Origin of the sequence: Frankia gtarii, assembly GCF_025403375.1 — a bacterium.
Classification (GTDB): domain Bacteria; phylum Actinomycetota; class Actinomycetes; order Frankiales; family Frankiaceae; genus Frankia; species Frankia gtarii.
Genome location: NZ_JAMPTM010000015.1, coordinates 1 through 51,145, shown reverse-complemented (window position 1 = coordinate 51,145; position 51,145 = coordinate 1). Strand labels below are relative to the sequence as shown.

The following is a 51,145-nucleotide window of genomic DNA, read 5'->3' as shown; positions in this document are numbered from 1 at the left end:
ACCCACCCGTGCTCACCCGCCCGTGCCGCGCCCCCGGGCCCCGTCGTGATCGGCGCGCGGTAGGCCGAGCCGCCCGAGCAACTCGGCGAGCTGGTCCTGCTCCGCCCGACTGAAGTGGGACAGCACGTGCCGGCCGACCCCCTTCAGATGGGTCCCGGAGGCGGCCCGCAGCCGGTCGAGGCCGTGCGGTGTCAGGGTGGCGAGCGTGCCGCGGGCGTCGGACGGACAGGTCCGGCGGGCAACCAACCCCTCGCGTTCCATCCGGTCGACCAGCCGGGTCAGCCCGCTGCGGGAGAGCAGCACCGCCTGCGCCAGCTCGCTCATCCGCAGCTCGTGGCTCGGCGCCTCGGACAGCTGGACGAGCACGTCATAGGAGGCCAGTGGCAGATGGTGGGCCGCTTCCAGCTCGGCCTCGAGCACCCGGGTGACGTACGCGTGCGCCTGCAGCAGCCCCCGCCAGGCCCGCATGCCGCGCTCGTCGACCCAGTCCGCGTCGGTCTCGGAGCTGGCGCCGATCACCTCTTCGACTGCCATCGCGTCCTCCCGCTGCCGCTTCGATCAGCCTATGCCGTGAAGTGCCCCCACCGGCTGCTCCGCCCGGCACCGGCCGGGCCCCGGCGGACGCCGCGCGGCCGGGAAATCCTGGTCACCGTGATGAGTCGATTTCCGAGTCGGATACCCGACAGGTCCGCCGAACCCCACGGGCCACGCTGGTCGACAACCACCGGTACCGACGGATTCATCCGGATCCTGGCACCCGTGGCTCACAGCCGGCCGGCGGCCCAACGCTGACGAGCTTTCCGCGGGCTATCGTGGAGTCAACGGCGGCTTCGAGGGCCGCATCTGATGCCAATCAGTGACTGAGGTTTCCCTTGTCTCCATCCCGGCCTTCCTCCGACGCGATCCAGTCGGCTCTGGCGACGGTGCACGATCCCGAGATCGGCCGCCCCATCACGGAGCTGGACATGGTCTCGTCGGTCCACGTGCTCGACGACGGCTCGGTTGACATCACGGTGCTGCTCACCGTGTCCGGCTGCCCGATGCGAGATGAGATCATCAACCGCGTCAGCCGCGCCGTCAGCGCGGTGGAGGGGGTGCGTGAGGTCCGTGTCGACCTGCAGGTCATGACGGACGAGCAACGCACCGCCCTGCACACGAAGCTGCGCGGCGGGGTCGCCCCCAAGATGATCCCGTTCGCCCAACCGGGCTCCATGACCAGGGTGTACGGCGTCGCCAGCGGCAAGGGTGGCGTCGGCAAGTCCTCGATCACCGTGAACCTGGCGGCGGCGATGGCCCGCACGGGCCTGTCCGTCGGTGTGCTCGACGCCGACATCTACGGCCACTCCGTGCCGCGGATGCTGGGTATCGAACGCCCGCCCACACAGGTCGAGAAGATGATCATGCCGCCTCAGGCACACGGCGTGCGGGTCATCTCCACCGGTATGTTCACCCGCGGGAACGAGCCGGTGACCTGGCGCGGACCGATGCTGCACCGTGCGCTCGAGCAGTTCCTGTCCGACGTCTTCTGGGGCGACCTCGACGTCCTCCTGCTCGATCTGCCGCCCGGCACCGGCGACATCGCCATCTCCCTGGCCCAGCTCGTGCCCTCCTCCGAGCTGCTGGTGGTCACCACCCCCCAGCTCGCCGCGACCGAGGTCGCCGAGCGCGCCGGCACCATCGCGGTGCAGACCCGGCAGAACGTCGTCGGCGTCGTCGAGAACATGGCCTGGCTGCCCTGCCCGCACTGCGGGGAGCGCGTCGACGTCTTCGGCTCCGGTGGCGGCGCCGCCGTGGCCGAGCGGCTGACCCGGGTCCTCGGCCACGACGTCCCCCTGCTCGCGCAGATCCCGGTGGACGTCCGCCTGCGCGAGGGCGGCGACAACGGCGTCCCCCTCGTCGTCGCCGAGCCGGACAGCGAGGCCAGCAAGGCCCTGCGCGCCGTGGCCGACCGCCTCACCTACCGTTCCCGCGGCCTCGCCGGCCGCAGCCTCAACCTGACCCCCGCCGGTCGCTGAGACACCCGGCAGAGACCGCCCGCGGGCGCCCGGTCCCCCGGTGACACTCACCGGCACCCGGCGCCCGCGGGCGTCCGACTGTGCGCTGCTGCCCCTCGATGTATGCGCGTAGCGGTGTCAGCCACGACCGGGACCTCGACGCCGCGCGGAACATCCTCGTCGAGGGTCAGCGCAAGGTCGCCGCTGGGCGCAAAGACGCGGCAGCGACGCCGAGTCAGGCGGAGACGGTAAACGCCTGTGGAGCTGACGTAGGACCCGGACCTGTCCGGGCGGCTGGCCGCGGAACAGGAACCCACCGAGGTGCCACGTGAACCCGCGCGGCACGGCAGGAACCCCCGTCCCTCAGGGCGGGGAGGACGTCAAGCAGCTCAGGTGGCGTCGGGGTCAAAGGGGGCGGCGTCCGGCTGGACGGTGGCCTGGAGCGGGACGGGACGGGAGGCGGTCGCCTTGGGAGGCGACGACTTCGACAGCAGCGCGGGCGTCGACGGGGCCGACGGCGCGGGGGTGTCGGCGCGACCCGGCTCGCGGGCGGCGTCCTTCGGCAGAGAGGACTTCGTCAGCGACGGGGTCGCGGGCGTGTCGTCGCCGAGGAGCAGCGCGTCCAGTGCGGTCCGCTTCGTCAGATACGGCGGCAGCGGGAGCTCGTCCTCGAACAGGTGCTTGCGGACAAAAGTCTTGGGATGCAGATCCCGGATGTCGAGATCGGCGAATTCCGGGCCGAGCTCGGACCGGAGATCATTGCGCATGCCGTTGGCCATCTGCCGAAGCTGGCGCAGCATGCGCCCCGCGTCCCGAGCCGCCTTGGGCAGCCTGTCCGGGCCGAAGACGAACAGGCCGATCAGCAGCAGGACTGCGACTTCACCCCACCCGACACCGTTGAACACCGGCTGAGCGTACCTCTCCCGATGTTGCCGCGCGGAACTCCTGGGCAACGAAAAGATGTCCAATACTCAGTTCTGTTGTTCCTGGAGTGTCATTTGGGCGGTTGCGGTGACGCCGCCACGCACATAGGTGACGATGACCTTGTCGCCTACCCGGTGCAGCCGAGCCGCCACGAGCAGATCATTCGTCCCGCGGATCGTGTTCGCGTCGATCCGGGTGATGACGTCGCCGACCCGCAGTCCGGCACGGGCCACCGGGCCGTCGGAAACGAGGCTCACCAACCGGGCGCCGGGAACCCCGCCGGTCGCCGTCGCCTCGCCCGCGGTGACGGTGGCAGCCGAGGCACCGACGTAGGGATGGGTGGCCCGACCGGTCGCGATGAGCTCCTGGGCGACGGAGCGCGCGAAGTCCACCGGAATGGCGAAGCCCACGCCGATGCTGCCGCTCTGGGTCTGCTCCTCGTGGCCGGGGACCGCGGCGATCGCCGCGTTGATCCCGACGACCTGCCCGAGCGCATCGAGCAGCGGGCCACCGGAGTTCCCCGGGTTGATCGCCGCATCGATCTGGATTGCGCCGATGAGGACCGTGGCGGCGGTGCCGTTCTCGGCCGGCACCGTCGGATTGCGGTCCAGGGCGCTGACGACACCTGTCGTCACCGTCCCGGACAGGCCCAGCGGCGCGCCGATGGCGACGATCGGCGCCCCGACCACGAGCGAGCCGGACTGGCCCAGCGTCGCGGCAGGCAGCGGCGTCGGCGCCGGAATGCGCAGCACGGCGAGGTCGGTCTGCGGGTCACGCCCGACGACTTGGGCCTGGATCTGGCCGAACTCCTGGTAGCGGCGCACCGAGATCGGACTGCCGTTGGCGACGGCGGGCGCGATGACATGGTTGTTCGTGAGGATGTAACCATCCGAGCTGATGATCACTCCGGAGCCGGTGCCGCCACTGCCGTCGTCGCCGGCCCCACCGACGTCGACCGTGACCACGGTGGGCAACGCGGCCGCGGCGACCGCGGCGACCGTGCGGCGGTCCGTGACGGGAGCCGGACTGCCGACACCAAGCGTCTTCACCGGCTCGACGCTGGTGTCACCTGTGGTGATGGCGACGGCCAGGCCGCTGATCGCACCGCCCACCAGCCCCGCGACGAGCATGCACACGAGCAGCACCCGCCAGCCGAGGACGATCGGGCGCCCCCCCAGCCTCGCGCCGCCACCCGGCCTCGTGCCGCCACCCGGCGCTGACCGCCGCGCCGAGAATGCGGGCGCCGCGGCGCTGCCGCCCTCGCCGTCCTCGCCGTGATAGCCGGCATCGCCGGCATCGCCGGCGCCCCCAGCCCACGGGTCCGGCTTCGCGTCCCCGCCGGGCCCGGCGATGCCGACGCGCCGAGCAGGCCGAGCGGGCCGCAGTGCCGTCACCGATCCGATGCCCCGGGCGGGCTCACGAGCCGGCGCGACGGTCGCTCCCGACCCGGTACGTCCGCTCGGAGCCGACCTGGATTCGGCGGGCCGGCCAGCGCCCCGCCGCAGCGCGGCCATCGTCGCCGACCCACCGCGGTCCCCTGGAGTCGGCTGTGACCCGGCGGCCACGGTGACGTTCCCTGCTGCCTGCGTGGTGAGCGCCCGGCTTCCCGAGGCCTCCGAGGTCGACCTCGAAGGCCGTTCCACCCTGGTCTCAGCCGCCATGGCACCGGTACTACCAGCGCCACCAGCGCCACGGCCGGAATGCCGCCCGTGCCGGGCACCGCTCGACGGGCGCTGCCCGCCCTCGCTCGGCGGGGGTACCGGCGGCCGGCGGACTGACGGGCGCGCCGCGGGGGGCGGCGCTGCCTGCTCCGATCCGGCCGTATCCGGCCCCACGGCATCCGGAGGCGGACCCGCCGCGCCGTCGGCGGGCATCTCGTCGAACACCTCGAGTCCGTCCGGTGCGTCGGGGGCGCTCGCTCGCGCCCCGGCGCCGCCCCTGGTGGGCAGCGCGCCGTCGGCCAGCGGCAGTGCGTCGTTGTCGGGCGACGTGACGCCGTTGGACGTCCCGGCCACAGGTGTGCGCTCAACATCGCGCGCCGGGCCGCCTCGGCCCGCTGGCCCAACTCGACTCTCCGGCGCAGTCCCCTGTGCCGGCACAGTCCCTGTCGTCGGCGGCGTGGTCCCCGCGGCCGGCAGAGCCGCCTGCACCGGCGCTGTCCCCACGGACGGTGCGGACCGAGCGCCCGACGCCGGGCTGCGCACGGGCGGCGCCGGGACGACGCCCGCGGACGGCGCGGCGGAGGGTGGCTGGTCGGGCGGGACCGTTGCCTTGAACGTACGGGGTGGCGGGCTGGTCGGCATCGCAGCCGAGGTCGACGGGATCGTCGTCTCGTCGCGGGCGCCGTGTGCGAAGGGTCGCCGGTCGGCGTCCCGCTCGCCCGGAACCGCCGAGGCCTGCCCTCGGTCGGCGCGAACGGCCGTAGCGGCGGGACCGGCAGCAGCCGGCGGGACGACGGCACTGTCAGCAGCAGCCGAGCCGACGAGACGAGCAGGAGCGGTAGGAGCGGTAGGGCTGCCGGCCTCGGCATGACCGGCGGCGGGTCGCCCGGCGGCCTCATGATCCGCGGCCGGGTCGGTCTCGCCGCACCCGGGCAGGGCGGACGGGTCGATGACCAGGGGTGACCGTTCGAGGCGCCGCGGCCTGCTCGGCGTGTCGACCGGATCCATGCTGGCGATCGCCGCCTTGTTGTCGCTGCCGTCCACCACGACCTCCCGACTCGCTCGTCGCGCGACACGGCGGAACACCGGCAACCGGTTCCGTCCTGGGAGGCCCCGCGCAACGACCTCGAGCGGGTTACACGGTAAAGCCTCAGATCAGAGCAGAGGAGACCTCTACCGCTGAACAGCCGAAAAAAAGCTTTTTAGGTATCGGTTAGTAGCATCTGCCCGTCGCCCGGACGGGGGTGAAAGCGCGGACGGTCCCTGCTGCTCCACACGTCGACCGCCACATGTGGGCACCCCCGGAAGGGAACTTGAGGCAGTACGGATGCGGCCGGCGCAGGCTTGGCGGGGGAGCAAATGTTTCCGCGACGTTCAGTACGCGTCACCGGCAGGCACACGGGAGCGCGACGTCAACGGTGCAACGACACCTTCATCGGCGCGAACATGGGGATCAGGCGCAGGGAACTACCGGTCGAAGAGCCTGGAGCGACTACGGAGGAAACGGTCGGCACCGCGATGGGACCGCCCGGACGCGCGCTGCTCCGGCCGTCCGCGACGGCAGCCCCGGTGACGGCGAGCATCAGCAGCGCGGCGGAGCCGAGCAGCGTGCGGCGCATACTCGAACGCCCTTGGACGGGCCGCAGGGGTGGCGATGGCGGCCGGCGAGGCCGATCCCCCGTTCGGCCCGGCCGGGCTCCCGGCCGACGAGGGGCGCCCCGACGCGGCGCCGCCCTGGCGCCGCGCCCAGTCCCGCCGGGTGATTCGAGGGCTCTGCGGCGCGTTCCGCCCCGGGAGGCCACCCGGTCGGTCGGCTGCGCCGCACGCCGGCCGTGGCCGATGACATCGGGGCGCCGCGCGGGCGACGACGAGGGACCACCGGCAGACGTGACCCGGCCAGCGGCCGCCGAGGCCGCATGGGCGGGCGGAACGGCACCCGCGGGCCGCACGCCTGCGCCTGCAGCCACGCCACCGGAACCCGGCGGGGAGCGGCGATGCTCGGGCTCGGGGTGGGCCGTGCCTGCCATCCCGGCGCCGATGCGCAGCAGTCGGTCGGCGACGTTCTCGGGCAGCGCCGGGTCGCCGAGCGCGACCAACCGGGCCTTCACCTGGCGAAGCGCCGCCACCTCACGCTGGCAGTCCCCACAGCCGGCGAGGTGCGCGAGCGCACGATCCCGCGCACCGGGATCAAGCTGGTGATCGATGAGGGGCGAGATCCGGTCGCCAAGATGCTCGGTCACGCGGGCCGCTCCGCGGGAGCACCACCCTTGCTTCCGGCGGGCACGGCTCCACGCCGCCGCCCGCCTCTGGCACGGCCATCGTCACGGTTTCGCCGTGAGCCGGGCGAGGCGGCCGACTGACCAGATTCGGCACCGGCCGTACCGAGCGCATCGCCCCGGCCGGCCGGGGCCGCGGGACTGGCGTACATGTCGTCCGGGTCCTCGGCGGCGGCGATCAGCACGGCGCCGTCGACGGTGCGGGGCGCGCGGTCCGCCAGCGCGGCCCGCAGCATCGCCCGTCCGCGCGAGATACGGCTGCGGACCGTGCCGAGCTTCACGCCAAGGGTCTGGGCGATCTCCTCGTAGGAGAGCTGTTCGATATCGCACAACACCACGGCGGCCCGAAAGTCGGGTGGCAGCGCCGCGAGCGCCGCCTCGACGTCGGCATCGAGATGGGCCTCGGCGTAGACCGCCTCGGGGCTCGCCTCACGCCCGGCCAGGCGCTCGGTGTCCTCGGGCAGCGCGTCGAAGCGAATCTTCTGCTGCCGCCGCATGCGGTCGAGGAAGAGATTGGTCGTGATCCGATGCAGCCAGCCCTCGAAGGTGCCGGGCGTGTAGTCCGCCAGGGACCGGAACACGCGTACGAAGACGTCCTGCGTGAGGTCCTCGGCGTCATGGGCGTTGCCGGTGAGACGGTAGGCAAGCCGATAGACCCGGTTGCCGTGCTCGCGGACCACGTCCTCCCAGGACGGAGGCACCCAACCGGAAACATCTGTGGTGGCGGCGGCGCCGGCGGCGTCGGAACCCGCCCCGGAGTCCTGTGCAGCCACGGCCGCCTCTCGGTCGGTTCGCGTCGAACGTACCCGACGAGCCGGCCAGGGAGCGGCGAATCCCGCTGCGGACACCGATGTTTCTCCCCTCGTTCCTCGACACGATGCGCGTTGACCAGATGAACGCGCCTCTGTGCTCTCCCGTTCCCGTAGGCTGCGGATGTCATGCCGGACACCGAAATCGGCGAGCTCGACTCCGCCGCCGCCTATGCCGAGGGCTTCCTGTTGGAAGACCCGATCCTTCGTGCTGCCCGCGCCCGCGCCGAGGAGGTCGGGATCGTCCCGGTCAGCCCCGGTGCCGGTGCGGTCCTGCGCTTCCTCGCCGCCGCCGTGAGTGCCCGCGCGGTCGTCGAGATCGGCACCGGTACCGGAGTCTCCGGTACCTGGTTGTTGCGCGGGATGCGGCCCGACGGAACCCTAACCACCATCGACGTCGAGGCCGAGCACCTTCGGCTGGCGCGCCGCACCTACGCCGACGCCGGAATGGCGCCGGGCCGCAGCCGGCTCATCACGGGCCGCGCGCTCGACGTCCTCCCCCGCCTCACCGACGGCGCCTACGACCTGGTGTTCTGCGACGCCGACCGGCGTGAGGGCACCGAGTACCTCACCCAGGCACTACGGCTGCTCCGCCCGGGCGGAGTGGTCGTGTTCGCGGGCGTGCTGGCCGAGGGCCAAGCCGTCGACCCCGGCGCCCGCGGCCCGGACGCGGTTGCCGTCCGCGAGCTCGCCACCGCCGTGCGCGACGACGTACGGCTCACCCAGATGCTTCTCACCACCGGGGGCGGCCTGCTGATCGCGGTGGTCGCCAAGTCCTCACCGGTCGGATAGCGCCCGCGGGGGTGGCGGGGGTGTGCCCACGCGGGCCATCGGCCGGCCCGTCAGCCACTCGCCCGGACGCGGCGGCCAGGGCCGCAGAGTCACCCGGCGAACCCGGCCCGCTGCCGCGGTGCACCGAGGGTTCGGACCGGTAGACGCGTAGGGTGCCCTCAAGCGTGACATTTCGACGCCTTGGGGAGTGGATGGCACCGGCGGCACGGGAGTACCGGCGCTACGACGACTTCGGCGGGTACGACGACCTCGGCAGCCACGACGACCTCGGCGGCCACGACGACGATGGTCGCGGCACCCGCGCCGATCGCGCTGCGCACGCCACCCGCGCCGATCAGGCCCGTCCGGGCGCCTACCCGGGCACCGGTGCCTACGACGGTCGCGGCGGGTACCAGGATCACGGCGGCCACGACGACCACAGCGGCCGCGGCGATCCCAGGGCCTTCGGCGAACGTCGCGGCTATGACGACCGCCACGTTCACGAGGACCACCGCGGCCGCAACGACCGCGGTGGATACGACGACCGCGGTGGATACGACGACTCCAACGGCTATGCCGACCGCGATCCTTACGACCATCCCGATCCATACAACGATCGCGGACGCCAGGACGGCCGCGGACGCCAGGACGGCCGCGGAAGACTGGACGGCCGCGGAGGCCACGACGGCCGCGACAGGTACGGCCCTCCCGGTGAGTACGACAGCCGCGGAGGTTACGGCGACGGCGCCGTCCAGGCCGATCGTGGCACCCTCGTCGACCGTGGGGCCAGATTCGACCGTGGTCGCCGCCCAGTCCACGATGACCACACCGATCCCGGCATCCACACTGTGCCCCACGCGGGTGCGGACCGGGCCGGCAGCGGGGCCTACAGCGGCCCCGGAGGCGGCATCGGCCGCCGGGGCCCTGACAGTGGTCGGCCTGGTCTCGCCGGCGGCGCGGGCCACCGCGAACGAGGGGGGATCGACGGACGCGACCGCGATGGCGGGCCGCCGGACGCGGCCACACGGAACAGCCCGCTGCTTTATGTTGCATTCGTCCTGGTAGTAGCGGTCCTGGCCGGCTCCGCCGGGTACGCGCTGAACCGGCTGGTGGGACCGGCGCACCGAGCGGGCACGGCGCCGACGGCGAGCCCGTCCCCGGCGAGGGCGGGAACGGCCGGCACTGCCGGCTCCCCGACCGATCCGACCCCCGCGCCCGGCACTTCCGGCCCAGGCCAGGGCGGCGCCGGCGGCCTGCTGACGAACCTCACCGCCGAGCAGGTCGCGATCAGACTGGCCGAGGCGGGCCTGCCGCTGCGCACGACCGTCGTCTACACCGCCGCCAGCGACCCCGACCGTCTCCTGGGCGCGGCGGGCGGGTACTTCAGCCGGATCGCGTTCAGCGACCCGCGGGTGGGTTCGAACGAGGTGGCGGGGGCTCCGGTGGGGGCGATCGAGCGCGGCGGGGCCGTCGAGACGTTCCGCGACGCGGCGGTCGCCCAGCGGCGAGCCACCCGACTCCGGACCGTCACCGAGGCAAATCCACTGGTCACCGAGTACGTCTACGTGCGGGGCGGCGTGGTCCTGCGGGTTTCTCTGGTCCTGACCGAGGATCAGGCCAAGGGATACGAGACGGCGCTGCAGCGGCTGACCTTCTGAGCGCCCGACCACCCTGGGGCCGGGCGAGCCAGGGTTGGCGGGACCGGCCATCGACCGGCGTCCGGCCGTTTACGCGGGTCCGTCCCGCGGGGAGGGATGATCCATGAACATCCGGGAGTTCTACCGCGAGGATTCGCGGCGGCAGGCCTCCACCGAGGTCCCGTTCGGGGACGGGTGGACCGACCAGCACGACACCCACAGCACCTACCGGCTGAGCTGGGTAGCGGACACCCGGGAGGTCTACTCGGTCCGCGAGCCGCACCCCGGCGGGATCCTCGCCCGCTACCTCGACCAGCTCCGCGTCGACCAGGCCGACATCGACGAGCTGCGGGTCGAGGTCCTCGCGGTGGCGGACCGCGAGGCAGTCGAGGCGGCGCTGGCGGGCTGGCCCGTGGTGATGGAGGAGCACAACAGCCTGCGCTGGGCCCGCCGCCAGCTCACCAGCCTGAGCTCAGCCGGGGCCGCTTCCTGACCGGCCTCCCGACCGGCATCGCGACCAGCGCAGTCGGGGAGCGAGCCGCTACCCGGTCTGAGCTGACGCGTCCGCCGGCGCGGTGGTGCCCGCGGCCAGCCAGCTGAGCAGGGTGCGGACCCCCCAGCCCGTGCCGCCGCGACTGATCTCGCCGTCGTCGGATTCGGACCGCGCCGTGCCGGCGATGTCGAGGTGGGCCCACGGCAGCTTCCCGGCGAACTCGCGCAGGAACAGCGCGGCGGTGATGGACCCGCCGCCGACGTCCAACGCCCGGCCGATGTTGGCCAGGTCCGCGACCGGCGAGTCGATCGCCGGTCGGTAGTCCTCGGTGAGCGGCAGGCGCCACACCCGCTCCCCGGCGGTGTCGGCCGCGGCAGCCAGCTCCGCGGCGAGATCGTCGTCGGAGCTGAACAGGCCCGCGGTGCGCCGGCCGAGCGCGACGGCGATCGCCCCGGTGAGGGTGGCCAGGTCGACGATGACGTCGGCGCCGAGCTCACCCGCCGCGTAGGCGAGGCCGTCCGCGAGGACCAGGCGCCCCTCGGCGTCGGTGTTGAGCACCTCGACGGTCGTCCCGCCCCAGCAGGTGATGACGTCGCCGGGGCGCATGGCACTGCCGCCGATCATGTTCTCCGCGATGCAGAGCAGGCCGGTCACCCGGCCGGGCACGCCGAGTGCCGGCAGCGCGGTCATCGTTCCCAGCACCGCGGCCGCGCCGGACATGTCGGTCTTCATCCCGATCATCGACACGGCCGGCTTGAGCGAGAGGCCGCCCGAGTCGAACGTGATGCCCTTGCCGACGAGCACCCGATGACCGGGGGCCGAGCGCCCCTGCGTCGCGGCGGGCAGCGTGGGACCGTCGTAGGAGATCCGGACCAGCCGCGGCAGGCGCGGCGAACCTTGGCCCACGGCCTGCAGCCCACCGAAGCCCTGCTCGGCCAGTTCCTGCGGGCCGAGCACGGTCGCGGTGAGGCCGGCCGCGGCCGCGATGCGCACCGCCCGGTCGGCGAGCCATTCCGGCGACTTCACCAGGCTCGGCGTGTTCACCAGATCCCGGGCGATGTACACCCCGAGTGCCACGGCGCGGGCCGCCCCCAGCGCGGCGAGCGCCGCGGGGTCCGCCGCGAGGTCGGTGACCACGACGACCTGGCGCAGCGGCCCGCCGGTGGGTGTCGACGCCTCGCCGCCCGCGTCCGCGCCGGGGCCGGCGGCGTCGATGCCGTCGAGGCCGGCGTCGTCCACCGTGATCTCGTTGACGTTCAACGCGTCGCGCCCGGGCGCGTCGGGGCCGGGCGCGTCGGGGCCGGGCGCGTCGGGGCCGGCCCCGTCCCGGGCGTCGGGCCGGATCCCGCCGTTCGCGAGACGGCCGGGTTGACCGACCCGTTCCAGCAGTCCGGAGACGCGGTAGGAGCCGAGGGCGACCCCCTCGGCGAAGGCCCGCAGGCCGGCCGGCGCGGGCTGCGCGATCACCGCGAGCCGCGCCGATGTGCCGGCCCGGCGCGCCATGGCGGCGCCGGCGGCCCGCCAGTCCCGCGGCTCACCGGCGCCGACACCGACCACGAGCAGTCGGATAACCGACCGGTCCGCGCCGGTGAGCGGGACGGCCAGCACAGAACCGGCGTCACCGCGCAGAGACTCGCTCTCGACAAGACGGTCGAGCTCCACGCCAAGATCGCTGCCGGCCCGTCGGGCGGTCGCGTCGAAGACCGGCCCGTCCTCCCCCGCCGCCAGCACGACGGCGACGACGGAGGCCGCCGCGTCGTTGACACTCCCGGACCGGAGCGTGATCTCCGGCGGCGACCCGATCAGATCATCGAGCACCGGACTCGACGCGGATCCGTCCATGGTCATGTGACCCTCCTCGTCGCCGCCGCCCCATCAACCGCCGCCCGCCCGGCCAACCTCACCCACCGCGGGTCGGCCGCGCCGACGGTACGCAACGACAGCTAGCTGACCGCGGTCTTCAGAGCGTCCCCCAGCGCACTCGCCTCGTCAGCGGTGAGTTCCACAACGAGCCGACCGCCCCCCTCCAGTGGGACACGCATGACGATGCCGCGTCCCTCCTTGGTCACCTCGAGCGGACCGTCACCCGTCCGCGGCTTCATGGCCGCCATCGGTGCACCTCTTCCTGCCGTCGGACCTGCGTCTGGCGACGATTATCCCGTAGACCGGACCGCAAACCGAAACACGTCTCCCCGCGGCATCACAACGGTCGGCGGCGGCGATGGTGAACGGTGGGTTTCCGGTGTCGACGAGCGCGCTGGTGGTCGGTCCCGCGTGACCCAGATCGACCGTCCGTCAACGGGATGCCGAGACCCGTGGGGACTGGGCAGATCAGTCCTGTGACTTGTTCGGCGGCGTGGCGGATCGCTCCGCTGCCGCCGGCTCGGGGCCGATCCGCGCGAAGGTCGCCAGCCGGACGAGCTCGTCGTCGCGCCGGGCCAGCTCCTCGTCTCGCCAGGCCAGCTCCTCGGCCAGACGCAGCAGAACGGCGTCGACCTCGGCCATCCGGTAGCCGCGCAGCGCCATCGCGAACCGCAGGTGAGTGACATCGCCGGCCGTCACCGTGTCGGCGGGCAGGCCGACGGAGGCGCTGTCGGGCGGCGCCGGGGTGAGCCGGTCGAAGCGGCCGACGGCCAGCGCGGCCACGGCGAACACGACAGCGGCCACGATCACAATCTCCACGACGAGCACCACGGGACGATCGTGCCATGCCCCGACCGCCCTGGTCACCCCGCCCGATCTGGCAGTCTGGCCGGGTGGACGCCGACCCCGCCGAGACGACCCCCCAGACGACCGACGCGACCGCCCTGCCCCCGCACCCGGCGCACGCCGGCCGGACCACGCGGGACGCCTCGCCGGGGCGGGACGCCTCGCCGGGGCAGCTGCCGCTGCGGCTGGGGCGGCGGGTGTTCAGTCCATCGGAGCTGGTCGTCATGGCCATCGTCAACCGCACGCCGGACTCGTTCTTCGACCGGGGCGCGACGTACGGCGAGGCCGAGGCCCTCGACGCCGTCGACCGGGCCGTCGACGACGGGGCGGGGATCATCGACATCGGCGGGGTGAAGGCGGCCCCCGGCGGGGAGGTGAGCCCGGCCGAGGAACTTCGCCGGGTCGGCGGCTTCGTCGCCGCGGTCCGCGCGCGTCACGCCGACCTGGTGATCAGCGTCGACACCTGGCGGGCGGCGGTCGGCCGAGTGGTCGCCGGGGAGGGCGCCGACCTGCTCAACGATGCCTGGGGTGGGGTCGATCCGGAGCTCGCCGAGGTCGCCGCCGAGTTCGGCACCGGCCTCGTCTGCACTCACGCCGGGCACCTGCCGCCCCGGACCCGGCCGCACCGGATGACCTACGACGACGTTGTCGCCGACATCGTCACCACCACGGTGGGACTCGCCGAACGTGCGGTGGCGCTGGGGGTTCGTCCCGGCTCGGTGGTCATCGACCCGGGTCACGACTTCGGCAAGAACAGCCGCCACTCGCTGGAGGCCACCCGCCGGCTGCCGGAGCTGGCTGCCACCGGCTGGCCGGTGCTCGTCGCCATGTCGAACAAGGACTTCGTCGGGGAGGCCCTGGACGCCGGGGTCGACGAGCGGCTGGAAGGCACCCTCGCCGCGACGGCGATAAGCGCCTGGCTCGGCGCCCGGGTCTTCCGCGCCCACCAGGTGGCCGCGACAGTGCGCACGCTGCGGATGGTCGCGGCCATCCGCGGCGACGCCGATCTTGCCTTCGCCCGCCGCGGCGTCGTCTGACCCGCTCCGACTGCCCCGCCCCGGCTCCGTCCGCTTCCTTGTCTCGTCCACAGGGACAAAGGCTGTCAGTCGCCTTCGATGATCTCCCGGTCGGTCGGCCGCGGCGGGGCGGCGCCCGCGGGGACCACGCCCGCCGGCGCGGCGGCCTCCAGGCGGTCCAGCGCCTCCTCCACGTCGGCGGCCCAGATCAGCGTGTCGCGGGCGACGTCCCGGACGAACCCGCCCTCGACGAGCTCGTCGACGAGCAGCCGCAGGTGACCGAAGACCCCGCCGGGGTCGAGGACGACGACGGGCTTCGCGTGCAGGCTCAGCACCCGGGCCACCCAGATCTCCAGCAGCTCCTCCAGCGTGCCCAGCCCGCCGGGCAGCGCAAGGAAGCCGTCGGCGCGGGCGTCCATCAGCGCCTTGCGCTCGCGCATCGTGTCCGTGACGATCAGTTCGTCCGCGTCGGTGTCGCTGACCTCCAGTGCCAGCAGCGCGCGTGGGATCACCCCGATGGTGCGGGCGCCGCCGGCCCGCGCCGCCCGGGCCACCGCCCCCATGCACGACACCGAGCCACCGCCGGACACCAGGGTGTGTCCACGCCGGGCGAGCTCCGTCCCGGCCTGGGCCGCCAGCTCCACGTGGGCGGGGTCGATCGCGGACGAGGACGCGCAGTAGACGCAGATGTTCACGGTTCGGCCACCTCCGAGCGGGGCGGCTCGGCGTGCCCGGCTGTACCCTGCACGATGATGCGCACCGCCTCGTCGACATCGTCGGTTATCGACAGGATGTGCAGGTCGGATTCCTTGATCAGGCCGGCCGGCAGGACGGTGGAACGCAGCCACTCCACCAGGCCCGACCAGTACTGCGACCCGATGAGGACCACCGGGAACCGGGTGACCTTCCCGGTCTGGACGAGGGTGAGCGCCTCGAACAGCTCGTCGAGCGTGCCGACCCCGCCGGGCAGGATGACGAACGCCTCGGCGTACTTGACGAACATCGTCTTGCGGACGAAGAAGTACCGGAAGCTGACGCCCAGGTCGACCCAGTCGTTGAGCCGCTGCTCGAACGGCAGCTCGATGCCGAGGCCGACCGACAGCCCGCCCGCCTCCTGGGCACCGCGGTTGACCGCCTCCATCGTCCCCGGCCCGCCGCCGGTGATGACGGCGAAACCGGCCTCGGCGAGCGCCGCCCCGAGACGACGACCCTGCGCGTAGATCGGATCGTCCACGCTGATCCGCGCCGAGCCGAAGACCGTCACGGCCCGCGGCAGCTCCGCGAGCAGCCCGAAGCCCTCGACGAACTCGCTCTGGATCCGCAGCACCCGCCACGGGTCGCCGTGCACGAAGCCCGACGGGCTACGGGTGTCGAGCAGCCGCTGATCGGTGGTGGAACGCTCGACCTGCCCCCGACGGGCGACGACCGGCCCACGGAACTGCTCCGGTGGCGGGTAGCGGCGCTCCCGACCCGTCGGGACGGCCGAATTGACACCGACCCGCGGGCCCGCAGGCGTGCCGTCGGTCTGCGGTGTGGTGGCGGTCGCCTCCTGCTCTGGCGGGGGCGCGGCCGTCTGATCCGAATCTGAGGGGGGCATCACCACGGCACCATAGGACACGGCACGAACATCGCCAGATGACGTGGCCCACGTCCCCGGACCCGAGGCGGCGTCCCCCACCCGAGGATGCGCGTGGAGTCACGGCGTGCTGCGCAGGGTGATGTCGGCCACCGACCACCAGTGGTCACTCACGGCGACGGTGAGTTGCACCCGGACGTAACGAGCAGTCACCGGGGGAAAGGAGATCCTGGCGCGGGGACCGTCGTCGCCGCCGGTCGCGACCGTCCGCCAGGTGGTCCCGTCGAGGGAGACGCGGACCGCATATCCGCGCGGCTGGTCGCCACCGCTGGGGCCGGCGTCGAGGTCGACGCCGCTGACCGGCGTCGGGGTGCGCAGGTCGGCCTGCAACCACATTCCCGGTTCCTGGGGGTAGCCGCTGGTCCAGCGGGTGCCGGGCAGGCCGTCGGCGGCCAGGGCGGGCCCGGTGTCGGTGCAGCAGGCGCTCACCGCGACCGTCGAGGCCGACATTCGGGGTCCAGGCCTGGGCGAGACGGCGGAGTCGGAGGCGGCGAGCAGGCGGCGCACGACCGGCTTGACGGCGGCGTACCAGGCGTCACCGAGCGCGTTGTAGCCGACCTGGTCGGGATGCAGCCCGTCGACGTAGTGGTCGGGTCGGACCACCGAGGACAGGTCGACGACGGAGACGTGCGCGCCGGTGGCCCGGCTGGCGGCGACGACGTCGGGGACCGCCGCGTTGAACTCCGCCCAGGTGGCGTCGTGGCCGTTGTGCATCGGGACGAGCGTCGACACCAGCACGGTGACGCCGGGGCGGGCGGCGAGGACGGTGCGCAGCAGTGCGCCGAGCCGGGCGGTGGCCTGCTGGGCGGTGGCCCCCTCGTTGATGTCGTTGGTGCCGGCCATGAGCAGGACGACGTCGGGCTGGGCTGCGCCGACCCAGCTGGCCGCCTGGCGTTGCAGCGCGTCAAGGCGCCAGCCGGGATGGCCTTCCTCCCGCTGGTCGCCCAGGTCGGGGGGGCCGCCGCGCTGGGAGCCGACGAACACGACCGGCTCCCCGTCGTTCTGTACCAGCCGGTGCCACAGCTGGGTGCGCCAGCCGCCGCTGGTGACGAACCCGTCGACGAGCGAGTCCCCCAGTGGCATCACCCGGATGCGGTTCTGCGTTCCGCCGATCTCACTGCCGGCACCGTCGGCAGCGGACGACGCGGCCCCGATCCGGGGGCCCGGCCAGGAGAACGAGGCCATGGCCCCGGCCGGGACCTTCGCGGTGAACGACACCCGACCGTCGTCGACGGTGACCGCCGCCTCGGCCGTCCCCGGGTTGTAGGCGACCAGCGCGCGCGAGCCGTTCGGATTCACGAAGGCGACGTTCGCCAACCCGCCGGGTCCGGGCGAGGCCGTGTCCACCCGGACGGCACCCGGCCTGGTGATCCTGGCCAGCTGGCCGAGTGCGTAGTACTCGGGGCTGTACTGCACGTTCCCGGTGCGGCGGTCGATCGTGACCAGGCCACGGCAGCTCGGGCAGCCGCCGAGCTTGGGCCCGCCGGTCTCGTCCAACACCACGTTCCAGTAGCTGACCGTGGCGGCACCATTGCGCGTCGCGCCGATCACCATGTTCTGCGCGCTCCAGCGCAGGCTGTCGCCGAACCCCTTCGACCAGGAGCCGCTGGAGCATTCGGTGACGTATTGGGCGAGGTGCGGCGCCTGGCCGCGCAGCACCGCCTGGGCGGAGGGGTCCCCGCCGTAGCAGTGCGAGGCGATCCCGGCAATCCACGGCGCCGCCGCGGGGTCGCTGAGCACCTGCAGGGCATAGGAGCCCAGATCCCAGTTCTGGTCGGAGATCGCTATCCGGGTGTCCAGCCCGGCCGCGCGCAGCGCCGGACCGAGCGCGGCGATCACCGCCGCCTCCTGCTGGGCCGTCATCGGCATGCCGGGATGGTTCGCGAGCGGCGCCAGCGGTTCGTTCAGCGGCGAGATCAGGCTGATCGGCACGCCGCCGTCGGCGTAGGCGCGGGCGTAGGCGGTCAGGTAGGCGGCGAAGGCGGCGGTGTAGTCGGGCCGCAGCGGGCCGCCGGCGGCCCCCGCCAGCGTGCCGCCGGTGCGCATCCAGGCCGGTGCGGTCCAGGGGGTCGCCATCACCCGCAGGTCCGGGTTGAGCTCGCGGGCCTGCCGCAGCAGGGGCAGCACGTGCTGCTCGTCGGAGGTGACGCTGAACCGCCGCAGCTGCGGGTCGCGCTGGCCCGCGGGGACGTCGTCGTAGGTGACGGCGGCGCGGGAGAAGTCGCTGGCGCCGATCGGCTGGCGCAGGAAGCTCAGCCCGGCGCCCGCGTCGGGGTCGAACAGGGAGCGCATCAGCCTGCCGCGCTCGCGCGACGACAGTGCCGTGTCGATCAGGTAGACGGAGGAGTCGGTCAGCGAGGCACCGATTCCCTCCATGACCTGGAAACGCCGGTCCGTGTCGACCCGCAGGACGCCCTCGGCCGCGGCCCGACCGGTCGACGGGGACAGCCGCACGTCCGGCTGACGGTCCAGGTGGCGCGCGCCGTCCGCGGTGGTCAGCCACGCCGAGGCGTGCGGGTGCGCGTCCGGCCCCACCACGCCGAGCACGATGGACACGGCGACGACGGCGGACAGCAGCCCGATCACGGCAACCGCGAACGTGCGAGACCGCGGCCGGGACGCGGCCACGATCGCGCCGAGCTGTGGGATTCGCTGCATGGTCGGTTCGGCCATGATGGGCGTCCGTCAGCCCTCGTGCCGGGGACCGTAGTAGGAACGCAGCCGGCCGTCCGGCTGGAACAGCGCCTTCAGCTCGCCGGAGGGCCTTTCGAGGATGACGTAGCTGAGCCAGCCGAACGGCACGGAGACGGCCACCAGCAGCAACGCCACCCAGGGAAACGCCCTCGCGTGGTGACTCAGCAGGTGGTGGGTGTCGAGGTAGAGCAGGATCGGTTCGTGCCACAGGTAGACGCTGTAGCTGATGGTGCCGGCGAACATCAGGGGGCGCACCGCGAGGATCCGTCGCCACCATGCGCGCGGATGGGCGAACAGCGAGCTGCCGAGCAGCAGCGAGAACGCGATCATGGACAGCATGGTGAACTCGGTCGAGGTCCGGGCGTCCTCGGCCCGGATGGCGCACCCGTAGACGAGGATGGCCAGCGCCACGAGCCGGACGGGGATGAGCCAGACCGCCCGCAGGGCCTGGCTGCCCCACCGGGCGTGGAGGATGGCGAGGAACATCCCCATGGCGAACATCTCCGCCTTGGCCAGGGGGTTGAACCAGATCGCCCATCGATCCGACGGCTGGTGGGCGATGTCGAGCGCCCACCAGTGATACGCCAGCGAGCCGATCAGCATCACGGTGGGCGGCGTCGCGATGACCAGCGCCCGCACCGCCGGGCGGGACCGGGCGGGATCCCAGCGCCGCAGGGCCAGCAGGATGAGCGCGACGGTGACGTAGAAGAAGATCTCCACCGAGAGCGACCAGGCCGGGCCGATGGTGTAGAAGATGCGGCGGCTGTCGAAGACCTGGGTGAAGGTGAGGTGCTCCACCAGGTCGCGCCAGTCGCCGGGCAGGTCGGGGTTGCGGTAGGTCCAGACCAGCAAGGTCGCGAACCAGTACAGCGGCAGGATGCGCACGGCGCGGCGCAGCAGGAAGACCCGCGGGCTTCCCACCCGCCGCCCGGCGAGGACCTGGCGTGCCGCCGGGGCGTAGAGCAGGAAGCCTGACAGCAGGAGGAACAGGCTGACGAGGCCGTCGAGGTTGAGCATCACATGGCCGAGCGCCGTCCCGGCGTACGCGTAGCCGTCGGGGGTCGAGCCGGCCGCGTCCCCGCCGGCGCCCTCGCGGCAGAACTGGTAGGCGTGGAAGACCACGACCCCCAGGGCGGCGATTCCCCGATATCCCTCGAGGTCGTCCATGCGCGCCAGCGCTCCCGGCGCAGGCATCGGCGACGTCGGCGCCGTGGACGTTGTGGGCGCCGTGGACGTTGTGGGCGCCGTGGACGTTGTGGGCGCCGTGGACGTTGTGGGCAGGCCGGTCACGCTGATTCCCGCTGGTAGGCCGGGCTGGGCACGGGCACCTGGCGCGGGGTGACCCGCCACTGGCGCTCCCCTCCTATTTCCTTGATCTGGGCCACTCGGGCCAGGGCGTTCTTGTACTCGGTGTAGAAGAGACCGGCGAACAGGGCGTAGCCAAGGAACCATCGACGGCGCCGGCGCACATCCGGGTGGGCGAGCAGGTAGGCGAAGACGCTTTGCGCCACGCCGACTCCCGTCGTGACCAGCGTGAGGAACAGGAAGAACGGCATGGCCCAGTGCACGCCCCGCCCGGGAACCGGGTGCAGCAGCAGATAGCCCAGCAGCGGAAAGATCTGGATGGAGATCCACGGGTAGAGCTCGCGCCAGCCGAGCAGGAAGGCGGCGCCGGCCTTCTGCCGGCGATTCAGGGCGGGAGAGGCCAGCGCCGCGCCGAAGTACTTCCGCGAGACCTGGAACCAGCCCTGCGCCCAGCGCAGCCGTTGGCGGGTCAGCGCCCGTAGCGTGGTCGGCGCCAACTCGAAGGAGAGCAGCGCCGGATCGGAGGCGATGCGAACACCGGCGAGGATGGAGCGGACCGAGGAATCTATGTCCTCGGTGAGCATGCGGGGTCGCATCCGGACGCGGCGCAGAATGTCGGTCCGCCAGTATCCGTTGGAACCACCGAAGATGCCGAAGCCGTGCAGTTTCGCCCGCCCCGGGTGGCCCACCGCGTACATGGACTCGAATTCCACCGCGACCATGCGCGACAACCAGCTCGCACCGCCGTTACGGATGACGCAGTGGCCCTGCACGATGTCGTAGGAGTCGGCCAGCCACCGCCACGCCCGCGTCAGCGAGTCCGCCGCCGGATGGTGGTCGGCGTCGAAGACGCCGGTGAAGTAGCCGGTGGCGATTCCGAGGGCGGCGTTGACGTTCTGGGCCTTCGAGGTGCTGCCGGACACCCTGAGCACCACCAGCCGGGGATGATCGCGTGCCATTTCCTGCAGCACGGACTCGACCGGCAGCGAATGGGGGGTGTTGTAGGCGAGGATCACCTGGAGGGGCCCGGCGTAGTTGATGCGCAGGAACGCCTCGAGGGTGTCGATGATCGTCGCCGACTCGTTCGGCAGGTACGCGGCGATGATGACCGTGGCCGGCGGCGGATCTCCCGGTGGGAGCGCCGGAGGCCGGACCGGGTCGAGCGCGAGCAGGCCTTCGACGTAGATCGACCCGGCGGTCCCGACCAGCGCGAGCACGATGAAGGCGTAGACGGGGCCGAGGACGTCGACGCCGAACTGGGCCGTGAGCGTGTAGTAGAGGTAGGGCAGGCCGAGCGCGAGGACGAAGCTGAGCAGCGCCTGCGCGGCGGTCGACCCGATGGCGCGCCCGGCCCCCCGCCAGGCTGCCGTCGCCCGTGCACGCGCTGACCGCCCGGTGGGCGCCGCGTCCCGTCGGCCCACCGCCCCGGCATCGGCAGGGAGCTCTCCATGGGCGCCGGCCCCCTCCCCCGGCGGCTCCCAGGTGCAGGGCTCCAGATCGAGGCGACTGGCCGCGGTCGCGGCGGCGGCCCTGGCCCGGCCGATCAGCACGGCCGGATCCGCCCGGCTCACGCCGACCAGGCCGACGGCGGGGGTGATGCGCAGATGCTCCTCGGCGTCCCCGACTCTCACCGTGAAGGACCGGCTCGCCAGCGCGGCGTTGAGCTGTTCGAGCTGCTTGCGGACCCGGGCGGCCGGCGCCGCCGGCAGGACCCACAGCAGCTCGCCGCTGCCGCGCAGAGCCGGCTGCTTGGCCAAGCCCAGTTCCGCGACGGTGACGTCGCGGACCCGGCCGACCAGCTCCCAGGTTGCCTGCGCCCCGAGGCGCTCGCGCACCCGCCCCAGCTCACTGACCCGCAGGCAGACCAGCACCCCCTCCCGCCCGACCAGGCGCAGCCGCCGACCACCGCCCTGCTGGACGGCGACGTCGTCGAAGATGTCCTCGTCCTCGAGGGCGAGTTGCGCCAGCCCCCGCCGGTTGCGTTCGACCCGGCGCTGGATGCTGGCGACGAGGCGGCGGCCGACCGCGTCGAGATCATGCATGGTCAACCGCCCCGGCTGCGTCACCTGCTCATCACCGACGCCACCGACCGGCGGTGTCGCCAGCCGATCGGTCGGCGGGATCAGGGGCATGTCGCTACGGCGCGCGGCCGGGATGAGTCCGGCGACCAGCTCCTGGTTGATGACAATCTCGTTGGTGACGGACTGATCGTTCTCGCCTGGCAGCGCGACGCGCACCGCCAGCCCGTGATCCTGGAGCAGGTCGGCGAGGTACTCCGACTCGTTGCGGTCTCGTAAGGAGACGCGAATCCACAGGCCGGTCGATGCCGCGTCGGCGGCGACCGGCGGCTGGGCGGCACGAACGCGGTGACGGCCGGCGGCGCCTCCGGCCTCAGCATTCACGACGAACCCTCCGGCGAATCGCCGACGTCCGCCGCCGAATCGGCGGTGTCACTGGTATCGCCGCACGGGAATGACAGAAAAAGGTAGGCATATCCTCCCCCGATATGGCCTCTGCGCGTTTCCCTCGAAACCTGAGGTCAGGCTGCCAATAGCTCGTTCTAACGAACCGCCGGCAGCCTCCGCAGACGAAGACCGGCTTGACGCCACCGTGGCCGACCCAGCCACCCCGTGCCGCAAAAAGGAACGCGACCCTCAGCAGGTTCAGTACCGTGCCGCCCGCATCCACCTTACGACCGAGACACCTCCACATACGACCATCAATACGCACGACGACCATCTGTGGCCCACATCACGCCAAACTGTGTAATCCTGTAAATGAAATTCGCGACAGTACCACTGACACCCTTGTTGGACATTGATTATATCCACTGGCATATCGGCCAAAAGCGGCCATGAACGGACGTATGGCATCCAGCGATACACGCCATCACCGACCCAGATATTCGCAGGTCGGAGTTGCTTCCTAATTCCATTACGCACTATCTTGATAGCGCGGTATAGAAATCCAGCGAATAGAGTCTAATTGCAGCGGGTCAGGCCTCCCCGATATGGCCTCTACACAGTTAGATCGGAGTCCCGAGAAATACTGCCGCCGGCTCGATGCTCACGAACCGCCGCTAGGGCGCGTATCTGGTTGTGGTCAGGGGATGGTCCGCGTGGAGTTCCTTGATCTGGATCCGTCGAGGAGTGGAGTCGGTGGCCGGTGAGGCAGCCGCCAGGGTCTGGTTCCAGCCGGGGCGTCGAGCCGTGCCGATCCGATTGGTGGGGATGATGCCGCTCCCGGTGGTGGTGCGGGTGGTTGCAGGAGGTTGATGACGGTTGCGGACACACGGACTGGGATTCACCTCCTGTAACTGCCGGCTGGCTGACTGAAGGTGGGGTCGAGCGATCTTCGTGACGTTACGTGATCACGCAGGTCAGGAGGTGTGTGAAGGGTGGCCTGGGCCGCGGGCCGCTTTCGTCCTTGATGGGCGCTGTCGTCGCGCTTGTTCCGGGCGGGGGAGTTGCGGAGGCTGCGCCTGTGTTGTCCGGTGCCGCGGAACACCAAGATCGCCCTACTGGCATCGGGGTTGGGATGCGTGGGGCGGTTCCGCGGAACACCATGATCGAAAATGGATCGGGGGAGCCCGCGCGAACCACCTTCTGATCACAACCGAATACGCGCCCTGGTGCCGAAAACCGGAGACGCCGGTGACACCCTCGGCGAGCGACGACCGCGCCGCGAAACCGCTCCGGCGGCGGGTAGCGGCGTTTCCCGCCCTGTGGGCACCCTGGACGAGTAAGTCCGAAGCCTGGGCCGACGGTGGCCGGGCATGGAGAGAGGGCTTCCAAGATCGTGGTGTGGCACAGGGCTTGGAAACCCTCTTGACCGCACTGCACGTGAAGATCGACAACCCGATTGGTGCCCGTCGGTGGACGCGTAGGCCACCCTGGCTGTCCGACGCCGAACTGTGGGATGTCCCGCCTGACGGTGCGCCGGTCGGACCTGGCCGGCTGGGCCGGTTACGGCTACTGCGCCTCGCACTCCCAGTTCCTCTGGGGGCTGTGGCTGTATCTGGTCTGCACTCCAACGGGCATGCCGATCCCGTGGGCGCTGGGGAACCCGAAGATCGGGGACCGGCCGTCTCGGCGGATCAGTAGGCTCCCTCGCGGCGCAGCACCGCGAACATCGTCCGCCAGAGGATGTAGAAGTCCATCGCCAGTGACCAGTTCTGCACGTAGCGCAGGTCGAGACGCACCGACTCGTCCCACTCCAGATCCGACCGGCCGCTGATCTGCCACAGGCCGGTCAGGCCGGGCTTCACCATCAGCCGGCGGTGCACGTCATCCTCGTAGCGAGCAACCTCCGCCGGCAGCGGTGGCCGCGGGCCGACCAGCGACATGCTGCCCCCCACGACGTTGAAAAGCTGCGGCAGCTCGTCCATCGACCACTTGCGTAGGAACTTCCCGACCCGGGTGATCCGCGGGTCGTCGCGCATCTTGAACAGCAGGCCCTCGGCCCGCTCGTTGTGGGACTCCAGCTCTGCCTTGCGCTGCTCGGCGTCGACGTACATCGATCTGAACTTGTACATCGTGAAGTGCTCGCCACTGCGGCCCACCCGCACCTGCCGGAAGATCGCCGGTCCCCGACTGGTCAGCCGGACGGCCAACGCGAGGGCGACCAGCAGCGGCGCGCACAGTAGCAGGATCCCCGCGGCCACGCTCCGGTCGAACAGACTCTTCATCGCGCGCCGGGCGCCGCTGAGTTCCGGCTCCTCGACGTGCAGCAGCGGTAGCCCGGCGACCGGGCGGATCGAGATGCGCGGCCCGGTCACGTCGGTCAGCGCGGAGGAGACCAAGACGTCGACCTCGCTGCCCTCCAACATCCACAGCAACCGCCGCAGGCGGTCACCGTCCATCTGCGGGCTGATCGCGACGGTCGTCGCCGCGGTCTGCGCGATGGCGGTGTGCAGGCTCTCCGGGGTCCCGACGATCGGTACTCCCAGCAGGTCGAAACCGCCGCGCTCCGGCGAGTCATGGCTGTGCCGGCCCGGCGACCGGTCGAGGACGACTCCGACGACCGACCAGCCCGCGGTCGGCTCGCGCTGCGCGATCCGGATCATGGACGCTGCGGACTCCCCCGCGCCGATGACCAGCACGCGGTGCAGACAGCGGCCCGTCCGGCGCAGCCGGTGCAGGCCGGCTCGCGCACCGCCCCGCAGCGCCACCGTCAGTAACAGCGCGGCGGGGAACGCGATCAGTACGTAAGCTCTGGCGAGCTCGGCCTTGGTCGCGTAGGAGACGACCGCCACGACCGCGGTGAGCTGGGCCGCGGCGTTGAGCACGCGCCGGAACTCCTCGGAGCCCCCGCCGAGGAAGCGGCTCTCGTATGCGCGTCCGAAGAACATCGACAGGACCCAGGCGAGCGGCAGCAGGACCGACATCAGGATGTAGGGCCGCGCGGACACCGGCTTGAGATCGAACTCGACCAGTCCGCCGAACCGGACCAGATAGGCCACCCCCACCGCCACCACGCAGGCCAGGGCGTCGGTGGCGATCAGCAGCCGAGTGTAGGGACGCTCCCAGGGAACCCTGGCCCGGTAGCCGAGATTGCCTCGCGCGCCCGGATCGGGCAGGTCGGCGACCGAGGGGCCGAGCCCGCCGGGCGGCTTGGGCGCGGTGGCGATCCCGCCGGCGCCGCGCTGGGCCCGGTCGGGGTCGCGACGGCCGACGCGACCGATCGTCGGCGCCGGCGCGGGAACATCGCCGACCACCACCGCCAACTGGGCACGCTGATTCGGTATCCGCCGGCCGGACCGACTCCGCGCGACGGGCGTCGCCCCGAGCGTCGCTGCTCCGGCCGGGACCGCCGCCCGGCCGTCGGGCCGGCGGCCGCCATCACGCTGGGTCACTGCGTAGCCCCCGGCCGATCCTGAGCATCACTGAAGACAGTGTCCGTCACTAGGAAAACCCCCCGCGGTCACGACTTCTTCGGACAGGCCTAAAGCCCGACGGGAGGACGACCGACCGGGGTGTGTGCCACGTCAGCGCATGACGGCAACACCCGCTGTGCCGATCGACGAACCCCCCACTGGTGCACGTCGCACCACCGGTGTGTCGGACCCCCATCCGGCCGGCACCGTGCGTGCATACCGACTCTAACGTCCGGGCATGAAGCGATCCATCGGACCTCGGTGGAATGCGTCATGCGCGTGACAAAAATTGCGGTAGGTCCGAATCGCTTGAGCCGGTACACCCCGCCTGCCTACCGAACGCCGATCCGGCCCGGCTACGAGGTTTTCTGGCCGACGATAAGCCGGAAATGCAAATAGAAAGCATGATATATCCGGACTCCGCGAGCAGTCACGCGGGCTCTCGCCTCCGTGTCCCGCCCCGACGTGCCGCCGGCCTGGCGACGATGCCCCGAGCCCAGGCCAATCCGGCGAACATGTCGTCCAAGCCATCGACGATGTTGCGGCCCGCGCCCGCCACCGGGTCGACGAGCAGCGGGCTCGTGCGCAGGACGGCCGTCGTCAGGTGGTCGTAAAGCGCCTCCTGGTAGGTGTACCGGGAGTGGAAGGCCTCTCCCGTCACCGCCGCGAGCACCTCCAGCAGGCCGCAGGTCTTCAGGGCGTTGAACAGGCTGCGGTCGGGCACCTCGGCGTCGAGCAGGGCGGGCAGCGCCGGCAGGTCGAGCTCGAGGCCGTCGAGAAGATAGCCGTCGGGCCGGGCGTCCCCGCGGGGCCGCAGCACGTGCACTGGGCCGTGCCCGCCGCCCACCTGCGCGGAGTCCGTGATCACCCCTTTCTCGCCCGTGATCGTCGTCGTCCCCCGGGCCTGGTCGTACGGCTCGAAGATGCGGCCCCGCACCCCATGCCTCAGCCGGAAGCCGAAGTGCACGTCGGCGCCGACCCGCCGCCGGGTGGCCACGGTGACGTGGTCGAAGTCGGCCAGCGACCGGATGAGGGCGAGGCCGTGATAGCGGTAGCCGGAGTGCGCGAGTTCCACCGAGCGCACCTCGCCGATCAGGCCGTCGGCGACCGCGCGGCGGGCGAGGGTCCACTGCGGGTAGTTCATGTAGTCCTCGGCCACGACCACCCGGGCGAACGCCCGCAGGGTCGCCATCGCCGGCAGGTGAGCGGCCTGTCCGAACACCGGAGTGTCCAGGACGACCGTGAGCTGGGCTGCCCGCTCGGCGAGTTCGCGCAGGACCGCACGCACCGCCGTCGTGGAGACCGAGACGACGACCGTGTCGACCGTTTCAAGGACCGCCGCCGGCGAGTCCACCACCGGTACCCCCCAGGGCGAGGCCGCGCGTTCGGCATGCTCCCGGGTGCGCGACCACAGCCCGACGAGCTCGAACTGGTCCCGGCGCTGCGCGAACGCCGGCAGGAAGTTGTTCCGGATCCGGCGCCCGGACCCGATGATCAGGACCCGGCGCCGGCCCGCCCCCATGGCCGCCATCAGCCGACCGGCAGTCGGTACTTGACCGCGCTGACGCGATGCCAGAGGGCGTCCGCGCGGGTGACCTCGACCACGGAGTTGGGCACGAGATCGGCCGCAGGCGAGAGCGTGGTAGCCGGATCCGCCGGCTGCGGAAGCTGGCGCGCCGCGCCCGGCCCGCTCCGCCCGACACCGAACAGGAAGCCGAGGTACTCGTCCGCCGGGTTGACCGCCGTGCGGGCGTGGGCGAACTCGGGCAGCTCGATCCGGTCGTTCGGCAGCGACGTGGACTGGATCGACAGCTTGAGCACGCGCCGGCGGACGGGGCTGAGGTTCGGTGTCGCGCGGTGGTAGAAGGAACGGTTCCACACGAAGGCGGTGCCGGCCCGTCCCTGCACCACGACCGAACGGTTGCCGGCCGCGATGGCATGCGCCGGCGGCAGCGTCCTGAGCTCGAAGCCACCGGATCCGCTCGCGACGTCGGTCAGGTAGACGAAGATGCTGATGTACTGGGGCGCCACCGTGGGATCGAACAGCCGGATCGTCTCGGTGTCCCGGTGCCAGCCGTTGAGGCGCCCCGCGTGGATGTGCGACCGTTCCTGATTCGCCGCGGTCTCGTAGACGTGGCAGTGGTACAGCACCGCGTCGGGGATAAGCGCACGGATCACTTGGCGCAGCCGCTCGGAGAACAGCTTCTCGACGATCCCGAGCGCGACGAGCCGGTCCGCGCCAACGTAGGACCGCGCCTGATCCGCCTTCTCGGCGAACTCCCGGTCGAGGGTCTCGTTCCACCGCGCCACGGTCTGCGGCGGGTAGAGATCCGCGACCGAGAAAATGCCCGCGGTCCGCAATCGGGCGCGGTAGTCCGCAGCCTGCCCGGTATTCACATCATCCTCCTTCTACGTCGTTCTTCTACGTTGTGTCCTGGAAGTGTCGCGGCCTGGAAGTGTCGCGGCCTGGAAGTGTCGCGGCCTGGAAATCAGGTGGCGGCGGCCGGCAGCGGCATGCGCAGCCTTTGCAGGGCCGCCCGGATCTCGGCATAGGCGATGTCCTGGACGGCCACGCCGCGGCGGATTCCCATGCCGGCGGCGATGGCCGCCACCTGGCCGAGCATCATCAACACCGGCTCCATCCGCAGCGACGACCAGGCCACGTGGGAGGAGGAGACGCAGACCGGCACAACGAGATTCACGCACTCCTGCCGCCGCGGCAGGATCGAGCGCAGCGACACCGCCCACGGGCCGGGCACGGGAACGTCGACGCCGCCCTCGTTGACGAGGCAGTTGTTCGCCACGACCCGCTGCACGGCGTGCGAGTCGACCTTGTAGGACGCGTAGGCGATCGGGTCGGGGCAGTGGCGGGCGCCCGACGCGTCGCCCTCCGTCGCAACGTAGTCACTGACCATCCGCCTGGCCTCGCGCACGTAGAGCTGGCGCGGCCAGTTGTCGCTGTCCACGAACTCGTCGGCAGCGAGGCCGAGGGAACGGGCCTGGGTGCGCTGCCAGGCCGGAACGGCGGGATCGTTCGCGAGGAACCAGAGCAGGCCCTGCTGGTAGGTGAGGTGATCCTGGTAGATCTGCTCGCGGCGCGCGTAGTCGGCGGTCGCCCAGTTCGTCGAGCCGCCCACCAGGTTGGTGGAGACCGGGCCGCTGTTGTTGAGGTCGTACTTCCGCCCCGGAAGCTCGACCATGAAGGACATCACGTTCCGGTTCCCGGCGGCCAGGTAGCGGCGGTGCAGCTCGTAACGCTCGGGGTCGTAGCCCGCCGGCTTCGGGAACGGCCGCGCGTTCGCCCCGGCGTGGGCCAGGCAGAGCCGGAAACAGAAGTCCATGCCGAACGGGCTTTGCTGGCCCGTCACCCCCAGCCCGTTCGCCGAGACGTCGGGCAGCAGGCCGCTGGTCGGATCGCCGTCGCGGCGGTAGGGACTGACGCAGGAGAGGAAGGTCGAGCCGGCCGGGCGGTTCTGCACGCCGTTGAGGGTCTCGCCGTACTCGCTGTTGGACTCCCGCCCGGTCACGAAGGCGACGCGCGCCGCGGCCAGCAGGTCTCCTTCGTAGCTGGCGTCGACGAAGGCGTTCGCCCGGTGGGTGCCACCGCCGTCGGTGTTGATCCAGCGGATCTTGTTTCCGCTGAGCACGACCTCGGCGAGCCGCTGGCGGGTCACGACCCGTACGCCCACCTTCTTCAGGACCGCGACGAAGACGTCACGGGCGACGTGCGGCTCGAAGTTGTAGACCGGTCCGGTCGAGCGGTAGTGCTCGCCGATGGCGACGAAGATCTCCCGGGCGAACCCGCCGATGGTCGAGGTGTAGCCGGTGTCCGAGGCGGACAGGCCACCCGACATCATCCCGCCGATCTCGTCGTCGAAGGCCAGCAGCGTGGTGCGCAGGCCCATCCGCCGAGCCTGGACGGCCGCGGCGATCCCCGCCGGGGTCGCCCCGTAGACGCAGAGGTCGGCGTCCGTGCGGGGCGCCTGACCGTTGTCGATCGGGCCGAGGTAACGCGCCCGCGAGTCCTTGTGGTCATCGCCGCATCCCGCCAATGCCAGCGACCCTGCCGCGCTCAGTCCCAGCAGGAGGATCTCCCGCCGGCTGCGGCCACGCCCGCTCATCGCCGACGCTCCCGGCCGCGGTGCCACGTCTCACCCAGCTGCCGGGTCTCACCCATGCGACACCCGCACCCAGCAGGCGGCGAAGGCCGCCACGGCGACCACCGGGAGACCGACGTTCATCAGCCGGCCGACCCCCCGGGCGCGGGAGGACCGCGCCTCGCGCAGCAGATCCACGCCGATCGCGAGACCCGCCGCCAGGCAGACGAGCACCAGCCCGATCCGAATCACATTGTGCTGGTCCATCGACCCTCCCTCACCCTTCCTGGTCCACCGAGAGCACCGGGCGGGTCGACGCGTCCACGCGCGATGTCCGAAGTCCGCCGTCGACCCCGCGCGCGAGAATGATCGCGTCCGGACTGTTCCGGATGCGGTGATAGCCGGCGGACCGTTCCAGAGATGCCGCGTCCGCCGCCGCCCACTTCTCGGGACGGGATTCCGACTCCCGGCCGTACGCGTCCTGCGCCCGCGTGATCAGAATGTAGTCGGGCTTCAACTGCAGAGCGCACTGGTACGGATCGACGACCGGTTTGCACTTGCTCTCCAGATTTACCAACGAAACCCGGCCGAGGTCGTCGTTCTGACCCGGGAAGAAACCGTTGAGAACGCCGATGGTACTGCCCGCGGGAGCCAGGTCGTAGAGCTCCTGGGTGGCCGCGACCTCCTCGTGGGAAAACCAGACGAACTCCTCGTTTCCCCCCCGGCAGATGAGCTGCACCGCGACCGCCCCGGTGCACACGACGAGCAGGAGGGCCGACAGGCGCCGGGAGAGCTCCGGCCGCGGCGGGCGGGCCCGCCGGATGCGCATCTGGACGGTGTCCTCGCCGGAACCGGCCGTCTGGGCGCGCGGGCGCCGGCGGGCCAGGCCGCCGCGGCGGCGGCGGCGGGCGGGCGCGCCGAAGTCGGGGTCGGGCGCGGGCAGGAAGGCCGCGGCGCACAGGGCGCACAGGAACGGCAGCGCGAACAGGTAGGCCCGCAGCAGCGCCTCGCCGCCGTAGGACTGCAACGCCAGCAGTCCGAACGGCGCAATGGCCGCGGCCTGTGCGACCGCACCGAGCCGCCAGCGCCGCCGCCGCAGGGAGCCGACCGCGGCGCCGGCGAAGAGCACACCGACCACCACGATGCGCAGGAACGCGATCCGCAGGTGGGTCGGCGAACCCTGCACCCGGTTCGACAGGGTCTGGTTGACCGTGCCGCCGACCCCGCCCACGTCACCGGTGACGACCGACAGGTGGCCGCTCCAGAAGTCGACCGCACCGAACGTGAAGTAGCCGACGAACAGGATCGGCACCAGCAGGACGAGCCCCCGCCCGCGCAGCCGGCCGGTGAGCAGCAGGCTCACGAGCAGCAGCGTCAGCAGCGGCGGGGAGAGCTGGTGGCTGGCCACGACAGCGAAGGCGAGGACGGCCGCGCACCCCAGCAACGCCATCTGCTCGCGCGGCCCCAGGGCCGGCGGGGGCGGTTCGAGCAGCGCGCGCAGCCGGTCACGCCGCCCGCGCGCCGCGCCGCCGCTCGCACTCCTGCCGACCGCAGTCCCGCCGACCGCAGTCCCGCCGACCGCAGTCCCGCCGACCACGGGAGCGCGCCGCCCGCTCGTGCGCAGCGCGATCACGAGCACCACCAGCGACAGCAGGTACGCCGTCCCCTGCGGGGAGAGGTACTCCTGGTCCGCCCAGTCGGCGCAGAGAAACAGCCACAGCGCGAGCCAGGTCGCCCGGCGGCTCAGCCCGAGCTCGCGGAAGATCATCGCAAGGCAGGGCAGGTAGGCGAGCATGAACACCACGGACGCGTACAGCAGCAGGTGGCTGGCGTCGCCGACACCGGCGGTGTTCATCAGCACGGCGACGCCGGCGAAGAACCCCGGCCAGGAGAACCGTGCGTCGTAGTGGTGGAGCACGGTGCCGTTGTCGTGGATGTAGTTGATGAAGCCCGCGTGCCGCCACGAGGTGGGCAGCCGGGAAGTCTGCTCGACGACGGGGGACACCCCGTAGATCGCTACCACCAGCGCGCAGGTCGCGGACGCCAGCAGCCAGGTCCGCGGGCGGGCGGCGCCGAGTTCCCAGACGAAGGCGGCGGCGAGCGCCACGATGCCGGCCACGTAACGCCAGTCGAGGGCGTCGACGATGCCGAGCGCGCCGATCTGGTGCGGATCCGCGGCGGCCATCCCCCAGCCGATGAGCACGGCGGCCACGGCGAGCAGCGCCACCGGCGCGGGACCGCGCGTCTGCCCGGGCGCCGCCGGCGCGGTCCGGCCCGCCGGGGCGCCGCGGTCGAGGTCGGTGGCTCCCGCCAGCTCCCCCGCTCCCTTCCCCGGTCGCGTGTACGCATCCGTCGTCACGAGAGACCCACCCCGCCACCGCGGGCACCGGGACACGCCGCGGTCACGCTCCGCTCCCCCGCAGGCCGTCCCGCACCGAGCCGGCCCGCTCCGAGCCCGCCCGAGCCGCCGACGGACGCCCCCGCCAGAAGTCGACGGCCAGCGCCGCCAGCGAGACGAGCGCGAGGACGACTACCAACCCGAGGGGATGCCACGCGTCGGACCAGAGCATGAGCTGGGCGCCGACGATGGTCAGCGCCACGGACAGTGCCCCGCCCACGCAGGCGAGCAGGACCGGGCTGTCCAGGCGGGTGAGCAGGAGCAGCGGGACGCCGGGAATCGTCGCATGGAAGGCGAGGGCCAGCACGACCCGCACCACTCCCCCGGTGTCCGCCGCCTCCAGCAGGGGGACCAGCACGCTGAGCAGCCCCAGGACGGTCACCCGGACCGTCCTGGAACGCCACGCGGCCATCAGGGCCGCCCCAGCGACGTGGTGGCCGCGGCCGGCCCGCTCGTGACGACGGCGTCCGCCCTGAGCGAGGGAGCCGGGGTCAGCCGGACGTTCTTCGACGCACCGACCGCGCTGGTGCCGGCCAGGGCGTAGATGCGCGTGTCGTTGTTGCGGTACCAGAGCCGGAACGAGGGCGACCGGGCCACGGCCGCCTCCAGCCGCCCGAGTGCGCCGGGCGGCGCGAGCTGGAACGTCCGGACGTAGGCGTCCCCGCTGTCGGCGAAGGCGAGGTACCCGCGGGTGGAGTACTTCCTGATCTCCGACACCACGGTGCTCACGTCCGCCGGACCCAGATCACGCCCCCGCAGGTCCGGGTTGAGCAACATATTCGGTTCGTCACCGTTCTTCATGTGGATGAACTCGTCATAGTTGGGCCCGTAGCTACGGGGAAAGTTGGGGGCGGCGCACATGAGCACGGAGCCCGACAGCGCGTGCCCGTAGAAGTAGTCGCTGGCCGCCACAGTGCCGGCCGGCATGTAGTTGAGTTCCTCCTGGCCGAAGAAGGCGGGCAGGAAGGCTCCTGTGCAGGCCAGGGCCACCACCCCGACCCGCCGTGCCCGCACCACCGGCACCCCCGGCCTCGCCGGCACCGCCGGCCTCGCCGACCTCGTCCCCGCTCCCGCCGGCACCGGCCGCGGCTCGCCCCGGACCATGCCGCTGGCGATGGCCAGCGCCGCCCAGGGCAGGGAGAACAGGTAGACCCGGAAGATCGCCTCGCCCCCGTAGTCCTGCCCGAAGACCAGGATCGCGGGCGAGATGAACAGCGGGCCGAGCACGCCGACCCCCGGCCGCCGGCGCATCCGGCCGCGCACGACCGCCGCGGCGGCCAGGAGCCAGACGAGCATCGACAGCGCGGTACCGGCCCGCGCGTGCAGTGCCTTCCCCGGTAGCGGCGTCGCACCGTAGGGGTCGACCCGCCGCAGGTTCTGCAACGGATCGGGCGAGGATGCGACCCCGAAATGGCTGGTGATGTAGGACAGGTTCGGGATCAGGAACGCGACGGCGAGCACCGTCATGAGGGCGACGAGCAGCCACGGCCGGACCAGGCCGGAGGCGACGAGCACCACCACGCTGACCACGATCAGGTACGGGGTGAGCTGGTGGGAGACCACCACGGCGGCCTGCAGCAGCACCGCGACGGCGATCGCCCAGCGGCGCGGTGTGGTCGCGTCGGCGGCGGCCGTCGCCCCCCGCCCCGGGGGCCGGCAGAACTCGACGAGCAGGCAGTAGATCGCGAGGGCAAGGGTGAGCGCGAGGCCCTGGGGGGCGAAGTAGCTCTGCCCGACCCAGTTGCCCGCGACGAACACGAGCGCGGCCACCCAGCCGAGACTCACCGAACGCAGGTACGACCGGCCGAGGCAGGACACCAGCAGCGCGGAGACGGAGACGAAGAAGACCTCCGCCCACTGCGCGAACACCAGGGGATCCGTCGTCCGGGTCAGCCCCGACAGGAATGCGGCCACCGCGAAGAAACCGGGCCACCGCTGGTAGATGTCGACGTTCCCGTCGAGGGAGTGGTGCGCCAGGATGTAGCGCGTCACGCCGACGTAGTTGTACACCCAGGAGTAATGGGGCACGGAATACACCAGTGGAGCCGTGCCGAAGAGCACGAACACGATCCCGAAGAGGTATCCGGCCGCCGCCGCCCGGTTGACCACGGGCCGGGTCAGCACGACGACCGCGCCCGCCAGCAGCAGCGCGAGCGCCAGATACCAGGTCGCCGGGAGCACGGTCAGCATGCCGTACTGCCCCATCCGCCCCGGATCCACCCGCCCGACGCTGACCGCGAACAGGACGGCGGCGAGGACGCCGGGACCCACGAGCAGCCCCACGGCGGCGGCCCGCGGCCGCGGCGACCCCGAACGCCCGCCGGCCTCGACGCCACCGGTGCGGCGCGCGATGGGTGCGGTGTGGACCCCGACGTTGCCCCGCGCAATGGGTTCGGTGGGGGCACCGATGCCGCCACGCGGGATGAATTCGGTCGGGGCGGCATCGGTGAGTGCAACCGCGACGGGCCGCCGCGCTTCGGCGCTCTCGGGTGCGGACCGGGATCGTCGCGCATTGACCAGGATGATCGCCACCGACAGCACGACCAGCACGGCGGCCACCGCGTCCGGCTGCCAGATCCGCAGCCACAGCAGCGCGCAGAGCACGACAGCCTCGACGGCGAGGCTCACGCACACGGCCAGGCCGGCCCAGAGCGCCCGATCCTTGATCACCACGAAGCTGAGAACGGCCGCACCCGGCAGGAGCAGGACCGCCGGGAGGATCCCGGCGGCCCGCAGGCCGCCGGGAGCACCGAGCGGCAGCAACACGAGACAGATCAGTCCCAGGCCGACCGCCAGGCGGGCGCGAACTCCGCTGATCTGCACGTGAACCTGTCTCCGCTGGGTGGATGCCGGGGGAAGCCGGGTGGATGCCGGGTGGATGTGACTGGCGCGACGGACAAGCCGACGCCGGGGATGGTCGGGGCGCGCCCGGGTGCCTACCCGGCGGCGTGGTCGAGGCCGAGCTGATCGCCGATGCGCGCCAGCGCCGCGCGCAGGGCCGCGCGGCGCGCGTCGACGGCGATCTGCAGCCGCATCACGTGGTCCGTGCGGTCCGCGTCGACCTTCTCCACCAGGTCGACGAGCGACTCGGCGTCGACCTCGTCCGTACGCAGGAGGAACCGCTCCTGGCCAAGGGAGGCCATGAAGTCGTCGCACTTGGGCTGGTAGCCGATGGCGATGGTCGGCACGGCCGCGCAGCAGGCCAGGATCGCCGCGTGCAGCCGCTGGGCCACGAGCACCGAGCAGCCGCGCACCGAGTGCAGGTAGGTGTCCGGATCGACGGTGACGTACACCTCGGTCCGGTCGGTCACCCCGGCGTCGGCCAGCAGCCGTTCGGTGTAGGCCCGGTCGCTGTCGTTGGCGAGGAAGGCCCGGAACTGCCAGCCGCGCCGGGCGAGCTGGCGCAGCGTACCGGCGAGCTCCCGGCCGACCCGTTCGGGATCGTGCCCCCACATGTCGTCGCCCCAGCCGACGTTGAGGCCGAGTACGCCCGCATCCACCGTCCGCGGCAGCGGACCAGGTTCGAGCAGCAGAGCCGGATCCCCCACGACCTCGCTGACCACTCCGATGGTCCCCAGCAGCTCCGCGGAGCGCGGTCCGCGCACGGTCACCCGGTCGAACTGCTCCAGCAGCGGTCGCCACCGGCGCAGCTCTCCATTCGCGGAGAACGAGTTACGACCCTGGAACACCGGGTCCTCGACGCCTGCACCGAGCATGTGGAACGGGCGGCGCCCCGCGAGCCGACCGCCGGTCAGCAGGTGTACCCGCCAGTTCTTGCGCCCGATCACTGTTCCGCCGCCGAGCAGCAGGGAGGCGTCCCGGAAACTCAGGTGCCGACGCTCCCGCAGATGGCCAGGGAGGTCCCCGGGATACAGCGGCAGGGCGGCGATCCGCGCCTGCGGGAGCGCCCGCCTGTACACGAGCTCGATCGCGTCGTCGCCGAGGTTTCCGCGACCGGCATAACCGAGATAGGCCAGTGCGACTTTCTGCATCTCTACAAGACCGTCCTCATATGATGATCCGAATGCGGCGATGCCAGCCGGTGATCCCGCCGGCCGGCCGGCCCGCTCAGCTCCGACGACGACCGCGAAGTGTCGAGCTCGCCGCCGGCACGCGCCGGATCGGCGACATGCTCCCGCGCGGACGGCGCCGCCGGCCCCGCGCTGCGGGCAGGCGATGCCGGTGGGCGCGGGCCGGACTGCCGGGGGTCGGGCAACGACGGCCGGCGCTCGATGAGCCAGGTCGTCTCGGGGTCGTGAAGGTACGGGTCCGGGTCCGAAAAGTACGGGTCGGGCTGCTCGGATACCACCAGGTCCAGTTCCGGGACATCGGCATAGGGCAGGGGCAGTACGGGCCGGCCCCGGCTGGGCGCAGGTTCCCGCAGCCCGGCGCGGGCAGGGTCGGATGCCGGCGACGGCCGGCGCAACGCCTTGACGTAGATCGGCACCACGGCCAAGGCAATCACCACGTGACAACCGAGGTATGCCAGCCCGATAGCGGTCAACCCGTGGGATCCGACGATCAACGCCGTCGTCAACAGGCAGGCGCTCACGGAACCCTGGATGGCCAGCAGCAGCCACGCCTTGCGCTGCACCCGGCTGATCGACACCGCCAGCAGGATCGTGGCCCGGAAAATGGCGCCCACCGCGAGGCACGCCAGTAGATTCGTCCCCTCGTGCGAGTACTCGCTGCCGAAGACGCCGAGCAGGGTGCCCGAGAAGATCGCCGTGAGCAGCGCGACCGGGACGATGAACGCCAGCAAGAACTTGACCATGCTGAGGATGTGAGCGCTGACCCGGGACGAATCCCGGGTGCCCTCGACGGTCAGGGACGCGGTGGCACCGCCCATGAGCTGGTCGAAGACCGAAACCAGGTTCCACGATGTGTAGAAGTACGCGGTGGCCTCGTAACCCAGCCGGGCGGAGACGATGACGGGCAGCAGGGTGGTGGCCGCGAGCTGGACCAGCCCACCGGCCATGTCGCCGATGATGTACCAGTCGGCCCGCCGTCGGGATCCGGCCGCCGCCGGCACCACCACGGGCAGTGGCCCGGTACGGTCGGGGAACCCCTTCCCCGGCAGCACCCGGCGCCAGATGAGCGCGTTGATGACGATGACGAGCAGGAAGACCGGTGCCGTCCAAGCGTAGAACAGGCCGGCGGAGATCCCGAGGGTGGCGAACGCAAAGAGCAGGACGAGCTTCGCCCCCGCGAAGAACGCGTTCTCGATCGGCACCCAGGGCGCCTTGCGAAGCCCGGCGAGCACCGAGTCCTGCAACGTGAACACGCACCAGAAGGCGACCGCGGCCACGAAGAACACCGAGAACCACGGGCTGAAGTCACCGAGGAACGTGCTGCGGCCGAACAGCGCCACGAAGCCCAGAGCGAGCACCGTCGCCAGCAGGCCGGACAGGGCGTACGCGTCTCGGATGATCTTCCGGCGGGGCTTCGCCGCCGCGGAGATGGTGGCCGGCAGGATGTTCTGCTGGTTGAGCTGGGCCAGCCCGGACAGCAGCAGCATCGTGGAGACGGCGGTAGAGGCGCGCCCCACGTTCTCGGGCGAATATTTCCAGGCGGCGATCGCCCAGAAGGCGATGCCGAGCACTCCGGTGATAGCCGTGGACGCCATCAGCAGGATCGCGTTGCGCAGCAACGGCGAACGCAGGATCCCCGTCACCGAGGCGACTGCCCGCAGAGGGGCGAACCGCGGACGGGATCTGATCCGGGCATGGCGCGGGCGGGATTGTTCCCGCCCGCGCTCGACGGGGCGCTCAGGGCTACTCCGCTTCACCTCGCGTGGTCCTCCGCTTCACCTGGCCTACTCTGGTCGCCGCGACGGAGCTGGGCGCGACGCGCCTGCGCGTACGCGAACGGTCCCGAGGCGACGCCGAGCACCTCGGTCAGCACCAGCTCGGCGGGGAAACGCGGCCCGCGGCTGACGTTCTTCGACGACCGCGGAAGCAGGAGGAACAGCAGCCCGGCAGGTACCCGGCGCATGATCTCCAGGAGGTCCCGGGGGCTGGCCGCGGCCTGGGCCAGCAGCATCGCGGACAGCCCGGTGCCGTAGTTGCGGAGCTGGTCGAGGAGCTCGCCGTACTGCTGACGATGGGTGTGGTAAACGATCGCCGACGGCTCGTAGACGATCCGATGACCGGAGCGGATGGTCCGAGTAAACAGTTCAAGATCCTCTCCGGCGTGCGTCGGCGTGCCGGGTCCGAGGATCTCGTTGAAGCCACCGAGCTCGCGGACGGTGTCCGCGTCGAAGGCGACGTTGTTGCCAGAACCGAAGGCGCCGGCGGCGTATGGGTAGAGGGCGCTCGCCCGGGTCCAGCGGTCGTAGATCCTCCGCTCGAACCCCTTTCCGAAGCCGCCGTACTGCTCGAACCAGATCTGCGCCGAGGTCGTCAGTTCGTCGGGCAGCACCAGACCGGTCACACAGCCGACGTCGGCCGCGGCGTCGAACCCGCTGAGGATCGCCGGAAGCCAGTGCTGGTCGACCTGGGTGTCGTCGTCGAGGAAGGCGATGGCACGCCCCCCGGCCGCGGCGAGCCCGGTGTTTCGCGCGCGGGCCGCGCCCCGGCGTGGCTCGCACAGGTAGCGGAAACGCCCGTCGGACCGGCCGACCGTCTCGACAAGATCCCTGGTCGCGGCGGTGGCCGGGGCGTTGTCGACGATCAGGAACTCGATATCGGTGGCAGCTACCGCGCGCAGGGAGGTGATCAGCCGACCGAGGCTCGCCGGCCGGTCGCGGGTCGGGATGACCACGCTGGCCGGGCTGCGCCGCTCGTGCACGGAGACCGGCCAGGCATGGGAGCACTCGTGCTGATCCAGCCGCTGCTTTTTGACCAGCAGGGGTACCTCGACCGCGTTGCCGTCCCCGCTGTCCGGGATCTCGAGCTGCCCGACCGGGACACCATGACAGCGGACCAGCACCCGGACCTCGCCGAAGACGGCCTGTGGGCGACCGACCGCCGCCCTGGCCGTCAGTAGCGCGGTGGTCAGCTCGTATTCCGCGATCCGGACGGGCCGGCCGGCGTCCGGCTCCTGGCCGACGACTCGATGACGCCCCTGCACCCGCGAGCACAGGACCGCGAGCCGGTGCCAGGCCACGAGGGTGGTGAGAAGTCGCCGCGCGAGTGACGACGGAGGTTCGGGATTCGCGCCGGGCCCGGTCACGGACCTGGACGCATTGGTGGCAAGGGCATCTGCCGACGGGGACGAGATGGAGGCGCCGTCGACGCACGAGGGAAGCGTGACACTATTGGCCTTGATGGCCGCGGGAATGTGCTCTTGACCACACATCTGAGGTTCGTCCGTTGGATTCGGCGTCGCGCAGGCGCTTTCGGCCTGCCTGAGAGAACAGCGAGGTGCAACCAGAGCGGTCGGACTTTCCGACGCCGTGCGGGATGACAGATTGGAACGCTCCGCGCCGCCTTGCCGATCAAATTCGAGCATGCTGAAGCCAGCCCCCAAATCGACCAACGGCAGAGATCCGCCATGGGCAATTTTGACCATTTCTACCCTAATGGCGGTAATAAAGTATTTATGCGCGAAGTGTCCGCCCCCGAACCAGCCCCCCAGCCTTCGGAAGGTGGCGTCCCAGGCTTCCATGCCCTTTTGCGTATACGCCACCCGTTCCGGTCATGCTAGCACGACGGTGGGCCCCCGCCGGAGGCCGGACGCCCAGGACCGGATCCACCCAAGACCACGTAACCGCCGGTAAGCGGGCTTCACGCGCTTGTTACGCAGCAGACCCGGTCAGTTCTCTTGCGGGCCCCACGATCGACTTGGTCCGCCCCCGACCCGGCGTCCCGCGCCCGACCAGGCCGGGCGGCCATCATCTAGAGATTCTAGTTACACATCGACCGTTCACCTTGCCGACCGGTCGATCTGATGGTTAGCGCGCGGGTTCCAATGCCGCCGCCCACCGGCCTTTGCTCCAGTCGAAACAATCGCGATCCGACTGGCATCACAAAGCGTGATCGAGCCATGGCATGTGCGGAACCTTCGAGGGGATCGACGGACCGGTAGCCCCGAGCACCGGGTCCTGCTATTGTTCACCGAGGGTATGTGGTGTGCGCCAAGAACCGGCGACGGCCGGCAGGGGGGCCCGAGGCACGGGGAGAGTTTCAGCCTCCATCCACAGCATTCCTCCGCGGCGGACTCCGGCTGTCGAGGTTCCTGCAGCGCATAGCGCCCACGGCCCTTCGCACGGGGGGCACCAAGTTTCCATGGGGGGAAACACTCATGTCGTCAACGCAGCATCGACCGACCGTAAGCGTCATCATTCCGACGCTCAATGAGGCCCGCAATCTGGCGCATGTCTTCGCGCGGTTGCCAGCCGACGTGGAGATCGTGGTCGTCGACGGACGATCGACAGACGGAACGGTGGAGGTCGCCCGCCGCCTGCGTCCGGACGTGGTCGTCGTGAACCAGACCCGGCGCGGGAAGGGCAACGCGCTGGCGTCCGGGTTCGCGGCCGCCACCGGCTCGATCATCGTCATGCTCGATGCTGACGGCTCAGCCGACCCGGGCGAGATCGACGCGTACGTGTCGGCGCTCGTCCTCGGCGCGGACTTCGCCAAGGGCTCACGCTTCTGCGCCGGCGGCGGGAGCGGCGACATCACCAGGCTGCGCGCTCTGGGTAACCGGATTCTCAACGGCCTGGTGAACCTGCTCATCGGCAGCCGCTACACCGATCTGTGCTACGGGTACAACGCCTTCTGGCGTCGGTGCCTGCCCGTCCTGGAGATGGACCCGGGCCCGTCGGATTCGGTGAAGCGTTGGGGCGACGGATTCGAGATCGAGACTCTCATCAACATGCGGGTTGCCCTCGCCGGCCTGCGTGTGGTCGAGGTGCCCAGCTACGAGCACCACCGGATCCACGGCGTCAGCAACCTCAACGCCGTCTCCGACGGTATGCGGGTGCTACGCACGATCCTCGTCGAGCGGCGCGGGAAGGGTCGACTGCGACCGCACGCCACCGTCCTGCCGCATCCGCTACTCGAGATCCCGGAGCAGCCTCAGCCGCGGGGCGTCGCCGACGGTCCCCCCACGTTGGTCACCAACTCCGCGACGCAGTTGGAGAGCGCGTGACCCAGAACCTGACCGACGACATCCGGAGCCTCGGGGTCAAGGACGTCGAGGCCACTGCGGCCGCACGCCGCCCCGCCGGTGAGCGACCGAGCGCCTCGGTGGTCGTCTGCTGCTACACCGAGGCACGCTGGCACGACCTGTGCGGAGCCGTCGACAGCGCCCGCGCGCAACTCGCGGCCGGAGACGAACTGGTCCTCATCGTCGACAACAACGACGCGCTCCTGCGACGCGCCGGGACGGCCATGCCGGACGTGACGGTCGTGCCGAGCACCGGCCCGCGCGGCCTGTCCGGCGCCCGCAACACCGGTATCGCCGCCACTACATGCGACGTTGTCGTGTTCCTCGACGACGACGCACGGGCGGAGCCCGGCTGGCTCGACCGCATGCTTGCGCCCTACGCGGATCCCCAGGTCATGGGCGTCGGCGGAGCGGCCCTGGCGGCCTGGCCGACTGATCGGCCGGGCTGGTTCCCGCCCGAGTTCGACTGGGTGGTCGGATGCAGCTATACGGGGCTGCCCACCTCCCGCGCCCCCGTGCGCAACCCGATCGGCGCCTCCATGTCGTTCCGGCGCTCGGCCTTTGAAGCGGTCGGCGACTTCACCGAGGGCATCGGCCGCACCGGAACCGACCCGATGGGCTGCGAGGAGACCGAGTTCGGGATCCGCCTACGCCAGTCCAACCCGGACGCGGTCGTCCTGTACGAACCCGGCTCGGTGGTCGCCCATCGCGTGACCACCGAGCGGGCGACGTTCACCTACTTCCGGCGACGCTGCTACGCCGAGGGGCTGTCGAAGGCCCGGGTCGCCGACCTCGTCGGCCAGGAATCGGCCCTGGAGGCCGAGCGCGCCTACGTGAGTCGGATTCTCCCACGAGCCGTCTGGCGCGACCTGACCGGCGGCGGTCACCGCGCCCGCGCGGCGGCCGTCGTCTTCGGGGTGGCCGCGACCTCCTTCGGCTATGTGCGGGGCCGGCTGGGTCTGCGCCACGTCGCGAGCTGAGAAGAAGCACAGAGAAGGGGTGCCTCGAGCCGTCGGATTCGGCTCCCGGCCCCCTTTCTTTTTCCCGAGTCGGCTCCCCGAGTCGGCACCGCGGGAGAGTCCGCGGCGGTGAGCGCCTTCAGAGCAGTGTCGACGGGGCGCGATATACTTTGATCCAATCAACGTACATCGACACGGTGGGCGGCGTCTGCGCGTCACGGCATGGAATGAGCTGGAAACAGCCGCGGTCATGTTGCAGCGTCATGTGCATCGGCTTGCTCGGAATCATGTTGCGTTCGCGTGAACTCGTCGGCCGAGTGACGGTCCAGACAACCTGGCCATCGAGGTAGTAGGTGAGCTGGTTCGGCAGCCACTCCACCCCGACGGTGTGCCACTGGGTGAAATCCGCGTGAACCTTGTTCTCTATCTGCCGGTTGTCGCTGCCGAGATGCAGGAAGTTGCCGCCGACCTGCCGCTGAGGGTCCGGCACCTCGACGATGTCGATCTCACCGTCCGTCGGCCAGTTTTCCGACTGCGGCCAGAGCAGGACGACCGCCGAGTATCCCGAACCGCGTTCGGCCCGAACCCTCGCCTCCCAGCGGCCGTACTGAAGATTGATGCGGCTTGCCACACCCCCCGAGACGTCCCGCCCGGCGGAATCGATCCAGCCGGTGAGGCGCAGCGCGCCAGCCGAGACGGCAACATTCGCCGGTGAACGGGGCATCAACTTGACCTGTGGTGAATCGTAGACCACCCATCGGCGCGTATCGAGCGCGGTTCCGTTGAAGGAATCGGCCAGAACCGGGGTCCCCCACACCGGATTCGGCGGATCCGTCGCCGCCGTGTCCGCCGTACCGCCGGTGGGCGTGGGCGCAGGCACCGGCGACGCGGATCCCACCGATGAAGTTGGCGCTTTGTTGTGAGATTTCGCCGGTGCGGCCGGTGCGGCCGGTGCGGGCGACGCCGGCCCGCCGGAGCTGGCCGAGCCCCCGCCGGTCCCTCCGTGCTCGCCGCTCCCGATCGCCACCGGCCCACACGCGGCCACCAGCAGCAACAGAACCAGGGAGAGGCGGCGGCCGGGCGGGTGAACGGACCTTCTCATGACAACCCCCGTTGTGGACCTTTCACGGCGCCTCGCAGCTTCCGCCGATGCCGCGACGACCAGCCGCTCGTCGCGTGGTGATGTCCCGCCGTCACAAAATGCCAGTCTGGGAATCTGACGTGACCCACCGAGATTAGCCGAGAGCACTCATTTTACCGTGAGCCAGATCGACGCCGGCAGCCAGTGGTCGGGATTGCGGATCTAGCGGTGACCGCCCGAATGTCGGTGTTGCGAGGGCTACACGCACCCCCGCCGCCGACCCCGCTCGAACCAGCGCCCAGCGGCCCGCGGCGGTCAGGCGGTCAGGCGGTCAGGCGGTCAGGCGGTCAGGCGGTCAGGTAACGGCGTAGCAGCCGTTCGCCCTCATCGATCGCGGCGAGCTCGACGTACTCGTCGCGGGTATGGGCGAGGTTCGGGTCGCCCGGGCCGTAGTTCAGCGCCGGGATGCCGAGCTCGGCGAAGCGCGCAACGTCCGTCCAGCCGTACTTCGCCACCGGGACCCGGCCGGTGGCGGCGACGAAGGCGGCCGCGGCCGGAGCGGCCAGCCCGGGCGGCGCGCCGCCCGCCCGGTCGGTCAGCTCCAGGTCAAAGCCGTCGAAGACCTCCCGGACATGGGCGAAGGCCGCGTGCGGCGTCCGATCCGGCGCGAAACGGAAGTTCACCGTGACCCGGCACAGGTCGGGGATCACGTTGCCGGCCACGCCGCCGTCGATGCGGACCGCGGACAGCCCCTCGCGGTAGGTGCACCCGTCCAGCGTCACCGTCCGGGCCTGGTACTCGCCCAGGCGACGCAGGACCTCGCCCGCCTTGTGGATGGCGTTGTCGCCAAGCCAGGAGCGGGCGGAGTGCGCCCGGGTGCCGGGCAGCGTGACGACGGCGCGCAGCGTGCCCTGGCAGCCGGCCTCCACCTCGCCGGAGGTCGGCTCCATGAGGATGGCGAGATCCGCGTCCAGCCAGTCCCGGTGCCGCTCGGCGAGGCGGCGCAGCCCGTTGCGGTCGGCGGTGACCTCTTCGTTGTCGTAGCAGATCCAGGTGACGTCGTGCCGGAGCGCGCCAGCACCGGCGCCGGTGAGCGCAAGGGTGGCCGCCAGCCGAAGCGCGATCGCCACGCCCGCCTTCATGTCGGACGTGCCGCAGCCGTAGAGACGCCCGTCCACCACCCGCGCCGGCAGATTGTCCGCCAGCGGGACCGTGTCCAGATGCCCGGCGAGCAGGATTCGGGACGGCCGGCCCAGGAAGGTCCGGGCCACCACGGCGTCACCGTCCCGCTCGACCCGCAGCCCGTCGACCGCCGCGAGAGCCCTCTCCACCGCGTCCGCCAGCGGAGCCTCCCCGCCGCTCACGGACGGCACGTCGACGAGCTGCCGGGTGAGCTCGCCGACCGGGGCGGTGAGATCCAGATCCATACCGACGACCCTACGGCCCGCGCGCCGACGCACCGCGCCCGACGAGGCGGTGGTCAGCCGGCGATGCCGTGCTCGCGCAGGACGTCGTTCAGCGCCAGCTTGTCGTGGATCTCGCCCTCGGCGAGGGTGCGCAGCACCAGGATGCACGGCATGGCGAACTCCCCGCCGGGAAACGACTTCAGCCGGCTGGAACCGACGGCGACCGCCCGCTCGGGGATCTCGCCGCGCGGGTACTCCTCGCCGGTGGTCGCGTCGAAGACGTGGGTGGACGCGGTCAGGATCCCGCCGGCGCCGAGCTTGGCGCCGCGGCGCACCCTGGCTCCGTCGACGACCATGCACCGACTGCCGACGAAGGCGTCGTCCTCGACGACGACCGGGACCGCGTTCGGCGGTTCGAGCACGCCGCCGAGCCCGACCCCGCCCGAGAGGTGCACGTTGCGGCCGACCTGGGCGCAGGACCCGACGGTCGCCCAGGTGTCGACCAGAGTGCCCGCGCCGACATAGCCGCCGATGTTGGTGTAGCTGGGCATGAGGATCGCGCCGGGCTGGACGTGCGCACCCCAGCGGACGATGGCCCCCGGCACCACCCGGACGCCGTCGAAGCGGGTCTTCAGCGGCATCCGGTCGTGGTAGTGGAAGTCCCCGGCGGCCGACTCGGCCATCGGTAGAACCTTGAAGGACAGCAGGATCGCCCGCTTTGCCCGCTCGTCGACGACGACCGAGCCGTCCGCGGCGACGGTCGCGACGCGGGCGACCCCGGCGTCGATGGCGTCGACGGCCGCGACGACGGTCTTACGGGCGTCGGCGTCGTCAGGGGTCAGGTCGGCCCGGCGATCCCACAGTTCGTCGACGATGGGATCGATCGGGGAGTCGAAAGTCGTGTTGGGTGCGGTCACAGGCCCGACCTTATGAGGTCGGCCGCGATGGCGGCCACGCTATGGCTGCGTCCGTCCCCCACCAGCCCGTCGATGCGAAGCTCGCGGGGTCGATCCTGACGGCAGCGGCGGCTGCTGCGGCCGGCCCACCGGCCGGCCGCAGCGTCAGCGAATGTCCGGCTCGCCGTTCCACGGACCGCCGGCGGCGTGGCGGCCGGCCCCGGAGGGCGGGCCCTGGCCGGTCGGCGGGTCGTCGTAGTCAGCCGGCCGGTCGTAGCCCGCGGAGTCCTCGTAGCCACCCGCGTCGTCATATCCGACCTGGCTGTCGCGGCGGGTCGACTCCTCGTAGCCGCCCGGGCGGGCGCCGTGGGCGGAATGCCGTCCGTAGCGCGGGGAGCGCTCGTAGCCAGGCTGCCCCTCATAGCCAGGCTGGCCCTCGTAACCAGGCTGGCCCTCGTAACCAGGCTGCCCCTCATAGCCTGGTTGGCCCTCGTAACCAGGCTGGCCCTCATAGCCTGGTTGGCCCGGCTGGCCTTGGCGACCCAGCTGCCGCGCGTGACCCGGCTGCCGCTCGTAGCCAGGCTCGCCCTGGTAGCCGGGCTGCCCCTGATAGTTGGGCTGCCCCTCGTAACCGGCTGTGCCCTCGTAACCGGGCTGCCCCTCGTAGCCCGCCGGCCGCTGCTCGTACACGGGCCGGGTCTCGTAGGACGCCGCGGACTCGTAACGCGCCCGCCCCGGCCCGGCCGGGTAACCCGGGGCCGGGGGATATCCACCCGGCTGGCCGCCGTATCCGGCCGGGGGCCCGGACTGCGGGTAACCACCGCCGGCCGGCGGGCCACCGACCGGCCCGGTCTGGTGCGACCCCGTGCCGGGATGGCCCGCCACGACCGCCGGCGCCAGCATGGTCATCCGCTCGGGGACCGTCGCCACCTGGGAGTCCGGCGCCGTGAGGGCGACCCGGACGTGCTGGCGCCCGGCCTCTCCGTAGAACGTGCCCGGAGCGACCAGCACGCCGACCCCGGCGAGGGCGTCGACCGTGGCCCACGCGTCCTCGCCACGGGTGGCCCACAGGTACAGGCCGGCCTCGCTGTGATCGATGGTGAAGCCCGCGACCGCCAGCGCGGCCGCGAGCACCGCCCGCCGGTTGGCGTAGCGGGCCCGCTGGTCGGCGACGTGCATGTCGTCGGCGTAGGCGGCGGCCATCGCCGCCGCCACCGGCGTCGGCATCATGAAACCGGCATGCTTGCGGACCCCGAGCAGGCCCTCGACGAGCGCCGGGTCACCGGTGACGAAGCCGGCCCGGTAGCCCGCGAGGTTCGATCGTTTCGACAGGGAGTGCACCGCGAGCAGGCCCTCGTGCGAACCGCCGCAGACGTCCGGATGCAGCACCGAGACGGGCCGGCTCTCCCAGCCCAGCTCGATGTAGCACTCGTCGCTGGCGACGATGACACCCCGCTCGCGGGCCCAGGTGACCACGGCCCGCATCTCGTCGATCGTCAGCACCCGGCCCGTCGGGTTTCCGGGCGAGTTCAGCCAGACGAGCGTCACCCCGTCCGCGGGGCCGATGACCGGCTCGCAGCGAGCCAGCAACGCCCCGACCTCGTAGGTCGGGTAGGCCGGCGTCGGTACCCAGACCCGGTCCCCTGGTTCGAGACCGAGCTGCCCCGGGAGCTGGGCGACCAGCTCCTTGGTACCGAGCACCGGCAGGACGGCCCCCGGATCGACGAGGACGCCGAGCCGGCGGGCCAACCAGCCCGCCGCCGACTCTCGAAGATCCGGGGTGCCGCTTGTCAACGGATAGCCCGGAGCATCCGCGGCACCGGCCAGCGCCTGCTGGACGACGACCGGTGTGGAGTCGACCGGAGTCCCGACCGAGAGGTCGACGAGCCCGTAGGGGTGCGTGCGGGCCTTCTCCTTGAACGAGACGAGCTGGTCCCAGGGGAAGTCGGGCAGCCGCACCCGGGAACGGGCAGGTGACCGCAGGACTCCGGAGGTGTTGCCCGACCGCCCAGCGCCGCTCAGGACTCGCCCTGGGGGGCCAGCGCGGCGACCGTCGGCGGGTCGAAGTCCAGTGCGCCGACCTTCGAGGCACCGCCCGGCGAACCGAGCTCCTCGAAGAAGTTCGCGTTGGTGTCGGTGTACCCCTTCCACTGATCGGGGACATCGTCCTCGTAGTAGATGGCCTCCACCGGGCAGACGGGTTCACATGCTCCGCAGTCGACGCACTCGTCGGGCTGGATGTAGAGCATCCGTCCGCCCTCGTAGATGCAGTCGACCGGGCACTCTTCGATACAGGCCCTGTCCTTGACATCGACGCAGGGCTCCGCGATGACGTAGGTCACCGGTTGTTCCTCCTCGGGCTCGCGGGCGACTGAGTCCTTAGTATCGACATGGACAGTTCCGTGTCGACAACAAGGGCGTGCACTGGTGGTGTATGTCGTCCGCATCACTCAGGCCGACATCGGCGCGCGAGTCATGATCCGCAGGCGCATCCCGGGTCCGATACCTCTCAGTGACGTTCTCGGGACATTGCGGTCATGGTCAGCGCACGTACTGACGGTCGAAACGGCGGAGGGCACACGCGTCCAGATTACCGAGGATGACGTGGTCGCGGCACGCGTCATACCCCCTCGCCCCCCCGCGCGGCGACCACGCGCCGGCGCGGATGCCCAGGTCCCGACCGCGCCAGGTCGCCTGGAGGCCGCATCGGACATACCGGCTCCGGGCACCATCGTCCGAACCCGGCCGGTCCGACGCGCGACAATCCCAGACATGACGGAACAGGGCACTGCGCCGAACCCGGCCCCGGGGACGGCGACCGAGACTACCGGCGGGCAGGCGGCGTCCCCGAGCGACGCCGGCAGCGACGCCGGCAGCGACGCCGGCGAGGCGGCGCGCGGATGAGCGCCCGCGGCCGCAGCCGATTCGCCGAGGTCATCCGGCGCGAGCCCGTCGACCTGGCCGTCGCCTGCCACCTGCTCGCCGCCGAGGCGGACGCGACCGCCGACGACACCGACGCCGCGGCCACCCTCGAGGCCCTCAACGCCCTCGCCGCCCGCGCCCGCCCGCTGCTCGCCGCCCGGGCCACCGCCAGCCGGGGTTTCCCGAGGGTGGAGCGAGGCACCCCCCCGCCGGCCGGTGGCGTCGAGGGGGGGCAGGGGCAGCCGGGGGCCGGCGCCGACCCGGCCGGCCGGGTCGGCGAGCCGCGCCGCTTCGGCGCCCTTGATCCACGAACCGCGGCGGAGGCCCTACACGAGGCACTCGGGCTCGATGCCGGCTTCGCCGGTTCCGAGGGCGACTACGACGATCTGCGTTCCTCGTTGCTGCCCGACGTGCTGCGCCGCCGCCGGGGCCTGCCGATCCTGCTCTCCGTCGTCTGGCTGGAGGTGGCCCACCGGCTCGGGGTCGCCTCCTACCTGGTCGGGCTGCCGGGCCATGTGGTCGTCGCCGTCGGCTCGCCCGAGGACTTCGTGCTCGTCGACCCGTTCGCGGCCGGCCGGCTGCTGACCATCCACGATGCCGCGGCGAAGGTCCGCGCGGCCGGGGTCGCGTTCAACCGGGCGCACCTGGCCCCGATGGATCCCCAGGACGTGCTGACCCGCATCCTCGGCAACGTCCGCATCCTCGCCGCCCGTTCGGACACGCCGCGGACCCGGCTGTGGGCCGTCGAGCTCTCGCTACTGCTCCCGCACCACCCGGCGAGCCTGCGCCGCGAGCGCGGCGAGCTGCGCGTGCGGCTCGGCGATTTCCTCGGCGGCGCGATCGACCTGACGGCCTTCGCCGACACGGTGGCCGAGGTGGAGCCGGCCGCGGCCGCCGCCGCCCGCCAGGCTGCCGCGGCGGCCCGCGCCCGCCTCAACTGAGGCGGTATCAACCCGGCCCGGTTGCAGCTCGGCCCGGTTGCAGCTCGGCCCGGTTTCAGCCGGCCCGCTCGGTGCCACCGTCCTGGGCGGGGACCGGCTCGCGGGACGGCGCGGTGTCGAGGTATTTCCCCTCGAAGAAGACGAGCGGGGCGGCGTCGTCACGAGACTGCGCGAGCGACACCACCTCGCCGATGACCAGGGTGTGATCCCCGCCGAGGTGGGTCGACACCGTCCGGCACTCGAAGACCGACAGGGCGCCGTCGAGCAGGACGACCCCGGTCTGCTCCCCGAGCGTGTGCGGCCACTGGGCGAACATGTCGCCGGACTGTTCGTAGGCATGCCGGGCGAAGAACCCTGCGGCCTCGGCCATGTCGGCGGCCAGCACCGAGACACCCCAGACCCCGGCCGCCAGCAGCGGGGCGTGGAACCGGGCGTCGCGGCGGATGCTCACCAGCACCAGCAGCGGGTCGAGGGAGACCGAGACGAACGAGTTCGCCGTCATCCCGAGGTGGCGCCCCTCGGGGGCGGCAGGGGTGGTGAGAACCGTCACACCAGTGGCGAACCGGCCGATCGCCCGGCGGAAGTCACCCGCGTCCAGGGGGAGCCGAACGGCGGGCGAACCACTGCGGATCTCCTGCGGCGGGCTGCCCACCCGGCTCACGCTACCGCCGCGATCCCCGGCTGTACCCCCGGAAGCAGGAGCCGGTGACATCTCGCACAGAGTTCTGACGTTCCGCTGTTGCGGGCGTGCACCGGTACGGCCGGCAGGGAACGTCCCGGCGCCCGGTCAGCGCGGGGGCGGGAGCACGGTGAACCCGCGGCGCGCCCCGCCGAGGACCGCCACGACGATCGGGCTCAGGCCGCCGAGCAGCAGAAACGCATACGCGGTGGCGCTGGATTGCAGCAGCAGGTCACCCTCGGGGCGGGAGGCGGCGAGCAGCAGCACCACCGGCATCCAGCCGATCAGCACCGTCGCCGGCCCCAGCCGGGTACCGGTCAGCCAGCGCACCAGCAGCGCCGCCGCCCCGTTGCCCACCAACGCCAGCAGCAGTCCGACGGACAGCAGCGTGCCGCCCGGGCGAGGGCCGTCGGGGACGAGAAAGACGCCGTAGAGGCCCAGCCCGACACCGAGGACGACCCCCAGCGCGTAGGAGAATCCGAGGAAGACCCGGCCCGGCTCCGGTTCGGCCGGCGGCGCCGCGATACCAGCGCCACCCCCGGACTTGGCTCCCCCTGGGGACTTGGCACCGCTCGCGGACTTGGCACCACCCCCGGACTTGGCACCACCCCCGGACTTGGCACCGCTCGCGGACCTGGCACCGCTCGCGGACCTGGCGCCCTGGGCCGGGCCCGCCCCCGGTTGCCCGGACGGCCGGGATGACTCGGACGAGCGCGACGAAGGCGGCGTCCGACGGGGACCGGTACCGGGGCGGGCCATGCTCCGACAGTAGGACATGATGCGCCACAATCGCCTGGGCAGTCCGCCCGCATCCCCCCACCGGGCGGCGGATTGCGACGCCGGCCACGCCCCGCC

At 71.8% G+C, this 51,145-nt stretch carries 40 protein-coding genes and 2 pseudogenes; 11 read left to right on the top strand and 31 right to left on the bottom strand.

The annotated features are described in order from the left end of the window. Positions 1 to 12: 12 nt before the first annotated feature. Positions 13 to 534 (bottom strand): MarR family winged helix-turn-helix transcriptional regulator, encoded by a 522-nt coding sequence (locus NBZ83_RS04760; RefSeq protein ID WP_261564979.1) that lies wholly within the window; start codon positions 532 to 534, stop codon positions 13 to 15. Positions 535 to 872: 338 nt separating this feature from the next. Here NBZ83_RS04760 and NBZ83_RS04755 point away from each other — a divergent pair, with 338 nt between their 5' ends. Beyond that, positions 873 to 2,015: an Mrp/NBP35 family ATP-binding protein gene (locus NBZ83_RS04755; RefSeq protein WP_261564980.1), complete on the top strand. Its 1,143-nt coding sequence runs from the start codon at positions 873 to 875 to the stop codon at positions 2,013 to 2,015. 368 nt (positions 2,016 to 2,383) lie between these two features. On the opposite strand, the gene tatB is transcribed toward NBZ83_RS04755, so the two are convergent. From tatB to sigE, 4 genes are all read right to left on the bottom strand, one after another. Beyond that, a complete protein-coding gene (gene tatB / locus NBZ83_RS04750; protein WP_261574416.1) occupies positions 2,384 to 2,899 on the bottom strand; it encodes a Sec-independent protein translocase protein TatB in 516 nt (171 codons plus the stop codon). A 66-nt stretch (positions 2,900 to 2,965) separates the two neighbouring features. Further along, positions 2,966 to 4,312: a S1C family serine protease gene (locus NBZ83_RS04745; protein WP_261574415.1), complete on the bottom strand. Its 1,347-nt coding sequence runs from the start codon at positions 4,310 to 4,312 to the stop codon at positions 2,966 to 2,968. Positions 4,313 to 5,991: 1,679 nt separating this feature from the next. Further along, entirely contained in the window at positions 5,992 to 6,819 is an 828-nt protein-coding gene (locus NBZ83_RS04740; protein WP_261574414.1) for an anti-sigma factor family protein, read from the bottom strand. Further along, the gene (gene sigE / locus NBZ83_RS04735) at positions 6,816 to 7,628 is read right to left on the bottom strand and encodes an RNA polymerase sigma factor SigE (protein ID WP_438803286.1); all 813 of its coding nucleotides are present in this window, start codon (positions 7,626 to 7,628) and stop codon (positions 6,816 to 6,818) included. Before sigE ends, NBZ83_RS04740 begins: the two co-directional genes overlap by 4 nt. 165 nt (positions 7,629 to 7,793) lie before the next feature. Here sigE and NBZ83_RS04730 point away from each other — a divergent pair, with 165 nt between their 5' ends. The 3 genes from NBZ83_RS04730 to NBZ83_RS04720 all read left to right on the top strand — a co-directional run bounded on the left by NBZ83_RS04730 (position 7,794) and on the right by NBZ83_RS04720 (position 10,565). Beyond that, a complete protein-coding gene (locus NBZ83_RS04730) occupies positions 7,794 to 8,456 on the top strand; it encodes an O-methyltransferase (protein WP_136448387.1) in 663 nt (220 codons plus the stop codon). A 191-nt stretch (positions 8,457 to 8,647) separates the two neighbouring features. Next, the gene (locus tag NBZ83_RS04725; protein ID WP_261574411.1) at positions 8,648 to 10,093 is read left to right on the top strand and encodes a hypothetical protein; all 1,446 of its coding nucleotides are present in this window, start codon (positions 8,648 to 8,650) and stop codon (positions 10,091 to 10,093) included. Positions 10,094 to 10,196: 103 nt separating this feature from the next. After that, positions 10,197 to 10,565 carry a hypothetical protein gene (locus tag NBZ83_RS04720; RefSeq protein ID WP_261574410.1) on the top strand — a complete coding sequence of 123 codons (369 nt, stop codon included), beginning with the start codon at positions 10,197 to 10,199 and terminating at the stop codon, positions 10,563 to 10,565. Between the two features lie 48 nt (positions 10,566 to 10,613). On the opposite strand, the gene NBZ83_RS04715 is transcribed toward NBZ83_RS04720, so the two are convergent. The 3 genes from NBZ83_RS04715 to NBZ83_RS04705 all read right to left on the bottom strand — a co-directional run bounded on the left by NBZ83_RS04715 (position 10,614) and on the right by NBZ83_RS04705 (position 13,259). Next, on the bottom strand, positions 10,614 to 12,413 hold the full coding sequence (locus NBZ83_RS04715; protein ID WP_261574409.1) for a leucyl aminopeptidase family protein: 1,800 nt from the start codon (positions 12,411 to 12,413) through the stop codon (positions 10,614 to 10,616). A 95-nt stretch (positions 12,414 to 12,508) separates the two neighbouring features. Then, the gene (locus tag NBZ83_RS04710; RefSeq protein WP_011438211.1) at positions 12,509 to 12,676 is read right to left on the bottom strand and encodes a DUF3117 domain-containing protein; all 168 of its coding nucleotides are present in this window, start codon (positions 12,674 to 12,676) and stop codon (positions 12,509 to 12,511) included. Positions 12,677 to 12,896: 220 nt separating this feature from the next. Continuing rightward, entirely contained in the window at positions 12,897 to 13,259 is a 363-nt protein-coding gene (locus tag NBZ83_RS04705; protein ID WP_261564988.1) for a DivIVA domain-containing protein, read from the bottom strand. A gap of 14 nt (positions 13,260 to 13,273) precedes the next feature. Here NBZ83_RS04705 and folP point away from each other — a divergent pair, with 14 nt between their 5' ends. Continuing rightward, positions 13,274 to 14,311: a dihydropteroate synthase gene (gene folP / locus NBZ83_RS04700; protein WP_261564989.1), complete on the top strand. Its 1,038-nt coding sequence runs from the start codon at positions 13,274 to 13,276 to the stop codon at positions 14,309 to 14,311. Positions 14,312 to 14,376: 65 nt separating this feature from the next. On the opposite strand, the gene NBZ83_RS04695 is transcribed toward folP, so the two are convergent. The 5 genes from NBZ83_RS04695 to NBZ83_RS04675 form a co-directional block, all read right to left on the bottom strand. Continuing rightward, complete coding sequence (locus NBZ83_RS04695; RefSeq protein WP_261564990.1) at positions 14,377 to 14,985, bottom strand: LOG family protein; 609 nt, start codon at positions 14,983 to 14,985, stop codon at positions 14,377 to 14,379. Next, entirely contained in the window at positions 14,982 to 15,908 is a 927-nt protein-coding gene (locus NBZ83_RS04690) for an LOG family protein (protein WP_261574408.1), read from the bottom strand. Before NBZ83_RS04690 ends, NBZ83_RS04695 begins: the two co-directional genes overlap by 4 nt. A gap of 78 nt (positions 15,909 to 15,986) precedes the next feature. After that, positions 15,987 to 18,599 (bottom strand): GDSL-type esterase/lipase family protein, encoded by a 2,613-nt coding sequence (locus tag NBZ83_RS04685; protein ID WP_261574406.1) that lies wholly within the window; start codon positions 18,597 to 18,599, stop codon positions 15,987 to 15,989. 12 nt (positions 18,600 to 18,611) lie between these two features. Continuing rightward, a complete protein-coding gene (locus NBZ83_RS04680; protein WP_261574405.1) occupies positions 18,612 to 19,814 on the bottom strand; it encodes an acyltransferase family protein in 1,203 nt (400 codons plus the stop codon). 92 nt (positions 19,815 to 19,906) lie between these two features. After that, positions 19,907 to 22,327, bottom strand: a complete 2,421-nt coding sequence (locus NBZ83_RS04675) for a glycosyltransferase family 2 protein (RefSeq protein ID WP_261574404.1) — start codon at positions 22,325 to 22,327, stop codon at positions 19,907 to 19,909. A gap of 1,498 nt (positions 22,328 to 23,825) precedes the next feature. Between NBZ83_RS04675 and NBZ83_RS04670 the strand changes: the two are divergent. Then, a pseudogene (locus NBZ83_RS04670) lies at positions 23,826 to 24,023 on the top strand (IS982 family transposase); the annotation flags it as partial. Here the strand turns inward: NBZ83_RS04670 and NBZ83_RS04665 are convergent. The 11 genes from NBZ83_RS04665 to NBZ83_RS04615 form a co-directional block, all read right to left on the bottom strand. Further along, positions 24,022 to 25,779, bottom strand: coding sequence for a sugar transferase (locus tag NBZ83_RS04665; RefSeq protein ID WP_261574403.1), 1,758 nt, complete (start codon positions 25,777 to 25,779; stop codon positions 24,022 to 24,024). The pseudogene NBZ83_RS04670 and the gene NBZ83_RS04665 sit on opposite strands and share 2 nt — an antisense overlap. Positions 25,780 to 26,230: 451 nt before the next feature. Continuing rightward, complete coding sequence (locus NBZ83_RS04660; protein ID WP_261574402.1) at positions 26,231 to 27,322, bottom strand: Gfo/Idh/MocA family oxidoreductase; 1,092 nt, start codon at positions 27,320 to 27,322, stop codon at positions 26,231 to 26,233. Positions 27,323 to 27,330: 8 nt separating this feature from the next. Beyond that, positions 27,331 to 28,197 (bottom strand): phytanoyl-CoA dioxygenase family protein, encoded by an 867-nt coding sequence (locus tag NBZ83_RS04655; RefSeq protein ID WP_261574401.1) that lies wholly within the window; start codon positions 28,195 to 28,197, stop codon positions 27,331 to 27,333. A gap of 92 nt (positions 28,198 to 28,289) precedes the next feature. Further along, positions 28,290 to 29,921, bottom strand: a complete 1,632-nt coding sequence (locus NBZ83_RS04650; protein ID WP_261574400.1) for an FAD-dependent oxidoreductase — start codon at positions 29,919 to 29,921, stop codon at positions 28,290 to 28,292. Positions 29,922 to 29,969: 48 nt separating this feature from the next. Next, positions 29,970 to 30,164, bottom strand: a complete 195-nt coding sequence (locus NBZ83_RS04645) for a hypothetical protein (protein WP_041939826.1) — start codon at positions 30,162 to 30,164, stop codon at positions 29,970 to 29,972. Positions 30,165 to 30,174: 10 nt separating this feature from the next. Beyond that, positions 30,175 to 32,256: a hypothetical protein gene (locus NBZ83_RS04640; protein WP_261574399.1), complete on the bottom strand. Its 2,082-nt coding sequence runs from the start codon at positions 32,254 to 32,256 to the stop codon at positions 30,175 to 30,177. Between the two features lie 43 nt (positions 32,257 to 32,299). Further along, positions 32,300 to 32,677 (bottom strand): hypothetical protein, encoded by a 378-nt coding sequence (locus tag NBZ83_RS04635; protein ID WP_261574398.1) that lies wholly within the window; start codon positions 32,675 to 32,677, stop codon positions 32,300 to 32,302. A gap of 29 nt (positions 32,678 to 32,706) precedes the next feature. Further along, positions 32,707 to 35,118 carry a hypothetical protein gene (locus tag NBZ83_RS04630; protein WP_261574397.1) on the bottom strand — a complete coding sequence of 804 codons (2,412 nt, stop codon included), beginning with the start codon at positions 35,116 to 35,118 and terminating at the stop codon, positions 32,707 to 32,709. 113 nt (positions 35,119 to 35,231) lie between these two features. Then, positions 35,232 to 36,287 (bottom strand): polysaccharide pyruvyl transferase family protein, encoded by a 1,056-nt coding sequence (locus tag NBZ83_RS04625; protein ID WP_261574396.1) that lies wholly within the window; start codon positions 36,285 to 36,287, stop codon positions 35,232 to 35,234. A gap of 2 nt (positions 36,288 to 36,289) precedes the next feature. Continuing rightward, positions 36,290 to 37,969, bottom strand: coding sequence for a lipopolysaccharide biosynthesis protein (locus NBZ83_RS04620; protein WP_261574395.1), 1,680 nt, complete (start codon positions 37,967 to 37,969; stop codon positions 36,290 to 36,292). 110 nt (positions 37,970 to 38,079) lie between these two features. Beyond that, positions 38,080 to 39,468, bottom strand: coding sequence for a glycosyltransferase family 2 protein (locus NBZ83_RS04615; RefSeq protein WP_261574394.1), 1,389 nt, complete (start codon positions 39,466 to 39,468; stop codon positions 38,080 to 38,082). Positions 39,469 to 40,539: 1,071 nt separating this feature from the next. Between NBZ83_RS04615 and NBZ83_RS04610 the strand changes: the two genes are divergently transcribed. Together NBZ83_RS04610 and NBZ83_RS04605 are read left to right on the top strand one after the other, a co-directional pair. Then, positions 40,540 to 41,388, top strand: coding sequence for a glycosyltransferase family 2 protein (locus NBZ83_RS04610; protein ID WP_261574393.1), 849 nt, complete (start codon positions 40,540 to 40,542; stop codon positions 41,386 to 41,388). Continuing rightward, positions 41,385 to 42,386 (top strand): glycosyltransferase family 2 protein, encoded by a 1,002-nt coding sequence (locus NBZ83_RS04605; protein WP_261574392.1) that lies wholly within the window; start codon positions 41,385 to 41,387, stop codon positions 42,384 to 42,386. Before NBZ83_RS04610 ends, NBZ83_RS04605 begins: the two co-directional genes overlap by 4 nt. A 118-nt stretch (positions 42,387 to 42,504) precedes the next feature. On the opposite strand, the gene NBZ83_RS04600 is transcribed toward NBZ83_RS04605, so the two are convergent. The 5 genes from NBZ83_RS04600 to fdxA all read right to left on the bottom strand — a co-directional run bounded on the left by NBZ83_RS04600 (position 42,505) and on the right by fdxA (position 48,090). Then, positions 42,505 to 43,245 (bottom strand): glycoside hydrolase family 16 protein, encoded by a 741-nt coding sequence (locus tag NBZ83_RS04600; RefSeq protein WP_261574391.1) that lies wholly within the window; start codon positions 43,243 to 43,245, stop codon positions 42,505 to 42,507. 548 nt (positions 43,246 to 43,793) lie between these two features. Next, positions 43,794 to 44,873: a succinyl-diaminopimelate desuccinylase gene (dapE, locus tag NBZ83_RS04595; protein WP_261565009.1), complete on the bottom strand. Its 1,080-nt coding sequence runs from the start codon at positions 44,871 to 44,873 to the stop codon at positions 43,794 to 43,796. Positions 44,874 to 44,926: 53 nt separating this feature from the next. Continuing rightward, on the bottom strand, positions 44,927 to 45,769 hold the full coding sequence (locus tag NBZ83_RS04590; protein ID WP_261556618.1) for a 2,3,4,5-tetrahydropyridine-2,6-dicarboxylate N-succinyltransferase: 843 nt from the start codon (positions 45,767 to 45,769) through the stop codon (positions 44,927 to 44,929). 144 nt (positions 45,770 to 45,913) lie between these two features. Beyond that, positions 45,914 to 47,707, bottom strand: coding sequence for a succinyldiaminopimelate transaminase (gene dapC, locus NBZ83_RS04585; RefSeq protein WP_261565010.1), 1,794 nt, complete (start codon positions 47,705 to 47,707; stop codon positions 45,914 to 45,916). Between the two features lie 59 nt (positions 47,708 to 47,766). Then, positions 47,767 to 48,090 carry a ferredoxin gene (gene fdxA / locus NBZ83_RS04580; protein WP_011438232.1) on the bottom strand — a complete coding sequence of 108 codons (324 nt, stop codon included), beginning with the start codon at positions 48,088 to 48,090 and terminating at the stop codon, positions 47,767 to 47,769. An 85-nt stretch (positions 48,091 to 48,175) separates the two neighbouring features. Here fdxA and NBZ83_RS34235 point away from each other — a divergent pair. The 3 genes and pseudogenes from NBZ83_RS34235 to NBZ83_RS04570 form a co-directional block, all read left to right on the top strand. Continuing rightward, a pseudogene (locus NBZ83_RS34235) lies at positions 48,176 to 48,355 on the top strand (putative acetyltransferase); the annotation flags it as partial. A 165-nt stretch (positions 48,356 to 48,520) separates the two neighbouring features. Then, positions 48,521 to 48,652 carry a hypothetical protein gene (locus NBZ83_RS04575; RefSeq protein WP_261574390.1) on the top strand — a complete coding sequence of 44 codons (132 nt, stop codon included), beginning with the start codon at positions 48,521 to 48,523 and terminating at the stop codon, positions 48,650 to 48,652. Further along, a complete protein-coding gene (locus tag NBZ83_RS04570; RefSeq protein ID WP_261565011.1) occupies positions 48,649 to 49,611 on the top strand; it encodes a transglutaminase family protein in 963 nt (320 codons plus the stop codon). The genes NBZ83_RS04575 and NBZ83_RS04570 overlap by 4 nt, the downstream gene beginning before the upstream one ends. A gap of 55 nt (positions 49,612 to 49,666) precedes the next feature. Here the strand turns inward: NBZ83_RS04570 and NBZ83_RS04565 are convergent, their stop codons facing one another. Next, positions 49,667 to 50,263 carry a flavin reductase family protein gene (locus tag NBZ83_RS04565; protein WP_261565064.1) on the bottom strand — a complete coding sequence of 199 codons (597 nt, stop codon included), beginning with the start codon at positions 50,261 to 50,263 and terminating at the stop codon, positions 49,667 to 49,669. A gap of 135 nt (positions 50,264 to 50,398) precedes the next feature. After that, on the bottom strand, positions 50,399 to 51,145 hold a 747-nt coding region (locus NBZ83_RS04560), incomplete at its 5' end, for a DUF6113 family protein (protein WP_261574389.1).

Excerpts from the sequence above, each read along its gene's own strand:
- NBZ83_RS04760 (WP_261564979.1), bottom strand. The coding sequence starts at position 534 with ATGGCAGTCGAAGAGGTGATCGGCGCCAGCTCCGAGACCGACGCGGAC.
- NBZ83_RS04730 (WP_136448387.1), top strand. The coding sequence starts at position 7,794 with ATGCCGGACACCGAAATCGGCGAGCTCGACTCCGCCGCCGCCTATGCC.
- NBZ83_RS04725 (WP_261574411.1), top strand. The coding sequence starts at position 8,648 with ATGGCACCGGCGGCACGGGAGTACCGGCGCTACGACGACTTCGGCGGG.
- NBZ83_RS04720 (WP_261574410.1), top strand. The coding sequence starts at position 10,197 with ATGAACATCCGGGAGTTCTACCGCGAGGATTCGCGGCGGCAGGCCTCC.
- NBZ83_RS04715 (WP_261574409.1), bottom strand. The coding sequence starts at position 12,413 with ATGACCATGGACGGATCCGCGTCGAGTCCGGTGCTCGATGATCTGATC.
- NBZ83_RS04710 (WP_011438211.1), bottom strand. The coding sequence starts at position 12,676 with ATGGCGGCCATGAAGCCGCGGACGGGTGACGGTCCGCTCGAGGTGACC.
- folP (WP_261564989.1), top strand. The coding sequence starts at position 13,274 with ATGCCCCGACCGCCCTGGTCACCCCGCCCGATCTGGCAGTCTGGCCGG.
- NBZ83_RS04685 (WP_261574406.1), bottom strand. The coding sequence starts at position 18,599 with ATGGCCGAACCGACCATGCAGCGAATCCCACAGCTCGGCGCGATCGTG.
- NBZ83_RS04680 (WP_261574405.1), bottom strand. The coding sequence starts at position 19,814 with ATGCCTGCGCCGGGAGCGCTGGCGCGCATGGACGACCTCGAGGGATAT.
- NBZ83_RS04660 (WP_261574402.1), bottom strand. The coding sequence starts at position 27,322 with ATGGGGGCGGGCCGGCGCCGGGTCCTGATCATCGGGTCCGGGCGCCGG.
- NBZ83_RS04650 (WP_261574400.1), bottom strand. The coding sequence starts at position 29,921 with ATGAGCGGGCGTGGCCGCAGCCGGCGGGAGATCCTCCTGCTGGGACTG.
- NBZ83_RS04645 (WP_041939826.1), bottom strand. The coding sequence starts at position 30,164 with ATGGACCAGCACAATGTGATTCGGATCGGGCTGGTGCTCGTCTGCCTG.
- NBZ83_RS04625 (WP_261574396.1), bottom strand. The coding sequence starts at position 36,287 with ATGCAGAAAGTCGCACTGGCCTATCTCGGTTATGCCGGTCGCGGAAAC.
- NBZ83_RS04610 (WP_261574393.1), top strand. The coding sequence starts at position 40,540 with ATGTCGTCAACGCAGCATCGACCGACCGTAAGCGTCATCATTCCGACG.
- dapE (WP_261565009.1), bottom strand. The coding sequence starts at position 44,873 with ATGGATCTGGATCTCACCGCCCCGGTCGGCGAGCTCACCCGGCAGCTC.
- NBZ83_RS04575 (WP_261574390.1), top strand. The coding sequence starts at position 48,521 with ATGACGGAACAGGGCACTGCGCCGAACCCGGCCCCGGGGACGGCGACC.
- NBZ83_RS04570 (WP_261565011.1), top strand. The coding sequence starts at position 48,649 with ATGAGCGCCCGCGGCCGCAGCCGATTCGCCGAGGTCATCCGGCGCGAG.